The sequence below is a fragment of the Streptomyces sp. NPDC046197 genome (assembly GCF_040646295.1).
Taxonomy (GTDB): Bacteria; Actinomycetota; Actinomycetes; order Streptomycetales; family Streptomycetaceae; genus Streptomyces.
In genome coordinates this window covers 55532-109307 of sequence record NZ_JBEYZY010000009.1, presented here as the reverse complement: position 1 = coordinate 109307, position 53776 = coordinate 55532, and the positions used below count along the sequence as shown (strand labels likewise).

At 71.6% G+C, this 53776-nt stretch carries 46 protein-coding genes and 5 pseudogenes; 34 read left to right on the top strand and 17 right to left on the bottom strand.

Annotated features, from left to right (window positions below):
• The 3 genes from AB0A61_RS15260 to AB0A61_RS15250 all read left to right on the top strand — a co-directional run.
• A partial coding sequence (locus tag AB0A61_RS15260) for an MFS transporter (protein WP_361291745.1) occupies positions 1 to 1422 on the top strand: 1422 nt, incomplete at its 5' end.
• Positions 1423 to 1525: 103 nt separating this feature from the next.
• Positions 1526 to 2371, top strand: a complete 846-nt coding sequence (locus AB0A61_RS15255; protein ID WP_361291743.1) for an aldo/keto reductase — start codon at positions 1526 to 1528, stop codon at positions 2369 to 2371.
• Positions 2372 to 2384: 13 nt separating this feature from the next.
• Positions 2385 to 2993: an NAD(P)H-dependent oxidoreductase gene (locus tag AB0A61_RS15250; RefSeq protein ID WP_361291741.1), complete on the top strand. Its 609-nt coding sequence runs from the start codon at positions 2385 to 2387 to the stop codon at positions 2991 to 2993.
• A 41-nt stretch (positions 2994 to 3034) separates the two neighbouring features.
• On the opposite strand, the gene AB0A61_RS15245 is transcribed toward AB0A61_RS15250, so the two are convergent.
• The 3 genes and pseudogenes from AB0A61_RS15245 to AB0A61_RS15235 all read right to left on the bottom strand — a co-directional run bounded on the left by AB0A61_RS15245 (position 3035) and on the right by AB0A61_RS15235 (position 4876).
• Complete coding sequence (locus AB0A61_RS15245; RefSeq protein WP_361291739.1) at positions 3035 to 4090, bottom strand: LLM class oxidoreductase; 1056 nt, start codon at positions 4088 to 4090, stop codon at positions 3035 to 3037.
• 22 nt (positions 4091 to 4112) lie between these two features.
• A pseudogene (locus AB0A61_RS15240) lies at positions 4113 to 4490 on the bottom strand (glycogen debranching N-terminal domain-containing protein); the annotation flags it as partial.
• 8 nt (positions 4491 to 4498) lie between these two features.
• A complete protein-coding gene (locus AB0A61_RS15235) occupies positions 4499 to 4876 on the bottom strand; it encodes a DUF2267 domain-containing protein (RefSeq protein ID WP_361291737.1) in 378 nt (125 codons plus the stop codon).
• A gap of 640 nt (positions 4877 to 5516) precedes the next feature.
• On the opposite strand from AB0A61_RS15235, the gene AB0A61_RS15230 reads away from it, so the two are divergent.
• The 13 genes from AB0A61_RS15230 to AB0A61_RS15170 all read left to right on the top strand — a co-directional run bounded on the left by AB0A61_RS15230 (position 5517) and on the right by AB0A61_RS15170 (position 17948).
• Positions 5517 to 5966 (top strand): DUF1931 family protein, encoded by a 450-nt coding sequence (locus tag AB0A61_RS15230; protein WP_361291735.1) that lies wholly within the window; start codon positions 5517 to 5519, stop codon positions 5964 to 5966.
• Between the two features lie 332 nt (positions 5967 to 6298).
• Positions 6299 to 6475 (top strand): hypothetical protein, encoded by a 177-nt coding sequence (locus tag AB0A61_RS15225; protein ID WP_361291733.1) that lies wholly within the window; start codon positions 6299 to 6301, stop codon positions 6473 to 6475.
• A gap of 138 nt (positions 6476 to 6613) precedes the next feature.
• Entirely contained in the window at positions 6614 to 7180 is a 567-nt protein-coding gene (locus tag AB0A61_RS15220; RefSeq protein ID WP_361291731.1) for a type 1 glutamine amidotransferase domain-containing protein, read from the top strand.
• Positions 7181 to 7818: 638 nt separating this feature from the next.
• Positions 7819 to 8346 carry a general stress protein gene (locus AB0A61_RS15215; protein ID WP_361291729.1) on the top strand — a complete coding sequence of 176 codons (528 nt, stop codon included), beginning with the start codon at positions 7819 to 7821 and terminating at the stop codon, positions 8344 to 8346.
• A gap of 81 nt (positions 8347 to 8427) precedes the next feature.
• Entirely contained in the window at positions 8428 to 10332 is a 1905-nt protein-coding gene (dnaK, locus tag AB0A61_RS15210) for a molecular chaperone DnaK (RefSeq protein WP_361291727.1), read from the top strand.
• A gap of 10 nt (positions 10333 to 10342) precedes the next feature.
• Entirely contained in the window at positions 10343 to 10927 is a 585-nt protein-coding gene (locus AB0A61_RS15205; protein ID WP_361291725.1) for a nucleotide exchange factor GrpE, read from the top strand.
• A gap of 6 nt (positions 10928 to 10933) precedes the next feature.
• Positions 10934 to 11872, top strand: coding sequence for a J domain-containing protein (locus tag AB0A61_RS15200; RefSeq protein ID WP_361291723.1), 939 nt, complete (start codon positions 10934 to 10936; stop codon positions 11870 to 11872).
• Complete coding sequence (locus tag AB0A61_RS15195; RefSeq protein WP_265565989.1) at positions 11869 to 12243, top strand: chaperone modulator CbpM; 375 nt, start codon at positions 11869 to 11871, stop codon at positions 12241 to 12243. Before AB0A61_RS15200 ends, AB0A61_RS15195 begins: the two co-directional genes overlap by 4 nt.
• Positions 12234 to 14873, top strand: coding sequence for an ATP-dependent chaperone ClpB (clpB, locus tag AB0A61_RS15190; protein WP_361291721.1), 2640 nt, complete (start codon positions 12234 to 12236; stop codon positions 14871 to 14873). The genes AB0A61_RS15195 and clpB overlap by 10 nt, the downstream gene beginning before the upstream one ends.
• A complete protein-coding gene (trxA, locus tag AB0A61_RS15185) occupies positions 14870 to 15316 on the top strand; it encodes a thioredoxin (RefSeq protein WP_361291719.1) in 447 nt (148 codons plus the stop codon). Before clpB ends, trxA begins: the two co-directional genes overlap by 4 nt.
• A 5-nt stretch (positions 15317 to 15321) precedes the next feature.
• Positions 15322 to 15585 carry a UBP-type zinc finger domain-containing protein gene (locus AB0A61_RS15180; protein WP_361291717.1) on the top strand — a complete coding sequence of 88 codons (264 nt, stop codon included), beginning with the start codon at positions 15322 to 15324 and terminating at the stop codon, positions 15583 to 15585.
• Complete coding sequence (locus AB0A61_RS15175; protein ID WP_361291715.1) at positions 15585 to 17399, top strand: FAD-dependent oxidoreductase; 1815 nt, start codon at positions 15585 to 15587, stop codon at positions 17397 to 17399. The genes AB0A61_RS15180 and AB0A61_RS15175 overlap by 1 nt, the downstream gene beginning before the upstream one ends.
• A gap of 48 nt (positions 17400 to 17447) precedes the next feature.
• Positions 17448 to 17948, top strand: a complete 501-nt coding sequence (locus AB0A61_RS15170) for an Hsp20/alpha crystallin family protein (RefSeq protein WP_361291713.1) — start codon at positions 17448 to 17450, stop codon at positions 17946 to 17948.
• A gap of 144 nt (positions 17949 to 18092) precedes the next feature.
• Here AB0A61_RS15170 and AB0A61_RS15165 read toward each other — a convergent pair.
• Positions 18093 to 18243 (bottom strand): annotated as a pseudogene (locus tag AB0A61_RS15165) (ISNCY family transposase); the annotation flags it as partial.
• 463 nt (positions 18244 to 18706) lie between these two features.
• Here AB0A61_RS15165 and panD point away from each other — a divergent pair.
• On the top strand, positions 18707 to 19126 hold the full coding sequence (gene panD / locus AB0A61_RS15160) for an aspartate 1-decarboxylase (protein WP_361291711.1): 420 nt from the start codon (positions 18707 to 18709) through the stop codon (positions 19124 to 19126).
• 84 nt (positions 19127 to 19210) lie between these two features.
• Entirely contained in the window at positions 19211 to 19555 is a 345-nt protein-coding gene (locus AB0A61_RS15155; RefSeq protein WP_361291709.1) for a GNAT family N-acetyltransferase, read from the top strand.
• A gap of 585 nt (positions 19556 to 20140) precedes the next feature.
• Here the strand turns inward: AB0A61_RS15155 and gndA are convergent.
• Complete coding sequence (gene gndA / locus AB0A61_RS15150; RefSeq protein WP_361291707.1) at positions 20141 to 21580, bottom strand: NADP-dependent phosphogluconate dehydrogenase; 1440 nt, start codon at positions 21578 to 21580, stop codon at positions 20141 to 20143.
• 324 nt (positions 21581 to 21904) lie between these two features.
• Here gndA and AB0A61_RS15145 point away from each other — a divergent pair, with 324 nt between their 5' ends.
• A complete protein-coding gene (locus tag AB0A61_RS15145) occupies positions 21905 to 23065 on the top strand; it encodes a transglycosylase family protein (RefSeq protein WP_361291705.1) in 1161 nt (386 codons plus the stop codon).
• Here the strand turns inward: AB0A61_RS15145 and AB0A61_RS15140 are convergent.
• Positions 23055 to 24128, bottom strand: a complete 1074-nt coding sequence (locus tag AB0A61_RS15140) for a DMT family transporter (protein WP_361291703.1) — start codon at positions 24126 to 24128, stop codon at positions 23055 to 23057. The two genes, AB0A61_RS15145 and AB0A61_RS15140, sit on opposite strands and share 11 nt — an antisense overlap.
• A 210-nt stretch (positions 24129 to 24338) precedes the next feature.
• Between AB0A61_RS15140 and AB0A61_RS15135 the strand changes: the two genes are divergently transcribed.
• From AB0A61_RS15135 to glgC, 3 genes are read left to right on the top strand one after another with little or no spacing between them, the layout of a single operon-like run.
• Positions 24339 to 25094, top strand: a complete 756-nt coding sequence (locus AB0A61_RS15135; protein ID WP_361291701.1) for a (2Fe-2S)-binding protein — start codon at positions 24339 to 24341, stop codon at positions 25092 to 25094.
• Positions 25095 to 25132: 38 nt separating this feature from the next.
• Entirely contained in the window at positions 25133 to 26284 is a 1152-nt protein-coding gene (gene glgA / locus AB0A61_RS15130) for a glycogen synthase (protein WP_361291699.1), read from the top strand.
• A gap of 50 nt (positions 26285 to 26334) precedes the next feature.
• Positions 26335 to 27555 carry a glucose-1-phosphate adenylyltransferase gene (gene glgC / locus AB0A61_RS15125; RefSeq protein ID WP_361291697.1) on the top strand — a complete coding sequence of 407 codons (1221 nt, stop codon included), beginning with the start codon at positions 26335 to 26337 and terminating at the stop codon, positions 27553 to 27555.
• A 12-nt stretch (positions 27556 to 27567) separates the two neighbouring features.
• Here the strand turns inward: glgC and AB0A61_RS15120 are convergent, their stop codons facing one another.
• The gene (locus AB0A61_RS15120) at positions 27568 to 27945 is read right to left on the bottom strand and encodes a hypothetical protein (RefSeq protein WP_361291695.1); all 378 of its coding nucleotides are present in this window, start codon (positions 27943 to 27945) and stop codon (positions 27568 to 27570) included.
• A gap of 276 nt (positions 27946 to 28221) precedes the next feature.
• Between AB0A61_RS15120 and AB0A61_RS15115 the strand changes: the two genes are divergently transcribed.
• From AB0A61_RS15115 to AB0A61_RS15105, 3 genes are all read left to right on the top strand, one after another.
• Entirely contained in the window at positions 28222 to 30543 is a 2322-nt protein-coding gene (locus AB0A61_RS15115) for a GH92 family glycosyl hydrolase (RefSeq protein WP_361291693.1), read from the top strand.
• A 168-nt stretch (positions 30544 to 30711) separates the two neighbouring features.
• Entirely contained in the window at positions 30712 to 32073 is a 1362-nt protein-coding gene (locus AB0A61_RS15110; protein ID WP_361291691.1) for a wax ester/triacylglycerol synthase family O-acyltransferase, read from the top strand.
• Between the two features lie 204 nt (positions 32074 to 32277).
• On the top strand, positions 32278 to 33774 hold the full coding sequence (locus AB0A61_RS15105; protein WP_361291689.1) for an SDR family NAD(P)-dependent oxidoreductase: 1497 nt from the start codon (positions 32278 to 32280) through the stop codon (positions 33772 to 33774).
• 183 nt (positions 33775 to 33957) lie between these two features.
• Here AB0A61_RS15105 and AB0A61_RS15100 read toward each other — a convergent pair whose 3' ends face one another.
• Positions 33958 to 34518 carry an HD domain-containing protein gene (locus tag AB0A61_RS15100; protein ID WP_361291687.1) on the bottom strand — a complete coding sequence of 187 codons (561 nt, stop codon included), beginning with the start codon at positions 34516 to 34518 and terminating at the stop codon, positions 33958 to 33960.
• Positions 34519 to 34985: 467 nt separating this feature from the next.
• Here AB0A61_RS15100 and AB0A61_RS15095 point away from each other — a divergent pair, with 467 nt between their 5' ends.
• Positions 34986 to 35159, top strand: a complete 174-nt coding sequence (locus AB0A61_RS15095; protein ID WP_361291685.1) for a hypothetical protein — start codon at positions 34986 to 34988, stop codon at positions 35157 to 35159.
• A gap of 53 nt (positions 35160 to 35212) precedes the next feature.
• Complete coding sequence (locus tag AB0A61_RS15090) at positions 35213 to 35695, top strand: GNAT family N-acetyltransferase (RefSeq protein ID WP_361291683.1); 483 nt, start codon at positions 35213 to 35215, stop codon at positions 35693 to 35695.
• A gap of 57 nt (positions 35696 to 35752) precedes the next feature.
• On the opposite strand, the gene AB0A61_RS15085 is transcribed toward AB0A61_RS15090, so the two are convergent.
• The gene (locus AB0A61_RS15085; protein ID WP_361291681.1) at positions 35753 to 37096 is read right to left on the bottom strand and encodes an amidase; all 1344 of its coding nucleotides are present in this window, start codon (positions 37094 to 37096) and stop codon (positions 35753 to 35755) included.
• A 346-nt stretch (positions 37097 to 37442) separates the two neighbouring features.
• Positions 37443 to 38222, bottom strand: a pseudogene (locus tag AB0A61_RS15080) (substrate-binding domain-containing protein); the annotation flags it as partial.
• Positions 38223 to 38444: 222 nt separating this feature from the next.
• Between AB0A61_RS15080 and AB0A61_RS15075 the strand changes: the two are divergent.
• From AB0A61_RS15075 to AB0A61_RS15060, 4 genes and pseudogenes are all read left to right on the top strand, one after another.
• Positions 38445 to 41471 (top strand): glycoside hydrolase family 38 C-terminal domain-containing protein, encoded by a 3027-nt coding sequence (locus AB0A61_RS15075; protein ID WP_361291679.1) that lies wholly within the window; start codon positions 38445 to 38447, stop codon positions 41469 to 41471.
• A gap of 89 nt (positions 41472 to 41560) precedes the next feature.
• The gene (locus tag AB0A61_RS15070; RefSeq protein WP_361291677.1) at positions 41561 to 42031 is read left to right on the top strand and encodes a DUF4231 domain-containing protein; all 471 of its coding nucleotides are present in this window, start codon (positions 41561 to 41563) and stop codon (positions 42029 to 42031) included.
• Between the two features lie 281 nt (positions 42032 to 42312).
• Positions 42313 to 42723: pseudogene (locus AB0A61_RS15065) on the top strand (aldo/keto reductase); the annotation flags it as partial.
• Positions 42720 to 42956, top strand: a pseudogene (locus tag AB0A61_RS15060) (L-rhamnose mutarotase); the annotation flags it as partial. The pseudogenes AB0A61_RS15065 and AB0A61_RS15060, both read left to right, overlap by 4 nt.
• Positions 42957 to 43031: 75 nt before the next feature.
• On the opposite strand, the gene AB0A61_RS15055 reads toward AB0A61_RS15060, so the two are convergent.
• A complete protein-coding gene (locus AB0A61_RS15055; protein ID WP_361291675.1) occupies positions 43032 to 43460 on the bottom strand; it encodes a DUF3224 domain-containing protein in 429 nt (142 codons plus the stop codon).
• A gap of 60 nt (positions 43461 to 43520) precedes the next feature.
• On the bottom strand, positions 43521 to 44942 hold the full coding sequence (locus AB0A61_RS15050; protein WP_361291673.1) for a lipase maturation factor family protein: 1422 nt from the start codon (positions 44940 to 44942) through the stop codon (positions 43521 to 43523).
• Positions 44943 to 45276: 334 nt separating this feature from the next.
• Here AB0A61_RS15050 and AB0A61_RS15045 point away from each other — a divergent pair, with 334 nt between their 5' ends.
• Together AB0A61_RS15045 and AB0A61_RS15040 are read left to right on the top strand one after the other, a co-directional pair.
• On the top strand, positions 45277 to 47364 hold the full coding sequence (locus AB0A61_RS15045; protein WP_361291671.1) for a SpoIIE family protein phosphatase: 2088 nt from the start codon (positions 45277 to 45279) through the stop codon (positions 47362 to 47364).
• Between the two features lie 51 nt (positions 47365 to 47415).
• The gene (locus AB0A61_RS15040; RefSeq protein ID WP_361291669.1) at positions 47416 to 48279 is read left to right on the top strand and encodes a DNA-formamidopyrimidine glycosylase family protein; all 864 of its coding nucleotides are present in this window, start codon (positions 47416 to 47418) and stop codon (positions 48277 to 48279) included.
• A gap of 6 nt (positions 48280 to 48285) precedes the next feature.
• Here the strand turns inward: AB0A61_RS15040 and AB0A61_RS15035 are convergent, their stop codons facing one another.
• From AB0A61_RS15035 to AB0A61_RS15025, 3 genes are all read right to left on the bottom strand, one after another.
• Positions 48286 to 48936 carry a zf-HC2 domain-containing protein gene (locus tag AB0A61_RS15035; RefSeq protein ID WP_361291668.1) on the bottom strand — a complete coding sequence of 217 codons (651 nt, stop codon included), beginning with the start codon at positions 48934 to 48936 and terminating at the stop codon, positions 48286 to 48288.
• Positions 48937 to 49077: 141 nt separating this feature from the next.
• Entirely contained in the window at positions 49078 to 49629 is a 552-nt protein-coding gene (locus tag AB0A61_RS15030; RefSeq protein WP_361291666.1) for a hypothetical protein, read from the bottom strand.
• Between the two features lie 134 nt (positions 49630 to 49763).
• The gene (locus tag AB0A61_RS15025; protein WP_361291664.1) at positions 49764 to 50312 is read right to left on the bottom strand and encodes a sigma-70 family RNA polymerase sigma factor; all 549 of its coding nucleotides are present in this window, start codon (positions 50310 to 50312) and stop codon (positions 49764 to 49766) included.
• A gap of 212 nt (positions 50313 to 50524) precedes the next feature.
• Between AB0A61_RS15025 and AB0A61_RS15020 the strand changes: the two genes are divergently transcribed.
• Complete coding sequence (locus tag AB0A61_RS15020) at positions 50525 to 51691, top strand: CapA family protein (RefSeq protein ID WP_361291662.1); 1167 nt, start codon at positions 50525 to 50527, stop codon at positions 51689 to 51691.
• Between the two features lie 37 nt (positions 51692 to 51728).
• Here AB0A61_RS15020 and AB0A61_RS15015 read toward each other — a convergent pair whose 3' ends face one another.
• Together AB0A61_RS15015 and AB0A61_RS15010 are read right to left on the bottom strand one after the other, a co-directional pair.
• Complete coding sequence (locus AB0A61_RS15015; RefSeq protein ID WP_361291660.1) at positions 51729 to 53150, bottom strand: amino acid permease; 1422 nt, start codon at positions 53148 to 53150, stop codon at positions 51729 to 51731.
• Positions 53151 to 53268: 118 nt separating this feature from the next.
• Positions 53269 to 53730 carry a universal stress protein gene (locus AB0A61_RS15010; protein WP_361291658.1) on the bottom strand — a complete coding sequence of 154 codons (462 nt, stop codon included), beginning with the start codon at positions 53728 to 53730 and terminating at the stop codon, positions 53269 to 53271.
• Between the last annotated feature and the right edge of the window lie 46 nt (positions 53731 to 53776).

The window sequence follows — 53776 nt, the reverse complement described above, 5'->3', positions numbered from 1 at the left end:
CGGATTCCGGCACCCGCTCCGGCCGACGCGACCCACCGGATTCCGGCACCCGCTCCGGCCGACGCGACCCACCGGATTCCGGCACCCGCTCCGGCCGACGCGACCCACCGGATTCCGGCACCCGCTCCGGCCGACCCGACCCACCGGATCCCAGCACCCGCTCCCGCCGACCTGCCGCCCCGCGCCCCCGCCCGGCGCCGTGCCTCGCACGCGACCGGCTTCTGGTTCGTGGCGGTGGCCTTCACCGTGCTGATGGCCTTCGGCACCGCGCCGACTCCGCTGTGGCCGCTGTACGAGGCCCGGGACCACTTCGGCGCCACCACGGTCACGGTGGCGTACGCCTCGATGGTCGTGGGCGCAGCGGCCGCCTTCCTGGGGCTGGGCCACCTGTCGGACCGGCTCGGCCGGCGCCGCATCATCGTCCCGGCGCTGCTGGTCGGCGTCGTCGCGTCGGTCGTACTGATCGTGTGGCGGGACCTGCCGGGGCTGATCGCGGGCAGGATCCTGAACGGTGTCGGACTGGGGCTGATGGCCTCGACCGCGACGACGTACCTGCACGACCTGTACCACGAGGTCCGTCCGGAACGGACGGGTTCGGTGCTGCCCGGCATCGTGGCCACCGCCGCCAACCTCGGTGGCCTGGCCTCAGGGCCCCTGGTCGCCGGAGCCGCCGCCGAGTGGCTTCCCGCGCCCCTGATCACCGCCCAGGCGATCTTCACGCTCGCCATGGCAGTGTGCCTGGCGCTGGTGCTGTGCACCCCGGAGACCGTGGACCTGGAGTTGCCCGCGGCCCAACCGCCCAGCAGGTTCGTCCTGCGCCCCGGCGGCCGGCGGGCGTTCGGCGCGGCCGGCGCGCTGGGCGCCTTCGCCTTCGCGATCCTCGGCCTGATCTCCTCCCTCGGGGCGAGCGTGCTCCACGGCACCCTGCACACCGACTCGCACCTCGTGGTCGGCCTGGCGGCCTTCCTCATGTTCGGTTCCGCGGCGGCCGCCCAGCTGGTGCTGGGCCACCTCACAATGCCCCGGCTCCTGACCGTGGGGGCAGTGGTCTTTCCGGTCGGCCTGGTCCTGTGCGCCGTCGCCCTCTACCACCCGGCGCTCTGGCTCTACCTGGTCGCCGTGTCCCTGTCGGGAGCCGGCTCCGGGCTGCTGTTCAAGGGAGGCGTCGAACGTGCCGTTTCAGTGGCCGAGCCCGCCTCACGCGCGGGGGTCCTCGCCGTGTTCTTCGTCGTCGCGTACCTCGGAATGGGCCTGCCCTCCGTCCTGTTCAGCATCGCCCTGCGGCACTTCGCCGTGCAGACCGCGATGATCGGCTTCGCGGCGGTCCTCTCCTGCGGCGCCATTGTGTCGGTGGTCGTCGCGTTGCGGGATCGCGCACCCGGTCCCGGCACGCTCTCGAGGCAGTCCGCTCGCCCCTCCTGACCTCCCTGCGGCGCATCCGACACCGGTTGTCTGGGAGGCGCGGACCTGGGCACCCGGTGCGGGGTGCGCGTGACACGGATCCGCGGCGGACGGGAGGCCCGAGATGACTGCGGAATCGGCCAGAACGATAGCGCTCCCCTCCGGTGAGGAGATCGCGGCGCTCGGGCAGGGCACCTGGTACCTGGGCGAGGACCCGGCCCGGCGTGAACAGGAGATCGCCGCACTGCGGCTGGGCGTGGACCTGGGGATGACCGTCGTCGACACGGCGGAGATGTACGGCGACGGCGCAGCCGAGGAGCTCGTCGGGGAGGCCCTCCGGGGACGCCGGGAGGAGGTCTTCCTCGTCAGCAAGGTGCTGCCCGGCCACGCCGACCGGAAGGGCACCGTCGCCGCCTGCGAGGGCAGCCTGCGGCGGCTCCGTGCGGAACGGCTGGACCTGTACCTGCTGCACTGGCGGGGACGGTGGCCACTCGAGGAGACCCTTGCTGGATTCACCGACCTGATGGAGGCGGAGAAGATCCGTTACTGGGGCGTGAGCAATCTGGACGTCGCCGACATGGCCGAGCTGACCACCCTCCCCGGTGGCGACGCCGCGGCCGTCGACCAGGTGCTGTACAACCTCTCCCGGCGCGGCATCGAGTGGGATCTTCTCCCCTGGTGCCGCGAGGCCGGGGTGACGGTCATGGCCTACTCCCCGATCGAGCAGGGGCGGGTCCTGAAGGTCGAGGCACTGGATGCCGTGGCCCGGGCCCTCGGAGCAACGCCGGCCCAGGTGGCACTCGCCTGGGTGCTGGAACAGGGGGTGGCCGCGATCCCGCGTTCCGGATCACCCGACCACGTTCGGGAAAACCGCGGCGCGGTGGACCTCCACCTTCCTACCGAGGCGCTCGACGCCCTCGACGAGGCGTTCCCGCCACCCAGCGGGCCCACGCCCCTGGAGATGCTCTGAAGGAGTTGACAGGATGGCGCGCCCGCTCGTCGTCGGAATGGGAGGTTCGCTGCGCACCCCGTCGACCAGCCTCACCGCACTGTGTGTGGCGGTCGAGGGCGCGGCCGATGCGGGCGCCGGCACCCTGGTGATCGACCTCAAGCGGCTGGCTCTTCCGTTCTACACGTCCGAGCACGGGATCCCTGCGTCCGCCCGCCGGCTTGCGGACACCGTTCAGGCCGCCGACGCCCTGCTGTGGAGCAGCCCGACATACCACGGGTCGGTCAGCGGCGCTTTCAAGAACGCGGTGGACTGGCTCGCCCTCCTGGCCGACCAGGACCCGCCCTACCTCAGCAACAAACCCGTGGGGATGCTGACGACCGCCGGTGGAGTGCAGGGCCTGCAGGCGATCAATGCGATGGAGTTCATCGTGCGGTCGCTGCGCGGCTGGGCGGTGCCGCTGGTGTTCGCGGTCCCGCGGTCCTCCCGGGTCTTCGACGGCGACGGACGCCTCACCGACCAGGCGGTCGCGGACCAATTGCGCGGCCTCGGCGCGGAGGTGACCAGGGCGGCCCTGCAGTTCCGGGCGGAGGGCACGTGCGACTACGCGCAGGAGCGGCCGTCCGGGGCCGTCCGGGACTGAGCCCGGCCCTGTCACACAGGCGGCGCCGGGGCCGTGCTTCCTCAGGGCCCGGTCCGCTCCACGGGCCGCCGGTGCTCGCCGCGCGCCCCGGAGCGCCCGGGTGGGAAGTGCGGCAGCACGTGTTCGGCCAGTTCGTCAATCACTTCGGCGACCGGACGGCGGCTGTGCTTGAAGTTGATCATCAGCTGGTCGATGCCGATGCCCTGCCAGGCCCGCATCATCGCCAGGAACGACACCCGGCCCACCGAGAAGCCCTGGTGGATGCGCCGGGGCAGGGCCAGCGGGTCCGCGGTCAGATCCAGATAGGTGGCCTGCGCGTACGGCTTGAACCCACCGCCATCGCCCCGGGTCAGCTCCCGCCACCGCTCGATGTTCTCGGCCTGCTGCTGAAGCGGCGGGGTGTAGTACAGCCAGCCGTCCGTGTTGTCGGCGATCCACCGGACGTCCTGCCTCCCGCGTCCCGTCATCAGTACGGGGATCCGCCGGTACACCGGCTTGGGCAGCAGATCGGTGCCGCGCATCCGGCCGAGCGGCGACTCCACGTGCGGGAAACGGTGCTCGAGGACGACACGGAAGTACTCCAGCGACTGCCGGAACCTCTCGGCCCGGCCGCCCAGGTCCTGACCGAAGGCCGGGAACTCGACGGGCCGGTCACCGGTGGCCACCCCGAGCAGGAGCCGTCCGCCTGACAGTTGGTCCACCGAGGCGGCCGCCTTGGCGGTGTGCAATGGATGCCGCAGCGGCATGACGATGCTGGCGGTCCCCAGTGTGATCGAGGTGGTGCGGGCACTGAGCTGCCCCAGGTACACCCACGGGTCGAAGACCTGCCCGGCGTCCCCGAAGCTCGGGTCCAGCAGCGGCACGTCACGGACCCACACCGAGGCGAAGCCGGCCCGCTCGGCCTGCTGGATCCGCTCGATGTGCCCGGCCAGGGACGGCACGGGCCCGTCGAAGCCCTCCAGGGGCGTGATGGCGCCCACGGTCATCCTGCCGCCGGGATACGCCCTGGCCATGGCCGCGTGCTCGGAGAACGGCCGCTGCGCCCCGCCTTCGACGTCCACGGGTGCGCCGGCTGAAGGAACTGTCGATTGTGTCATGCGATCCTCCGGCGATTTCATGCCGAGTCCGGGTCCGCATCGGACGTGTGCTGAGGTTGCGCAACCGGAGGGCCTCAGACAGCCCCTCGCCGACGTGGCGCCGACGTTCCAACAGGAGTTCGCCCTGCGCGCCGTGTGGTGGGACGAGGGAGACGAGCGTGGTGCTGTAGGCGTCCTGGGAAAGCACGGTGAGGTGGTGCGGCCGGTGGCCGTCCACCCGGATCTGCCAGTCGGAGATGACCCGCACGTCGCGGAAGAACAGCCCCTGCGGCACCTCGGCCCCCATGTCGCCCGAGGTGCCCAAGACGCAGAACGTCCGCCCCTCGACCAGTGTGACGGTGGCCGCCGTGAGTACGGCCGGTTCCGTCTCCTCGATGATGGCGCCGACCTCGTCGGTCATGGCTCCTTCTAGCCCGGGGCGCCGACGAGAGACTCGAAGTCCCGGGGCAGCTGGGACAGTACGTGGCGGAACTCGCCATCACTGACCGCTTCCCTCAGGGTGCTCAACTCCGCCCGTACGCCCTCGCGGGCCTCGTCCGGACTCACCCCTGCTCGCCTGCTCACCCGATTGATGAACTCGTCGAGTCCGAAGGGCTCGGCCTCCGGAGTGGGAGAGACCAGCGGTTCCTTCAGCGGCTTGGGCAGTTCGGACGCGAGGTCCTCCGCCTCACCCCTGGTGAGCCGCTCGGCCAGGGTTTCCAGGGTGGCACGGGTGAGGGGCTCCGCCTTCTCCGGGGGGACAGGGGCGCGCCGGGTGATGGTGTCGAGGAAGGTGTTGTAGTCCATGAGCCGTCCTTTTTCTGAAGCTTTGCAAGTGCCTGGCGTGGGACCTGGGACAGCCACCGAAGGGTGCGTTGCGTGTGGGTGTGGCGGGTTGATGCGCGTCATGGTGCATGCGCCTCAGCAGAGGCCATTTCCATGCTCCGGATGTGGGCCACACCCTGCCTGCTCCCGGCGGGCGGAAAAGCGGAGGGCTCCATAGACCTCCGAGCACAAGTGCAGACGGCCTCCGCCACGGCAAAGGGGACACCGGCGCCGGTCTGCCGGATGTGCGTCAGGGCGCCGTGCCTGTGGGCGCGGTCGGCTTTCCCGCCGTCGCGTTTCCGGCCGGCCCGTTCGGCCCGTTCGACGTCGAGAGCGTTCGACGGTGGCGAGCTGTCGGGCGATGTCCATCAGCCACACTGCCAGGTCGATGGACCATGGGGGCACGGCCGGCGCGGCTCTCACCCGCACCCGAGAGATGCGCATGACCTCGTGTCTGCGCATTTCATGCTGCTCTGCCAGGGTAGGAGGGGGTGTTCTTTTTCGGCCTGGGGTGCGGAGGCGCTCACCAGGCGGGCTCTGCGAATCTCGACCGGTAACAGCCGATGGCGGCGCTGGCGGGAGCGAACGACGCCGTCCGGTTCCCGGTGAGGAGGCGAGAGGCATGACCGTGATGGGTGTGTCGAAGTTCGAGAGGTTCTTCCGCGCCGCCGCAGGCCTCGACGTGGACAAGAACGACCTGAAGCGGTACGGCGACTTCGTGGACGCCAAGCTCTACGACCTCCTGGTCGTCGGCCAGGCGTCGGCCAAGGCCAACGGCCGGGATATGGTCGAACCGTGGGACCTACCGATCACCAAGGGCCTCCAGGAGAGCATCCACCGGTTCCGGCGACTCGACGAGGAGGTCGAACTGAAGCCGATCCTGGAACAGCTCGCCGCGCACCCTCCCCTCGACAGGACACCCACCCAGGAGACCGAAGAGCGCTACCCCGAGATCATCGGCGGTCTCAGCGTCGCCCTCGCCGAGACGTTCAAAATCATGTATCCGGATGTCAAGAACCCGCAGACCAGCCACTGGGACGGCGTGACCGCGGTGTTCGACCGGCTGCTGTAGCAGTCGCGCACCGGTGCATGTCACCGATCTGAACGGACATGCCGGGCGGGGGCCGGAAGGTGGAGACTGGGAGCCTTCACCGAGGCCCGGGACGCGCCGCAGTGGTCGAGGATTCGCGATTGCCCTCTCAGCGCGGCTGGTCTCCTGGGCCGGGAAAATCACGCCCGATTTCCTCCCACGCAACGGCCTGTGACTCGGAATGCCGTTTCGGGGAGGCAGAGGAGGGATCGCGCGCCGAGAGGGTGAAGGAAGTCCTCGATGCGCGTGTCGAAAGGCACACGGATGTCCTGGGGAAGATCGCCACAACGAACATCTGCGGCTCAGTTCGGCACATGTATGAAGCCCGTCCCGACTTCGCAGAGGGGCCGGGTGTTCGGGCGGGGAAGGCCAGGCTGTCCTGGTTCCACGAACTCCTACTGAACAAGGCGGCAGACGGATACCAGTACTTCGACGCCCGCGAGGACGGCTGGACCGAGGTCGTCCTCCACCCGGACGGCAGCTCCGGCTGATCGCGCGCACATACACGCTCGGGGCACTCTCGGCCGCGCCTTGCAGTCCCCGGTCCGGAAAAGGGATCCGGACGGGCCCTGCCGGGTGTCACTGCCGCTCGCGTCGTACAACCGTCGAATCGTGAAGGGAGCCATGCCATGACACAGGAACTGCGGGGGATGCGGGTGGGGATTCTGGCCACCGACGGCGTCGAGCGCGTGGAACTCGACCAGCCGCGCGGTGCGCTACAGGGCGCTGGGGCGAAGACCGAGATCGTCTCGCTCCATCCCGGCGAGATCCAGGCCCGCCAGTTCGACCTCAACGCGGCAGGAACCTTCCCCGTGGACCGCCTGGTCGCCGACGCCTCCGTCGACGACTACCACGCCCTGCTCCTGCCCGGCGGCACCATGAACCCCGACCAACTGCGCATGGACCGCGACGCGGTGCAGTTCGTCAGGGACTTCATGGCCAGCGGGAAACCGGTCGCATCGATCTGCCACGGCCCGTGGACCCTGGCGGAAGCCGACGCCGTGCGCGGCCGCCGCCTGGCGTCCTGGCCCAGCATCCGCACCGATCTGCGCAACGCCGGCGCGGAGGTCGTCGCCGACCAGGAGGTGGTCGTCGACGGGCAGCTCGTCACCAGCCGCGGCCCGGCCGACCTGCCCGCCTTCTGCGCCGCCGTCGTGGAGCAGTTCGCCCGGGCGCACCACCCCATGCCCGGCTGAGCCCCAACGCCTGGTCGCCGCGGAGAGAGCAGGCGTTGCACGGTGGCCGTGGGCTCGCTCTCCACCCCACGGGCTGGTCATCCGTGGCGGTCGCCGCCGTACGGCCCCCGGTCCGTAGCGTCGCGCGGCCGCGTCGAACGTCGCCACGCCCGGGGACAGGGTCGCCGCGGTGCGCCGTACCAGCCTCGCCAGGCGCAGATGGCCCCGGGAGGACAGCCGTCGCGGTGTGGTCGGAGGGCAGCGGCCCGCGCAGGGCAAGCCCGAGGCTCTCGCGCTCGTCCGTGCCGTCGAAGGGGCTGTGCCGCTGCTCGTCCGCAGGCACGGTGATGTCCCGGGTGCCGCCCGCCTCCTGGGTGTCGAAGCGGGGGGAAAGCCCTTGCGTTGGACGGTCGACCATGGAATCAATCCGATTTCCTCCGGGCTTCGAAGAAGTACATCCGCGAGCCCCTCTCCCTCGTGCCGGGCCGAACCCTGAGGTACCCCGCCGCGAACCCGAATCGTCGTCCCGCCTCCTGTCCTCGCAGACCGACCGCCGGTGCCACTTTTCGACCCGCTGGGCGCAGGCGGGGTGACCGGGCGAACAGCCACTCTGGGGCCTGTCGGGACCGCTCGGCGGTCCGTCGGCGGAAGGAGTGGCCATGACCGAGCAGGCCCGCAGGGCCGTTGCCTCGTACTCGACGTACCAGGAAGCCGAACGTGCCGTCGATCACCTCGCCGACCAGGGCTTTCCCGTTCAGAAGGTGGCGATCATCGGTCGGGACATGCGCCTGGTCGAACAGGTGATCGGTCGAATGGGGTACGGCGAGGCCGCCCTCCACGGCGCAGCCACCGGAGCGCTGCCCGGCGTACTCGTCGGCTGGATCTTCGGTCTGCTGAACTGGCTGAATCCGGTCGTCTCCGGTCTGCTCCTCGCCCTGTACGGGCTGATCTTCGGAGCGGTCGTCGGTGCGCTGCTCGGCGTGCTGTTGCACGCGGCCCAGGGCGGCCGCCGGAACTTCGCCTCGGTCCGCTCGATGGAGCCCAGCCGGTACGACGTCGTGGTGGACGAGGACGTCGCCGATGAGGCCGTCCGGCTGGTCGCCGGGCTGGACAGCGGGGCCGGCGTGAACACGGAGAGCGCCTCCTCCAGGGGCGGCCGCCCGCGCAGCGACCCCGCCCCCAGCTGAACGAGTTTCGAAGCCGGGCGGACAGGGCCCGGAGGATGAACGGTCGCCGACGGACGTCGACCGCCGCGGAAGGAGTTCCTCATGGCCAAGGCAGTGGGCATCGACCTGGGCACCACCAACTCGGTGATCGCCGTGTGGGAGGGTGGCGAGCCGACCGTCGTGCCCAACAGCGAGGGCAACCGGACCACACCGTCCGTGGTGGCCTTCACCGACACAGGCGAGCGGCTGGTGGGCCAGTTGGCCCGCCGCCAGGCGATCCTCAATCCCAAGGGCACCATCTACTCGGCCAAGCGGTTCATCGGCCGGCACTTCGACGAGGTCTCCGACGAGGCCAAGGCCGTCGCCTACGACGTCGTCCCGGGAGACAACGGCGAGGCCCGCTTCAAGGTGCGTGACAAGCTCTACGCGCCTGAGGAGATCAGCGCCCTGGTGCTGCGCAAACTCGCCGACGACGCCTCCAAGCAGCTGGGGGAGCGGGTCACGGAGGCGGTCATCACGGTGCCCGCCTACTTCAACGACGCCCAGCGCACCGCGACCCGTGACGCCGGACGGATCGCGGGACTGGAAGTGCTGCGGATCATCAACGAGCCGACGGCGGCCGCCCTCGCGTACGGCATGGACAAGAAGCAGCACGAGACCGTCCTGGTCTTCGACCTCGGCGGCGGCACCTTCGACGTGAGCATCCTCGACGTCGGCGACGGCGTGGTCGAGGTCCGTTCCACAGCGGGTGACAGTCATCTGGGCGGCGACGACTTCGACAGGCGTCTGGTCGACTACCTCGCGGACGACTTCCAGAAGGAGAACGGCATCGACCTGCGCAAGGACCCGCAGGCGCTGCAACGCCTCTTCGAGGCGGCGGAGAAGGCCAAGACCGAGCTCAGCTCCGTCACCCAGACCCAGGTCAACCTGCCGTTCATCACCGCCGACGCCTCCGGGCCCAAGCACCTGACCGACTCGATCATGCGGTCCACGTTCGAGCAGATCACCGCCGACCTGGTGGAGCGCTGCCTGGGACCGGTCCAGCAGGCCATGGCCGACGCCAAGGTCGGTGAGAACGACATCGACGAGGTCATCCTCGTCGGCGGTTCCACCCGCATCCCCGCTGTCCAGGCCCTCGTGCGTCGGCTGACCGGCGGCAAGGAACCCAACATGAGCGTCAACCCCGATGAGGTCGTGGCTCTTGGCGCCGCTATCCAGGCCGGGGTGCTCAAGGGTGAGGTGAAGGACGTTCTTCTGCTCGACGTCACACCTCTGTCGCTGGGAGTGGAGACGCGGGGCGGTGTGATGACGAAGATCGTCGAGCGGAACACCACCATCCCGGTGCGCCGCAGCGAGACCTTCTCCACCGCCGAGGACAACCAGCCGGCCGTCGATGTGGTGGTCCTCCAGGGGGAGCGCGAGCGGGCCGCCGACAACCGGGCGCTCGGCCGGTTCCAGCTCACCGACATCCGGCCGGCGCCGCGGGGCGAACCCCAGATCGATGTCACTTTCGACGTCGACGCCAACGGCATCCTCAACGTCAGCGCGCGCGACAAGGACACCGGCAAGGAACAGGGCATCACCATCAGTGAGAGCTCCAACCTCGACCGGAGCGAGGTCGAGCGCATGGTCCAGGAGGCCGAGCGCAACCAGGGCCAGGACCAGGCACTGCGCGAGGCCGTCGACGCCCGCAACGAACTCGACGCGATCGCCTACCAGGTCGAAAAGCGCCTGAGCGAACTGGGCGACGCCGCGCCCGCGCACGAAAAGGCCCGTGCCGAGATGCTGGTGGCAGAGGCCCGCGACGCGGTCAAGAACGAGGCCGGAGTGGACAAGGCCAGGCCGCTGATCTCCGAACTCCAGCAGGTCTACGCCGGGCTCGCCGCCCACCAGGCCGAAGCGGCGGCGGCGAGTGGTCCGTCGGACACCACCGGGCCGGACGGCTCCGGGCAGGGCGGGGCCGGCACCGACGAAGACGTGATCGACGCCGAGTTCGACAAGGGCTGAGGTACCCGCCATGCCGATCCCTCCCCAGGACCGATCGTCCGACCTACCGCCCGAAGGCGCCGCACAACCGCCGCAGGGACACCTGCCCGAGCCCGCGCCGCCGACCGCGGAGGCCGAACCGGGACCCGATGCGGCCACCGGTCCGACCGGGGTCGAGGACGAGTACGCGGCCGCGCTGAAAGAGGTCGAGGACCGCTGGCGGCGTGCTCTCGCGGACCTGGACAACCTGCGCAAGCGACACGCCAGGGAACTGGACCGGGAGCGCGCGGTCGAACGCGCCCGCACGGCCGCGGCCTTCCTTCCCGTCATCGACAACCTCGAACTGGCCCTGAACCACGCGGGCTCCGACCCCGGGGCGATCGTCGAGGGGGTTCGCGCCGTGCGCGACCAGGCCGTGTCCATCCTTGAACGCCTTGGTTACGAGCGTCACGCCGAGACAGGCGTCCCGTTCGACCCCTCCCGGCACGAGGTCGTCGGCGTGGTCCAGGACCCCGGCGCCGAACCGAACACCGTGGCGCAGGTGCTGCGCCCCGGCTACGGCGAGGCCGAGCGGCAGCTGAGGCCGGCCGCCGTGACCGTCGCCAAGCGGGAGTGAGCGGCCATGGCACGTGATTTCTACGAGGTTCTCGGGGTCCCGCGCAACGCCGACAAGGACGAGATCCAGCGGGCGTATCGCAAGCTGGCCCGCAGGTACCACCCCGACGTCAACAAGGACCCCGAGGCGGAGGAGCGCTTCAAGGAGATCAATGAGGCCTTCAGTGTCCTGTCCGACCCGGAGCAGCGGGCCCGTTACGACCGCTTCGGCGAGGACTTCCGGAAGGTCCCCGAGGACTGGGAGGAGCGGGTCGGTGCCGGCGCGGGACCCGGCGGCGGCTTCCGCTGGTCCACCGGGGGCGGCCCCCGGGTCCGGTATGCCACCAGTGGCTTCGGCGCGGAGGGTGTCGACATCGACGACCTGTTCGGCTCGTTCTTCGGGGGGGCCGGACGGGTGCGTGTCCCCGGAGCCGACCAGGAGGCCGAACTGCCGCTCACCGTCGAGGAGGCCTACCGGGGAGGCCGCCGCACCGTCACGCTCGCCGGTCCCACCGGGCAGCCGCGGCGGTACGACGTCGACGTGCCACCGGGTGTCACCGACGGGCAGCGTATCCGGCTGGCGGGCGAGGGCGGCCGGGGCAACGGTGACGCCCCCGCGGGGGACCTGTACCTGCGGGTGCGGATCCAGCCGCACCCCCAGTTCCGCCTCGAGGGCCGGGACGTGTATGTGCAGCTTCCGGTCACACCCTGGGAGGCCGCGCTGGGCGCGACGGTTCCGGTGCCCACGCCGAGTGGGGCGACGGCCAAGGTGAACGTGCCCGCGGGCTCGTCCAGCGGCCGGCGGCTGCGGCTGCGCGGTGAGGGCATGCCGAATCCGCGCGGCACCAGCGGCGACCTCTACGCCGAGCTCCGGATCATGGTGCCGTCCAGGCTCAGCGACCGGGAGCGCGCACTCTTCGAGGAGCTCGCCGCCGTCTCCTCGTTCGACCCCAGGAGTACACGATGAGTGACCCACGCGCCGGGGCGCGCCAGGCGTCTCGGCTGACAGCTCCCGCGCCGGCACGCGTCCGGTACGCGATCGTGCCGGTGCCCAGGCTCTCTCTGCAGACCGTGGCCCGCCGCTCCGGCGTCCATCCCGACCTCATCCGCCGGTTCGTCGCTCTGGGCCTGGTCGAGGCCGAGCGCGACGCCTCGGGAGGGCTGGTGTTCGAACCCACGGCACCGGCCGTCCTCGCCCGCGTCCAGCGGCTGCGCACCGGGCTGTGCCTCAACTACGCATCCATCGGCCTGGTGCTCGATCTGCTGGACCGCATCAGCATGCTCGAAGCCGCCCTGCGCCGCGCCGGTACGAGGAGTGAAACACCCCCATGGACATGAACCGTCTCACCCAGAAGTCACAGGAAGCCCTCCAGGAGGCCCAGAGCGCGGCCGTCCGCATGGGGCAGACCGAGGTCGACGGGGAACACCTGCTGCTCGCGCTTCTCGATCAGGAGGACGGTCTGATCCCACGGTTGCTGCAACAGGTCGGCACCGAGCCGAAGGAGCTGCGGGCGGCCGTGCGCGAGGAACTCTCCCGTCGCCCGAAGGTCACCGGTCCCGGCGCGGCACCCGGCCAGGTCTTCGTCACTCAGCGCCTGTCCCGCCTGCTCGATGCCGCCGAGCGGGAGGCCAAACGCCTCAAGGACGAGTACGTGTCCGTGGAGCACATCCTGCTCGCCCTGGCCGAGGAGGGCTCGGCGACCGCCGCAGGACGGCTGCTCAAGGAGCACGGTGTGACCCGGGATTCGTTCCTGAGCGTGCTCACCCAGGTCCGCGGCAACCAGCGCGTCACCTCCGCCAACCCTGAAGTGGCCTATGAGGCTCTGGAGAAGTACGGCCGCGACCTGGTCCTCGAGGCTCGGTCCGGGCGGCTGGACCCGGTCATCGGCCGTGATGCGGAGATCCGCCGCGTCACCCAGATCCTCAGCCGCAAGACCAAGAACAACCCCGTCCTCATCGGCGATCCCGGCGTCGGCAAGACCGCCATCGTCGAGGGCCTGGCCCAGCGCATCGTCCGCGGCGACGTCCCCGAGGGCCTGCGCGACAAGACGGTGTTCGCGCTCGACATGGGCTCCCTGGTCGCCGGCGCCAAGTACCGCGGCGAGTTCGAGGAACGACTCAAGGCCGTCCTGTCCGAGGTGAAGGCCGCCCAGGGGCGCATCCTGCTCTTCGTCGACGAACTGCACACCGTCGTCGGCGCGGGCGCCGCCGAAGGGGCCATGGACGCGGGCAACATGCTCAAGCCGATGCTCGCCCGCGGTGAACTCCACATGATCGGCGCCACCACCCTCGACGAGTACCGCAAGCACATCGAGAAGGACGCCGCACTCGAACGCCGCTTCCAGCAGGTGCTGGTCGACGAGCCGAGTGTGGAGGACACCATCTCCATCCTCCGCGGACTGCGCGAACGCCTCGAGGTCTTCCACGGCGTGAAGATCCAGGACACCGCGCTGGTCTCCGCGGCCACCCTCAGCCACCGCTACATCACCGACCGGTTCCTGCCCGACAAGGCCATCGACCTCGTCGACGAGGCGTGCGCCCGGCTGCGTACCGAGATCGACTCGATGCCCGCCGAACTCGACGAGATCACCCGCCGCGTCACCCGTCTGGAGATCGAGGAGGCGGCCCTGTCCAAGGAGACCGACCCCGCCAGCAAAGCCCGCCTGGAGGAACTGCGCAAGGAACTGGCCGACCTGCGTGGCGAGGCGGATGCCAAACGCGCCCAGTGGGAGGCCGAACGGCAGGCCATCCGCCGCGTGCAGGAACTGCGCCAGGAACTGGAGCAGGTCCGCCACGAGGCGGAGGAGGCCGAACGCGCCTACGACCTCAACCGCGCCGCCGAACTCCGCTACGGCCGCCTCCAGGAGCTGGAGCGCCGGCTGAAGGCCGAGGAGGAGCAACTGGCCGCCAAACAAGGGCAGAACCGGCTGCTGCGCGAGGTCGTCACCGAGGAGGAGATCGCCGAGATCGTCGCCGCCTGGACCGGCATCCCCGTCGCCCGTCTCCAGGAGGGCGAACGCGAGAAACTGCTGCGCCTCGACGAGATCCTGCGCGAGCGCGTCATCGGCCAGGACGAGGCCGTCAAACTCGTCGCCGACGCCATCATCCGCGCCCGCTCCGGCATCCGCGACCCGCGCCGCCCCATCGGCTCGTTCATCTTCCTCGGCCCCACCGGCGTCGGGAAGACGGAGCTGGCCAAGACCCTCGCGGCGGCCCTGTTCGACTCCGAGGAGAACATGGTCCGCCTCGACATGAGCGAGTACCAGGAGCGGCACACCGTCAGCCGGCTCGTGGGCGCACCGCCCGGATACGTCGGCTACGAGGAAGGCGGCCAGCTCACCGAGGCCGTACGCCGCAAGCCGTACTCGGTCGTGCTGTTCGACGAGATCGAGAAGGCGCACACCGATGTCTTCAACACCCTGCTGCAGGTCCTCGACGACGGCCGCATCACCGACTCCCAGGGCCGCACCGTCGACTTCCGCAACACCGTCATCATCATGACGTCCAACATCGGCTCCGTGCACCTCCTCGACGGCGTCACCGCCGAGGGTGAGATCAAGCCGGACGCCCGCGCCCTGGTGATGGGCGAGCTGCGCGGGCACTTCCGCCCGGAGTTCCTCAACCGCGTCGACGACATCGTGCTGTTCAAGCCGCTCGGTGAGCGGCAGATCGAGCGGATCGTGGAGCTGCAGTTCGACGAGCTGCGCCGCCGGCTCGCCGAACGCCGCATCACCGTCGAACTCACCGACGCCGCACGTGAGTTGATCGCCCACCAGGGTTACGACCCGGTGTACGGGGCCCGGCCGCTGCGGCGTTACATCTCCCACGAGGTCGAGACGATGGTGGGGCGCGCCCTGCTGCGCGGTGACGTCCAGGACGGCGCGACGGTCCGCGTCGACGCCGAACATGGAGAGCTGGTAGTCACCTACGACCAGCCCGAGGACGTGAAGGGAGCGCGGGCGGCATGAGCACGGTGCAGGCGACGACCGTCAGATGTCCCAACTGCGGGCGCACCAACCGGGTGCCCGTGGCCGCGGAGGGCCGCCCCAAGTGCGGCCACTGCAAGCAGCCCCTACCGTGGATGGTGGACGCGGGCGACGACGACTTCACCGAGGTCGCCGAGCGGGCCGACGTCCCCGTCGTGGTCGACCTGTGGGCCACCTGGTGCGGCCCCTGCCGCATGGTCAGCCCCGCACTGGAGAAGGTCGCCACCGATCTCGCCGGCCGAATCAAACTCGTCAAGGTCGACGTCGACAAGAACCCGCGACTGTCGCAGCGTTTCGAGGTCCAGGCCGTACCGACACTGCTGATCCTCGATCAGGGCGAGACGGTCGCCCGGCAGGCGGGGGCGGCGCCCGCCCCCGTTCTGCGCCAGTGGGTGGAACAGTCGATCACCACCCGGAGAGGGTGATCCGGATGACCCTGCACGCAGACCCCCACCTCGCGCTCGTCCGGCCGGTTCAGCCGCTGACCCCAGAAGGGTGTCAGGAGTGTCTGATGCTCGGCTCCCCGTGGGTTCATCTGAGGCTCTGCCTGACCTGTGGGCACGTCGGCTGCTGCGACTCCTCGCCGAACAAGCACGCGCGCAGGCACGCGGCTGCCGACGCTCATCCGATCGTGCAGTCGTTCCAGCCCGGCGAGGATTGGCGCTGGTGCTACGTTCACGAGGCGTTCGTCTGATGTCCGGCGACCAGTCGCTGCCGGGCGAAGAACCGGTACCGGAGGAAGCGGACGAGGCCGCCTTCTGGGAGACCCCGGACATCTACGGCGCGTATCCGCGCCTCACGGAGGACCAGATAACACGTCTGGCGGAGCACGGGCAACGCCGGAGCATGGCTCCGAACGAGGTGCTGATCCGGGAGGGCGAGCGCTGCGAGACGTTCTTCGTCGTCCTCAGCGGTTCCGTCGCCGTCGTCGAGGACTACGGCACTCCCGAGGAGCACGTGCTGCGCGTGCACGGCCCCGGTCGCTTCATCGGCGAACTCGGGCTGCTGCACGGACAGGTGGCCTTCTACACCGCTGTCGCCAGGGAGCCGGGCGAGGTCCTCGTCGTCTCCTTGGACCGGTTGCGCCACCTGGTGTCCCAGGACTCCAGCATCGGGGACGTCGTGCTGCGCGCCTGTCTGGGCCGTCGCGCGCTGCTCGTCGGACAGGGCGCCGGCTTCCGCATCGTCGGCTCGCGCTACTCGCCCGACACCAGACGGCTGCGCGAGTTCGCCGTCCGCAACCGGCTGCCGCACCGCTGGATCGACCTGGAGACCGACGAGGAGGCCGAGGAACTGCTGCGCCGCTTCGGTGTCGGCCCGGAGGAGACGCCGCTCGTCATCTGGCGGGACACCACCCTGTTGCGCAACCCCAGCAACGCGGAACTGGCCCGGCTCATCGGCCTGCCGTCACTACCCGCCGGAAACCGTCACGGCGACGTCCTCATCGTAGGCTCCGGACCCGCCGGCCTCGCTGCCGCGGTGTACGCGGCCTCCGAGGGCCTGAGCACCACGGTGGTGGAGGCGATGGCCACCGGCGGCCAGGCCGGTACGTCGTCCCGCATCGAGAATCTGCTCGGCTTCCCCTCCGGCATCTCCGGCGCCGAACTCACCGAACGCGCCGTGCTCCAGGCCGACAAGTTCGGCGCCAGGATCAGCCTTCCGCTGGAGGCGACCGGTCTCCATCCCAAGGACGACGACCACTACGTGGTGGCGTTCGCCGACGGCAGCGAGATCGCCGCCCGCGCCGTCGTCCTGGCCATGGGTGCCCGCTACCGCCGGCTCCAGGTGCCCGGCATCGAACGCCTGGAGGGAACGAGCGTGCACTACTCGGCGACCGTCTACGAGGCCCAGCAGTGCCGCACCGACCCGGTGGCCGTCGTCGGCGGAGGCAACTCGGCGGGCCAGGCGGTGCTGTTCCTCGCCGGGTACGCGCCGAAGGTGCACCTGCTGGTCCGAGGAGCCAGCCTTGAGGCCAACATGTCCCGCTACCTGGTCGACCAGGTCGAGCGCCATCCGCGGGTGGAGGTCATGCTGCACACCGAGGTCACCGAGGTCATCGGCCAGGAAGTGCTGGAGGAGCTCGACGTGGTCGACAACCGCACGGGCGGGCACCGCCGGCTCGCGGTACGGAGCCTGTTCGTCTTCACCGGCGCCGAACCTCACACCGAGTGGCTCGCCGGCACCATCGCCCTCGACTCCCGCGGCTTCGTCCTCACCGGGCCGGAGGCCCAGGAAGCCTGCGCCTCCCCCGAGGTGTGGCACGGCCGCGGGCGCGCGTGCATGACCCTGGAGGCCAGCCTGCCCGGGGTCTTCGCGGTAGGGGACGTCCGTAGCGGCTCGGTGAAGCGGGTGGCCTCCGCGGCCGGTGAGGGCGCGATGGCCATCCACTTCGTGCACCGGCACCTGGGGCACTCGGCCGTACCCGGCACCACGGGCACGTCAGCTGCCGCGGGCCACTCGGACGTCTCCCCCCGCATACGTCACAAGGAGTCCGCATGGCTCGCATGACGAATGGCGGACGATGAGATCACGAGAAGGAAGAAGGAGGCGATGGCGATGGCCATGCCCGTCCGGCGCCACCGTGGTGGCGGCCTGCAGGAAAGGCCCGTCTGGGCACCCACCCCTGTCAATCCCCTGGTCGAGTTCGACGAACTGCTCAACCAGATGAGCGGCCTGCTGGAGTCGACGGTGGGCGCGGCACCCGCGGTTGCGTGGACGCCTCTCGCGGACGTGTCGGAGTCCGAGGATGCGTTCCACATAGAGATCGAACTCCCCGGAGTGAAGAGCAAGGACATTGACGTAGAGGCCAACGGTCCCGAACTCGTGGTCACCGGAGAGATCAAGGAGCGGGAGCGCAAGGGTGTCCTGCGCCGCAGCACCCGCCGCGTCGGAGCCTTCGAGTACCGTTTGCGGCTGCCCGGAGAATTGGACACCCACAAGATCAAGGCTGAGATGCAGGACGGAGTGCTCAGCATCACCGTCCCCAAGGCCGACGTCGCAAAGCCGCGACACGTCGAGATCACCGAGGCGAGTGGAAGCACCGAGAGCAGCGGCTGAGACGCGAGCGCCGCGGTTCCGGGCACCCATCCGGCACTGCGGCCGGGCCGGCGAGGCTCGACACCCCTCATGGCATGACCACCGCCGCCGAGCTCGGTGTCGTCACGACCAAGGTCCCCGCCCGGCTTGACCGGCTGCCACTGACGACACCAGCCGGTCGGGGATCGTGCGGATGCCCGGAAGCGCACAGCGGTCTGCTCCGCAGCCGACGGGTGCCCGCCGCGGTCTCGGTCGACTCACCGACCAAGTGCGTCAGCCGCCCCAAGGGCCGTTTGCCCAGCGCGCCTCGGGCGTTGCACCACCGCAGGACGAGCTCGACGTGGACGAGGCGCTGCAGCGCGGGCTCTGGACCGTCTGGCGCTGCCGGCCGCAGTTTGGCCGTGGTTTGACCGCCGGTCCGGTCGCCACTCACAACAGGAGGTCGCAGACGGCTCGGACCTCGTCCCAGTGCTGGGTCTGGGAATTCTTCACGGGCGTCGGCACCCTCCGGCACGGCCTTCGCCAACTTCTCATAACTGACGTACCGTCAAGTAAGTCGGCGTCTGATCAGCACCAGTCCCCATAGGGTCTTCCTTGGCAGACGTCTGATCGGCGGCGTCACAACAGCCTGGCTCGCACGGAGGCGCAGGCAGGGAGCCTTCTTCTCATAGCGGACCGATGTTGTTCACCATCTTCGAGTCCGACGCGTGCCGGTGTAGAGTGAAGACCGCCCTTGACCTGCACAAAGCAGGCAGGGAGCCGTCTTCCAGGAGTCCAAAGTGCTGCGTACTCTGTTCAAGTCCAAGATCCATCGGGCCACCGTCACCCAGGCCGACCTGCACTACGTGGGATCGGTGACGATCGACGCGGATCTCCTCGACGCCGCCGATCTGCTGCCCGGCGAGCTCGTCCACATCGTCGACATCACCAACGGGGCCCGGTTGGAGACGTACGTCATCGAGGGTGAGCGCGGTTCGGGAGTGATCGGGATCAACGGCGCGGCCGCCCATCTCGTCCACCCCGGCGACCTGGTGATCATCATCAGTTACGCTCAGGTCACCGACGCCGAGGCGCGGGCGCTGAAGCCCCGGGTCGTGCACGTCGACCGCGACAACCGGATCGTGGCGCTGGGTGCCGACCCGTCCGCGCCGGTGCCGGGCTCGGACCAGGAGCGCAGCCCGCAGGCCGTGTCGGCCTGATCGACGGACACTGGACACTGGTCCACACACCTGATCGACGGACACCGGACGCCGGTCCGGACACATCGGAGCAGGAGCGAGCCCATGAGCGACATCGAGATCCGCGACGACCGGGCCGCGGGCCGCCTGGAGGCGCTCGCCGGCGGCGAAGTGGTCGGCCACATCGAGTACTTCGTCCTCGACGGGCCCCGTCGCGCGCTGGTCCCCGTCCACACGATCGTGGAGCCCGCCCACCAGGGGAAGGGCATCGCGGGCTCGCTGGCGCGCGAGCTGTACGCCATCGCCGAGCGCGAGGGCGTCCCCGTGGCTCCGCTGTGCCCGTACGTCGTCAAGTGGGCCGAACGTCACCCGGACGAGGCCCCGGCAGCCGACCCCGAGCTGCTGGGGGCCGCGCAAACGTGGCTGACGGAGCACCCGGGCCGCTTCTGAGCCGGGCCCGCCCGGCCACCGTCCGTACCGGGCTCGTGCCGGGCGGCGGGTCCCGTTTCGGCCGCATGAGCCCACCCGGGTCCTCGCCGTCGTGCCGCCGGGTGACTGGCGGCGCTGCCGTCGGGTAGGCGGGGGAGTAGTCCAGAGCCGACGTCGACCGACTGGCCGGAGGACGCCATGACGAACCCGTATCCCGACCCTGTCCCACCCAGCCCGACGCCGGGCCCGGACCCGTACCCGAGCCCGGTGCCCACCCCCGAGCCGCCGCCGTCTCCGGGACCTCCTCCCGGGCCGGAGCCCACGCCTCCGGGTCCGCCGCCGAGCCCCACGCCTCCCGGTCCGCCGTCCCCTCCGGACCCCTCGCCGATCCCGCCGGGCCCCGAGCCGGTGCCGAATCCCGAACCGGGACCGCCGCTCTCCTGAGCCGATCCACCGATCCACCGATCCGCCGACGCGCCCAAGCCGGGCCCTCGTTCCCCGGCACCGCAAACGCCGATGGTGGGCGGCCCCTCCGGGTCGCCCACCGTCCCCGCGTCTCGATCCCGCGTCTCGAGCGCGTACCGCCGGCCGGGTTGCCCCGCCGGCCTACGCCGTGACCTCCGACCGGTCCCCGCCCCACAGCGTGTGGAAGGAACCGTCGCGGTCGACGCGCCGGTAGGTGTGCGCGCCGAAGAAGTCGCGCTGGCCCTGGGTGAGGGCGGCCGGGAGGCGCTCGGCGCGCAGGGCGTCGTAGTAGGCGAGGGCCGCGGCGAAGCCGGGGGTCGGCACGCCCTGGCGGGTCGCGGCGACGAGCACCTCGCGCCAGTCGTCCTGCGCGGCCGCGATCTCCCGCGCGAACGTCTCGTCGGACAGCAGGCTCGGCAGGTCCGGCCGGGCGTCGTACGCGGCGCGGATCCGGTCCAGGAAGGCCGCGCGGATGATGCAGCCGCCGCGCCAGATCGAGGCCACGGCGCCGAGGTCGATCTCCCAGCCGTACTCTTCGCTGCCCGCGGCGATCTCGTGGAAGCCCTGGGTGTACGACACGATCTTGGAGGCGTACAGCGCCTGCCCGACCCGGTCGGCGAAGGCGCCCGCCTCCGACTCGCTCAGCGCGGTGGGCCTCGGCCCGGTCAGGCCCCGCGAGGCCTTCCGCAGCGCCGCGTGGCCGGACAGTGAACGGGCGAAGACCGCCTCCGCGATGCCGGAGACCGGGACGCCGAGGTCGAGAGCGATCTGGACCGTCCAGCGGCCCGTGCCCTTCTGCTCGGCCTCGTCCACCACCACGTCGACGAACGGCTTGCCCGTGGCCGCGTCGACGTGGGAGAGCACCTCGGCGGTGATCTCGATCAGGTAGGAGTCGAGCCTGCCCGTGTTCCAGGTGCGGAAGATCTCCGCGATCTGCGCGGGGGAGTACCCGGCCACGTCGCGCAGCAGTTGGTACGCCTCGCCGATGAGCTGCATGTCGGCGTACTCGATGCCGTTGTGGACCATCTTGACGAAGTGGCCGGCGCCGTCGGGACCGCAGTGCGTGACGCACGGCGCGCCGTCCTTCGCCTTCGCGGAGATCTTCTCCAGCATCGGGCCCAGCGATTCGTACGACTTCTTCGAGCCGCCCGGCATGATGCTCGGCCCGTGCAGCGCGCCCTCCTCGCCGCCCGAGACGCCCGTGCCGACGAAGTGGATGCCGTGCTCGCGCAGCTCGCGTTCCCGGCGCCGGGTGTCCGCGAAGTGCGCGTTGCCACCGTCGATGATCATGTCGCCGGGCTCCAGCAGCGGGGCGAACTCCTGGATCACCGCATCGGTCGGATCACCGGCCTTGACCATGATGATCAGGCGGCGCGGCCGCTCCAGCGCCGCCACGAACTCCTTGGCCGTCTCGGCCGCGATGAACTCGCCCTCGTGCCCGAACTGCTCCACCAGGTCGTGCGTGCGCGACGGGGTCCGGTTGTGCAAGGCGACCGTGTAGCCGTTGCGCGCGAAGTTGCGGGCGAGGTTGCGGCCCATGACCGCGAGCCCCGTGACGCCGATCTGGGCTGTAGTGCTCATACCGCCTGCTCCTCAAAGATCCGTCATAGATCGCATGGGTCCTGCGTCGGTGGTGCCGGTCGTGCCCGTCAGTACCGGATCAGTATCGTCCGTCCTGGCCCTTCGACCATCCTGACGTGCCGGTACGGCAACCGCACATCCGGACCCGACAGGCTTCATTACGCACGGCGGCTGCCCCGTGCCTCACCGGTTGGCCGGCCGATCCGGCCAATGAGGGTCCAGTACCGGCCACTTGGGGTGACGAAGCGGCCGATAGCCGTCTTGTCATGGCCTGTTCGCGGCCTCTACTTTTGCCCCTCCTGACGCATGTCGAGGGGGCTCTCCATGGCCGTACGCGGCCGGCACCGCCGGTATCAGCCGAACAGGATCAACCGCGCCTCACTCACTGTCACGGCGGGCGGCGCCGGTATGGCGATCCCGCTGATCGGCGCCGGTGCCGCCCACGCGGCCGACGTGTCCACCTGGAGCAAGGTCGCCGCCTGCGAGTCGAGCGGTGACTGGAGCGTCAACACCGGCAACGGCTATTACGGCGGGCTGCAGTTCACCCAGTCCACCTGGGAAGCGTACGGCGGGACGAGGTACGCCCCGCGCGCCGACCTGGCGACCAGGGCCCAGCAGATCGCGGTGGCGGAGAAGGTGCTCGACGGCCAGGGCCCCGGCGCCTGGCCGGTGTGTTCGGTGCACGCCGGGCTCACTCGGGGCGGCGCGAGCGCCGACGTGCACCCGGCCGCCACTGCGGCCCGGACGGTGCGGAGCGCGAAGAGTCCGGTGCACCAGGTGCAGCCGCAGACCACGCCCCAGTCCCGGGCCGGTACCGCCGAGATGTACACGGTGGTCCGCGGTGACACCCTCTCCGCCATCGCGGACGAACGTCATGTGGCGGGCGGCTGGCGGCAGTTGTATGCGACCAACCGCACGGTCGTCGGCGACGACCCGGACCTGATCCTGCCGGGGCAACGGCTCACCCTCCGCACCTCCGTGCCGCACAAGGAGACGCCCGCTCCGACGCATCGGGCCCGGACGGCGAAGCCCACCACCAGGACGGAGACCAAGGGGAGCGGCGGCACCCACTCCGCCTCGCGCAGCCTCGTCGCCCCCGTGAGCGGCCCGGTCGGTACGCCGTACCACGCCGTCGGCGCCCACTGGTCGAAGGGCTACCACACCGGTGTGGACTTCGAAGTGCCCACCGGTACCTCCGTGCAGGCGGTGGAGGCGGGCCGCGTGGTCGACGCCGGATGGGGCGGCGCCTACGGCTACCAGGTGGTGATCCGGCACGCGGACGGCCACTACACCCAGTACGGGCATCTCTCGGCGATCTCCGTGCGGGCCGGGCAGACGGTGGCCGCGGGCCGGCGCATCGGCCGCTCGGGAGCCACGGGCAACGTCACGGGCCCGCATCTGCACTTCGAGGTGCGGACGGGGCCCGGATTCGGCACGGACATCGACCCGGTCGCCTATCTCCGGGCCGGCGGCATCAGGATCTGACACGCGCGCGATGCCCGTCGAAGACGGGCATCGGGACGTACGGGCCGCCGTAGAACGGGCCGAAGGCGAGCGGCGGTTCGCTCGGTCCGGCCGGTTGTGACTCCTGGGCCGGTGCGGCGGAAACGAGGACATGCACCGGCGCGGTCCCGGCCCGTTCCGGGATGTCCGGCGGCAGCTTCGGCTCGGGCAGCGGCTCCGGCTCGGGTACGGGCCCGTCGAGGACCACCTCGGCCGTGCGCTCGATGCGCTCCGTCGTGAGCAGGATCAGCCCACCCGCCGCCACCACGCCGCAGCCGAGGGCGAGTACGGTGCCGGTGGCGCCGTAGCGGAAGGTTTCGCCGAACATCGTGATGCCGACCGCGGCCGCCACGACCGGGTTCACCACGGTCAGGGTGGCCAGCGGTGCCGTGAGGCCGCCGCCCTGGTAGGAAGCCTGCGACAGCAGCACGCCGGCCGTGGCCAGCACACCTATCACGGCCAGGGACGGCAGGTCCGCCGCCGGGACCCCGTCGGTCCAGTCGACGGCGACCGTCTTGGTGAACACCGAGGACATGCCGAAGGCGATGCCGGAGGCGGTGGCGAGCAGCAAGCTGCGCACCGCCGGGTGCCGGTGCGCCGCCCGGCCCGCGACCATCAGGGACACCAGGACACCGCCGGTGACCAGCGCGACGGCCACGCGCTGCGCGGCGTCGAGGGAGTGGGCGCCGGACGTGCCGACCACGGAGAGCAGGCCCGCCAGCCCCACCGACGCCATGATCGCGCCCCGCCAGGCGGTCGCGGCCGCCCTGCGGCCCACGCACAGCGCCGCCATGGGCAGCGCGAACACGATGGTCAGCGCGCCCAGCGGCTGGACCAGGCTGAGCGGGCCGTAGGCCAGGGCCACCACGTGCAGCAGCCCGCCGAGGCCGTTCAGCGCCACCGCCGCCCACCAGGCCGGCCGGCGCAGCGGCGCGTACTGCTCGCCGGGCGAGGACACCGCGACGTGCTCCTGCACGATCGCTCCGCCGGCGTAGGCGACGGCGGAGAGGAGCGAGAGGAGCACGGACAACGCGAGGGCGCTCATGAGCTGCTCCTCTGCGTGAGGCGGGGGCGGTGGGCCCTGCGCGACGAATGGTCGGCTCTCATGACCAACACCCTGCCGTGTCGATCTCTTCCCGTCGTCGTCCCTGAGCAGGCAATGGGTCCTACTGCCGATGGAGTACGAGGCGCGCCCGCTCCTCCCTCAGACGGGCGACAGGGGACGGACACCCCCTGGTGGCATCCCCTAGGGGCCTTGGTACTACTGCTGTCCGTGGACCTCGACCCCGGCCTCGCCGCACTGCGCCCCCTGGGCGGCTTCTTCGTCCTGCACACCGGCCGACCGCCCCACGGGCCGCTGCCGTCTCTCGCACAGGCCTATGCCCGGGGCCAGGTCCAGGGCCCCGAGGACCCGCTGGCCGCGCGGGTGCACAGGGTGGCCGACGCCATCGGCGCGCCGGAATTGCGCGTCGCGGCCTCGGTGGCACAGCAGGCCCTCGCGGCCCGGCTGTGGTCGGTCGCGCTCGGCTGCGCCGTGCTCCACGGCCGGATCCCCGATCTCGACCCGCTCCTGCTGCACTGGGATCCGGACAGCGGCGCCCCGGACGACCTGTGGCTCACCGAGGTGCGCCCGCTGCCCGGCGACGAGGCCACCGTCGCGGACGTCGTCCTGCACGGCCACCTCCGTCCCCTGGCCGCGGCCCTGGCCGACCGGCACCGGATCGCGAGCGGCCTGCTGTGGGGGAACGCGGCGTCCGCGCTGGCGGGTGCCGCGCGGCAGCTGGACCTATGGGCGCGAGCCGGCGGCCGCCCACAGGCCGGCGACCACGCGCGCCACCTGGCCGCACGGCTCCTCGCGCATCCCCTGCTCCTCGGGACCGGCGCGCTCGCCGGCACCGTCTTCCGGCGCCGCAGTTGCTGCCTCTACTACCGTGTCCCCGGCGGCGGGGTCTGCGGTGACTGTTGTTTCACACGAGCGCCGCGGTCTTCCCCACGCGCCGCATCTGGGTGACCATGAAAGCGACCGGCCGCTGAGACAGGGGGTTGCGGGTGCGAGTGGGACTGCTGACCCGGGAGTACCCGCCGGACGTGTACGGCGGTGCGGGTGTCCACGTCGAGTTCCTCGCGCGGGAGTTGACGCCGCTCGTCGACCTCGAGGTGCACTGCTGGGGCGAGGGCCGCACCGACGGTGTCGTGCGCCACCGCTCCTGGTCCGCGCTCGACGGCGCCAACGACGCACTGCGCACCTTCTCCGTGGACCTGTCGATGGCCGCCGCGCTCCAGGGCCGCGAGCTCGTCCACTCCCACACCTGGTACGCGAACCTCGCCGGCCATCTCGGCAAGCTCCTGTACGGCGTCCCGCACGTGATGACGGCCCACTCCCTGGAGCCGCTGCGCCCCTGGAAGGCCGAGCAGCTCGGCGGCGGATACGCCCTGTCCAGCTGGGCCGAACGCACCGCGATCGAGGCCGCCGACGCGGTGATCGCCGTCTCCGGCGCGATGCGCGAGGACATCCTCGGCTGCTATCCCGCTCTGGACCCGGCCAGGGTCCATGTGATCCACAACGGCATCGACACCGCCCTCTACCAGCCGGACCACGGCACCGACGCGCTCACCCGGATCGGACTCGACCAGGACCGCCCGTATGTGCTGTTCGTGGGCCGCATCACCCGCCAGAAGGGCGTGCCCCACCTGCTGCGCGCGGTGCGGGACATCGACCCCGCGGTGCAGGTGGTGCTGTGTGCGGGTGCCCCCGACACACCCGAGATCGACCAGGAGTTCCGGGACCTGTACCAGGAGCTGAGCCGGGTCCGCGAGGGCGTGCACTGGATCCCGCAGATGCTGCCCCGCCGGGACGTGATCCAGCTCCTCACGCACGCCGCGGTCTTCGCCTGCCCCTCGGTGTACGAGCCGCTCGGCATCGTCAACCTGGAGGCGATGGCCTGCGGCACCCCGGTGGTGGCCTCCCGCGTCGGCGGCATTCCCGAGGTGGTCGAGGACGGCCGTACCGGGGTACTCGTGCCCGTGGACGACGGCTTCGAGGCGGGGCTCGCCCGTGCCCTCGACCTGGTGCTCGGCGACCCGGAGACGGCGCGGCGGATGGGCGAGGCCGGGCGCGAACGCGCGGTGCGGGAGTTCGGCTGGGACGTGGTCGCCCGCCGCACGGTGCGGCTGTACCAGGAGATCCTCAAGCAGGCTTAGTCCCCCCTGCTCAGGGGCAGTAGTGGTTCAACCGGGTGAGGGGAGCGGCCATGCGTCGTGGTGGACCTTCGGTCCTCGGAATCGTCCTGGCGGGCGGAGAAGGCAAGCGTCTTATGCCCCTGACCACCGACCGCGCCAAGCCCGCGGTCACCTTCGGCGGCACCTACCGGCTCGTCGACTTCGTCCTGTCCAACCTGGTCAACGCCGACATCCTGCGCATCTGCGTGCTGACCCAGTACAAGTCGCACTCGCTGGACCGGCACATCACCATGACCTGGCGGATGTCCAATCTGCTCGGCAACTACATCACCCCGGTTCCCGCGCAGCAGCGGCTCGGCCCCCGGTGGTACCTGGGCAGCGCCGACGCGATCCTGCAGTCGCTGAACCTCGTCTACGACGAACAGCCCGACTACGTCGCGGTCTTCGGCGCCGACCACGTCTACCGCATGGACCCGCGGCAGATGCTCGAGCAGCACATCGAGGGCGGCGCGGGCGTGACCGTCGCCGGGATCCGGGTGCCGCGCACGGAGTCCTCCTCCTTCGGCGTGATCACCCCGGGCTCCGACGGCCGGACCGTCGAGCGGTTCCTGGAGAAGCCCGCCGACCCGCCCGGCCTGGCCGACGACCCGCAGTGCGTCTTCGCCTCGATGGGCAACTACCTCTTCACCACCAAGGCGCTGATCGAGGCACTGCACCGGGACGCCGAGGACGAGAACTCGGTGCACGACATGGGCGGATCGATCCTGCCCCAGCTCACCGACCGCGGCGAGGCGCAGCTGTACGACTTCAGCGCCAACCACGTGCCCGGCGAGACCACCCGCGACCAGGGCTACTGGCGCGACGTCGGCACGCTCGACGCGTACTACGACGCCCACATGGACCTGATCGCCGAACGTCCCGCCTTCAACCTCTACAACCGCAGCTGGCCCATCTACACGCACTCCTACCACCTCTCACCGGCCCGCTTCAACGCCGGCGGGATCGCCAGTGAGTCGATCATCAGCGCCGGCTGCCTGATCCGCGGGCAGGTCACGCGCTCGGTGCTCTCGCCGGGGGTGGTGGTCGATCCGGGAGCGGTGGTGCAGGGCTCTGTGCTGCACGACAACGTCCACATCGGCCGGGGCGCGATCGTGCGCGGTGCGGTCCTGGACAAGAACGTCGAGGTACCGCCCGGCGCGACGATCGGCGTCAACCCGGGGCGCGACGCGGAGCTGTACACCGTGTCCAAGGGCGGGGTGATCGCGCTGGGGAAGGGGCAGCGGGTGTCGTAGCCGCCGGCCTGCTCAGCCGCACAGGGGCGGGAACTTGTTCAGCACGACCGCGCTGGTCCGGCGCATGTCGTCGACCGGGCTGAACTGGAGGTACTCGCTGCCCGGCTCGGTGTGGACCGTCACGTGCCCGGCCGGTGCGTAGAAGGCCTCCCCGGCCCGGTACACCTCGTCGTGGTCCGGGAAGCGGAAGGTGAGCTCGCCCTTGAAGACATAGCCCCAGTGCGGGCACTGGCACCGGCCGTCGGGCAGTTCCTTCAGCAGGGGAGTGTGGTCGACGTCCTCGCGGTACATCAGGAAGTCGACGGTATAGGGGTCGAGGTCCTCCGACTGGTCGACGACCAGGCCGTAGTCCCCGCCCTGGGTGGCCGTTTCCCGGGAAACCTTCGGCATCTCCCTCACTCCCTTCCGCAGGAGGGTGCTGCCGCCGCCGGTTCGCACGGCGGGAGCGTTGCCACCATGGTGCGCGCCCGACGGTCATCGGTCCACTCCGCTCCGGGTGTCGCTTTTGTCGGATTTCCGGGCGAAAAGAGGAATCCGTGTCGTCACGCCGGCCCGGCGGTCGCTGATCCGCGACGCGTCGCGCGCGACACCCGCGGGATGCCCGGCTGACCGACCCTCAGACGTGATCATGCAGGCAACGATGTCTCCTTCCGGAGGTCTTCCTGCATGAGATGGACCCGGCGCCTGCGCCTGTGTCTGGCGGGAGCGGTGGCAGCGTCCGTGCTGTCCGCCGCGCCCGGAGCCGCACGGGCCGCCGAACCGCGCGACGCCCGGCTCACCGATCTGGTGAACCCGTTCATCGGGACCGCGAACGAAGGCAACACCTTTCCCGGCGCGGCCGTGCCCTTCGGCATGGTGCAGCTCTCGCCGGACACCGGTCACAACACCGGCTACGACTACGCCCAGAGCCGCATCCGCGGCTTCTCCCTGATCCACCTCTCGGGCGTCGGCTGCCGCCTCGGCGGCGACCTGCCGGTACTGCCGACCACCGGTGACGTGACGCAGACGGACTACGCAAGGTACGCGGCCGGCTTCCGGCACGAGGACGAGGAGGCGAGCCCCGGCTACTACCGGGTCGTCCTGGACCCCGGCATCGGGGCCGAGCTGACGGCCAGTGCCCGCACCGGTGTGCAGCGGTACACGTTTCCCGCCACCGGCAAGGCCAACGTCCTGCTCAACGCGGCGCAGGCCCTGCACAAGACGGTCACCAGCTCGGTGGAGATCCTGGACAACCGCACCGTGCGCACCGCAGTCACCGGGCACGGTTTCTGCGCGGACACCCGGCCCTACACCGTCTACACCATCACCCGCTTCGACCGGCCGTTCACCGCGTACGGCACCTGGGACGGCGGCACCGTGAGGGCGGGCGCGCGGTCCGGGCGGGGCGGGGCCTACGTCCGCTTCGACACGACCAGGGACCGCACCGTCGAGGCGACCACCGCCCTGAGCTACGTCGACGCCCGGGGGGCGGCCGGCAACCTGGCGGCGGAGGGCGGCCGTTCCTTCGACGCCGTGCGCGGCGCGGCCCGCCGCTCCTGGGAGGCAAGGCTCGACGACGTACGTGCCCACGGCGGGGACGCCACCCGGCGCCGCACCTTCTACTCGGCGCTGTACCGGTCGTTCCTCGCGCCCAACGTCGGCAGTGACGCCGACGGCCGCTACACCGGCTGGGACCGGCGGATCCACCGGGCCGAGGGCTTCACGTACTACCAGAACTGGTCCCTGTGGGACACCTACCGCACCCAGGCCCAGTTCCTCGCCCTGCTCGCGCCCCGCGAGTCCCGGGACATGGCGATCTCGGTGATCGGGATCGCCGAGGAGAGCGGCTGGCTGCCCAAGTGGGGCTACGGCACGGTCGAGACGAACGTCATGACCGGTGACCCCGTCACCCCGTTCCTGACCAACGCCTACCAGCAGGGTCTGCTCGGCGGGTACGAGGAGCGGGCCTACCGGGCGTTGAAGCGGAACGCCGACGGGCTGCCGCCGGCCGACTCCCCGGCGGTGGGCCGCAACGCCAACCCGGACTACCTCGCCCGGGGTTTCGCCCCGTACATCATGGGCGACCGCCCGACCAAGCCCGGCCACTCGGACTACGCCTTCGGGGCTTCGGCGACCCTGGAGTACGCCCTGTCGGACGCGATGCTGGCGCAGATGGCCCGTGCCCTCGGCCACCCTCAGGACGCCCGCCGGTACGCCGTCCGCTCCCGGAACTACCGGAACGTCTTCGACCCCTCCACCGGGTTCTTCCGCGCGCGCGACACGCTCGGCGCGTTCACCGGACCGTGGAGTCCGGCGGAGAGCGTGGGCTTCCACGAGGGCACGTCGTGGCAGTACCAGTGGCTCGTGCCGCAGGACCTGCCGGGCCTGGTGAAGCTGATCGGGGGCCGGCGGGCCGCCAACGATCGGCTGGACGAGTTCTTCGCCTACGGCGAGCTGCTGAAGAACCCGGAACACACCGCCCGCGAGGTCTGGGTCAACGGGCCGTACGCGTACTACAACACCGACAAGTACAACCCGCAGAACGAGCCGGACCTCATTGCGCCGTACACCTATTTGTCGACGGGTCAGCCGTGGAAGACCACCGACGTGGTGCACGCGGCGCTGACCCTCTTCACGGACGCCCCGACCGGCCTGACCGGCAACGACGACCTGGGCACCATGTCCGCCTGGGACGTGCTCTCCTCCCTCGGGCTCTTCCCGGTGCAGCCCGGCTACCACACCTGGGGGCTGTCCACGCCCGTGTTCGAACGCGTCGACCTCCGCCTGGACCGCCGCTTCTACCCGCGCGGCGGACTGGTCATCCTGGCACCCGGCACCTCGGCAACCGACCGCTACGTCCAGACGGTCCGCGCCAACGGGGTGACGCACAACCGGACGTATTTGACCACCGACGCGCTGCGCTCGCTCGGCACCCTGCACTTCACCGTGGGCCCGCGGCCGTCGGCGTGGGGCACGTCGGCACAGGCCGCGCCGCCCGCGCTCAAGTGACGGGCGGCGCAGGCCGAAAAGACATCACCGGTCCCACCCGTCCCGCCCTCTTGCGCAGGAGGCGGGACTTAATCTGCTGTTAACTGAGCGTAGCTTGATCGTACTTGACCGTAATCGTTCGAGAGCGATTGACTGCAGACCCACCCACCGTCGATGCGAGGCAAGCCATTGACTTCTGACCTGCTCGCTCCTCTCGACCTGGCGTTCTGGAACATCGAGTCCGCCGACCACCCCATGCACCTGGCCGCGCTCGGGGTCTTCTCGGCCCACTCGCCCACCGCCGGCGCGCACGCGGCCGACCTGCTCGCCGCCCGTGCGGCCGCCGTGCCCGGACTGCGCATGCGCATCCGCGACGTGTGGCGGCCGCTCGACCTGCGGCAGTCGCTGACGCGCGGGCTGCGTCAGCCGCTGTCCCTCGGCGGTGCCGCCCGCGAGCCCGACCCCTGCTTCGACCCGCTCAACCACGTCCGGCTGCACGCCCCGACGGCCGGCTTCCACGCGGCGGCCGGCCGGCTCATGCAGCGCCCGCTGGAGCGCAACCGGCCGCCCTGGGAGGCCCATGTGCTGCCCGGCGAGGACGGGGTCTCCTTCGCCGTGCTGTTCAAGTTCCACCACGCGCTGGCCGACGGGCTGCGCGCCCTGACGCTCGCCGCGGCCGTCCTGGACCCGATGGACCTGCCCGAGCCCCGCCCGCGGCCCGCCGCGCCCCCGCGCGGTCTGGTGCCCGACGTGCGCCGGCTGCCCGGGATGCTGCGCGGCGCGCTGTCCGACGTGGGCCGGGCCCTCGACATCGGCGCGTCCGTCGCCCGCTCCACCCTCGCCACCCGTCCGGTGCCCGCGTTGACCGCCGAGCCCACCGGCACCCGCCGCACCGCCGGTGTGGTCGTCGACATCGACGACGTGCACCTGGTGCGCAAGGCGGTGGGCGGGACCGTGAACGACGTCCTCATCGCGGTCGTCGCCGGCGCCCTGCGCCGCTGGCTCGACGAGCGCGGTGACGGCAGCAAAGGGGTCGCGCCGCGTGCGCTGATCCCCGTCTCCCGGCGCCGGCCGCGCACCGCCCACCCCCAGGGCAACCGGCTCTCCGGCTACCTGATGGAGCTGCCCGTCGGCGACCCGGACCCGCTGCGCCGCCTCGCCGCCGTCCGTACCGCCATGGACCGCAACAAGGACGCCGGACCCTACCGGGGCGCCGGCGCCGTCGCCCTGCTCGCCGACCACGTTCCGGCCCTCGGCCACCGGCTCGGCGGACCGCTGGTCGGTCAGGCGGCCCGGCTGTGGTTCGACATCCTGGTCACCAGCGTGCCGCTGCCCGGCCTCGGCCTGAAGCTCGGCGGCCACCCGCTGACCGCGGTCTTCCCGTTCGCGCCGCTGGCCCCCGGCCAGTCACTGGCGGTGGCGATCTCGACGTACCGCGGCCGCGTCCACTTCGGGCTGGTCGCCGACGCCAAGGCGGTGCCCGACCTGGGCCGGCTCGCGCGCGCCGTGGCCGAGGAGGTGGAGACGCTGATCACGGTCTGCGGACCCTGATCCGCCTTGATCCGCCCTGATCCGCGCTGTCCAGGGCGGTCCCCGGCTGTCCCCGGCTGTCCCCGGCTCGTTCACCTCCCGCTCACCGCCGTGGCTCGCTTCCCAACGCATTTGGTGATGGGTCCCGGCGCTGAAGTAAAATTCCGCGTTCGAAAGCGGGCGCGAGTCGGAGCGCTGCGCGGGTGATCAGGGAACGGCAGCGCGATGACGGTGACAGACGACGGCCGGGTGACCACGGACGAGGTGGTGCGGCCGGACGACGAGACGGCGTACGGGCCGGGGATCGACCCCGAGCGCCTCGCCGTCTGCCTCGGCGTGCTGGAGGAGCTCGACCGGCTGGACGTGGACCACCCCGACGCGGTCAGGGTGCGCCGGGCCACCTCGCACATCTACCGCACGGTCAAGCAGCGCCGCCGCCAGGAGCGCCGGGCCGCCAAGACCGCGCACGACAGGGCGGTCACCGAGGCCACCGCCACGGGCTCCGCACAGCGGGTCGACGACGAGACCGAGGGCGTCCTGCCCTCCTCGGCGACCGAGGCCGGCCAGATCGCGGGCATACTCCAGCGCCCGCGCTCCTGCTACACCTGCAAGACCCGCTACGTCGAGGTCGACTACTTCTACCACCAGCTCTGCCCGGACTGCGCCGCCGAGAACCGGGCCCGCCGGGACGCCCGCACCGACCTGACCGGCAAGCGGGCCCTGCTCACCGGTGGCCGCGCCAAGATCGGCATGTACATCGCGCTCAGGCTGCTGCGCGACGGCGCGCACACGACGATCACGACCCGGTTCCCGAACGACGCGATCCGGCGCTTCAAGGCACAGCCCGACAGCGACGAGTGGATCCACCGGCTGAAGATCGTCGGCATCGACCTGCGCGACCCGGCCCAGGTGGTGGCCCTGGCCGACGCGGTGGCCGCCGAGGGCCGGCTGGACATCCTGATCAACAACGCCGCCCAGACGGTGCGGCGCTCCCCCCAGGCCTACAGCGAGCTGGTCGCCGCCGAGTCGGCGCCGCTGCCGGCCGGTGAGCTGCCCGCGGCCGAGGTGATCGGCACCTTCGGTTCCGGTGCCGTGGCCGCGCTGCCGGTCGCGGGCGGTGGCACACTGACGGCCCAGGACGTGACCGACCTGGCGCTGGTCTCCGGCTCGGCCTCCCTGGAGCGGATCGCGGCCGGCACGGCGATCGACGCGGGCGGGCTGGTGCCCGACCTGCACCACACCAACAGCTGGATCCAGACGGTGGAGGAGGTCACGCCCGTCGAGCTGCTCGAGGTCCAGCTCTGCAACTCCACGGCGCCCTTCATCCTGATCAGCCGGCTGCGCGCGGCGATGGCCGGCTCGCCCGCCCGGCGGACGTACATCGTGAACGTCTCCGCCATGGAGGGCGTCTTCACCCGCGGTTACAAGGGCGCCGGTCACCCGCACACCAACATGGCCAAGGCCGCCCTGAACATGCTCACGCGCACCAGCGCCGAGGAGATGTTCGAGAACGACCGCATCCTGATGACGGCCGTCGACACCGGCTGGATCACCGACGAGCGCCCGCACCCCGACAAGGTCCGTCTCGCCGAGGCCGGCTTCCACGCCCCGCTCGACCTGGTGGACGGCGCGGCCCGCGTCTACGACCCGATCGTGCGCGGCGAGGCGGGCGAGGACCTGTACGGCGTCTTCCTGAAGGACTACGCACCCGGCAAGTGGTGAGCCACCTCCAGCCGGTCGTCGACCGCACACCCGGCGGGGTCCTGGCCCGCACTCCCGGCGGCGGAGTGCACGGCCCGCGCGGTGTCCGGTTCCCCGGCGGTGCGCCGCGCCGCACCGGGGTCCCGCGGCGGGCCGTCGGTGGAAGAGACCCGCCGCAGCCGGTGTCAGCCGGTTCCGGCGGGATCAGTCGGCCACGCCGAGCCGCGAGTTCCGGGCCGCGACCAGTTCCAGTACCGTGCGCCAGTCCTCCAGCACCCCGGCGTCCAGGCCGGGTACCTTGCCCGCGTCATCGGCCTGGCGCAGGGTCACCGCGTCCTCGGCGAGCGGGTCGCGGGCGAAGGCGGCCGCCTCGGCCCGGGTCATCACACCGCCCTGCGCGGTCAGGGTGCGGACGCTCTGCGCGGACAGGGCCCGGTCGGGGCAGACCGAGGCCAAGTAGCGCTTCGCGGGTACGTGCAGACGCACCAGGCGGGAGACCCGCTCGCCGAGCAGGGGCCGCACGGCGTCCGCCGCGAGGTCGGCATGGCCGGCGTCGTCGCCGGGGCGCAGCCGGTGCCCGATGTCGTGCACCAGCCCCGCGACCTGGAGTTCCTTGTCGGCCGGGCGACTTCGGCGCAGCAGCGCGGCCGTCTGCAGCGCGTGGTCGTGCAGGTCGACCGGGTCGCCGGTCCGGTCCGGGGTGTCCCACGCGCCCCGGCAGGCGTACAGCAGGTCCATCAGCTCCTCGACGCTGCGCAGCTCCATGCGTCAGTCCTCCCGCGAGACAGCCGTTGCGGTAGGTCAGCAGATCATGGCGAGTTTGCGGCTCAGCCAACGGCACCTGAACTGCACGACCTTTGCGGCGCGGTGCGCCGGGCCCGGCTGCCGGTACGCCGGAAGAGTGAAATCCCAACAGTGCGCAACATGACAAAACAGCCTCTAATGAGCCCAATGAACACGGGCGACTTCAGATAGTTACCTGTTGTTTGCAGCCCCATCGAGCGGGGGGCCGCTCATTTGGTTAATCTGGAGTGGACGGACAGCACCAAGGGGTTCCATCCACACCCATGGTCCGTCCCGGGGCAAGCCGGTGCACAACGGCCTGCACGGAACCTGTTTGCCGGCGCCACCGCGACCGACCTGCCTTCGACCCACACCCGAGCGGGCGTCAGGTGCCGGATCGAACACTGGCCGAAATGCCCCGAGGGTGACCGACACATAAGGAGTGCGCGGTGACACCGGAGAAGACGAATCGCGATCAGCGCCCCAAGGAACGCGCCGAGGGCGCGGGTCGCCGGCCGGGGGACCTCGGCAGCCTCGACGTGTGGGCCCGGTCCGCCCCGATCCGCCTGGCGGGTTACGAGGACGACCTCGCCGAGCCGCACATCCTGCCCAGCGTGGACTGACCGGCAGGAGCGGTCGCGATCGCCGACCGCATGGGCGTGCGAGACTCACGCCCATGCTGATCAGGAAAGCCGCGGCCGGAGACTGGCCGCGGATCTGGCCGTTCTGGCACCGGATCGTCGCCGCCGCCGAGACCTACGCCTGGGACCCGGACACCTCCGAGGAGGACGCCCGGGCGCTGTGGATGAGCCCGGCCAAGACCGTGTACGTGGCCGAGGACGACACCGGAGCCGTCGTCGGCTCCGCCTACGTCACTGCCAACTACGGCGGCCCCGCGGCCCGTGTCGCCAACGCGGGCTTCATGGTCGACCCCGACCGGGCCGGCCAGGGCATCGGCCGCGCCCTCGCCGAACACGTCCTGGCCGTCGCTCGGGCCGACGGCTACCGGGCCATGGTCTTCAACGCCGTGGTCGAGACCAACCCGGCCGTCGGGCTGTGGATCTCCCTCGGCTTCCGCATCCTCGCCACCGTGCCGGAGGCGTACGAGCATCCCCGGCACGGGCCGGTGGGACTGCACATCATGTACCGGGCCCTGTAGGGCCGTCCCGGGCAGCGGCGCGAGGCCGGTGGCTCGTGCCGGTACGGGAACCCGGGGCTACGCCAGCCCCGCCGTCCGCCGCCACGGGTGCAGGCGCTCGATCTGCTCCGCGAGGTCCAGCAGATCCGCCTCCGAGCCCGGGCGGCCGACCAGCTGGACCGCGCAGGGCGCACCGGAGGGCAGCGTGCCGAACGGGACAGCCATGGCGGGCCACCCGGTCAGGTTCCACGGCGGTGTCATCGGCGAGTAGTTGGTGTTGGCCAGCACGTTGCGCAGCCAGCCCCGCTCGTGCCACGGCCCGGCCTGGGGTGAACGGCGGGCGAGCGCCGGGGTGAGCAGCACGTCGTGCTCGGCGAAGAAGGGGTCCAGCCGCCTGCGCAGCCGCTCCCGCTGCGCGCCGGTGCGCACCCCGGTCAGGAAGCGCCGCCCGACGGCGGCGTGCACGCGGGTGCGCCGGGCCAGCCGCCGCGGGTCGAGCCCCGCGGCGTCCACGGCCGTGCCCGCCGTCCAGTGCTGCAGGGCGACCAGGCCCAGCGACAGCGGGTAGGGCGGCTCGGCGGGCCGCACCCGGTGGCCCGCACCCGCCAGCAGACCGGCCGCCTCCCGGACCGCGCTCGCGTACGGCCTGCTGACCCCGACCCCGGCCAGGGGGCTGCGCACGGACACGGCGATCGTGCGCGGGCCGGGCTCCACGCGGCGCGCCACCTCGGTGCCGGCCAGGACGGACAGCATCAGGCGGACGTCCTCGACCGTCGTGGCGAGCGGACCGTTCTCGGACATGCCGAACCAGTCGCCTTCGCTGATACCGGCCGGCACCACCCCGTGACCCGGCTTGATGGTCACCAGGCCGCAGTTGGCGGCCGGGATGCGCAGCGAACCCATGCCGTCGTTGCCGAGGGCGACGGGTACCAGACCGGCGGCGACCGCGGCCGCGCTGCCGCCCGACGAGCCGCCCGCCGTGCGGCTGGTGTCCCAGGGGTTGCGGGCGGTGCCGTGCACGCCCTCGGTGGTGCCGAAGACACAGAGCTCCGGCACGTTGGTCAGCCCGACGACCACCGCGCCCGCCGCCCGCAGCCGGGCCACGGTCACGTGGTCCTCCGGCGCGGGTGTGTCCGGGGTCGCGGCCGAGCCGACGCGGGTCGACTCGCCCCGTACCGCGAGGTTGTCCTTGACGGCCACCGGCACGCCGGCCAGGGGCAGTTCGTCCAGGCCGGGCCGGGCCGCGACCTCGTCGGCCTCGGCGAGCGCAGCCTCGGCACGGACGCTGCGGAAGGCGCCGACGCGGCCGTCGAGCCGCTCGATCCGGGCGAGGTGCTCGGCCACCACCTCGCGGGGCGTGGCCCGCTTCTCGCGTACGGCGACGGCGATCTCGGCGGCGGTCCGGCCGACCCAGCTGGTCACGGGCGCTCCTCGGAAGGGGACGGGCGTGGGCGTACTCGCGGGTGCGTAGGGAGAACTGTGCCCGGACGCGGGCCCCGCGTCGAGAGGCTCGCGCACGCTGACGGTCGGGCCGTCCCGCCGGGGAGGCCGAACGCGGCGTCGGTCGCCTCACGGACCAGGACCTCTGGGGCCAGAGGAAGGGCATCACCGGCCGGGCGGCGGACGCGTGCGACGAGCCGGCGGTGCACCACCCGTCGTCCTTCCCGCGCTGCGGCGTCCGTCGTCCTTCCCGCGCCGCGGCGTCCGTCGTCCTTCCCGCGCTGCGGCGTCCGTCGTCCTTCCCGCGCCGCCCCGCCCGTCGTCCTTCCCGCGCCGCCCCCGTACTGTCCCGTTCGACCAGCGTTGGCACCGGCACCCGTACGGTGCGGGCCGGCCCCCCGTCGAGCAGTGCGGTCAGTTCTCTCGCCGCCGTGCGGCCGAACTCCGCGCTGTCCCGGGACAGCGCGGACAGCCCCGGCGTGACCATGCGGCACAGTGCCGAGTCCTCCCAGGCCACCACCGACACGTCCGCCGGCACCGAGAACCCGAGCTCGGCCGCGGCGGCGACCCCGGCGACGGCCATCACGTCGTTGTCGTAGAGGGCCGTCGGCGGAGCGGCGTCCCGCAGCACCCGCCGGGTGACCGCGGCGCCCTCGGCGTCCGAGTAGTCGGTGGTCACCGACCGCACCCCGGTCAGGCCGCGCCGCTCCGCCTCCGCGCGCAGCGTCCGGAGACGGCGCTCGGTGTGCGCCAGCCCCGGCATCCCGGCGATGTGCACGATCCGCCGGTGGCCCAGTACGCAGAGGCCGTCGACCACCGACGCCATCGCGCCCGCGTCGTCCGCCCACACCGTGGACAGCCCCGGGTGGCGTTCGTCGGGCGCGCCGCCGATGACCACGGCGGGCAGGCCGAGTTCGTCGAGCAGGCCGGGGCGGGGGTCGTCGGTGCGTGGATCGGCCACCAGCACGCCGTCCACCCGGTGCTCGGCCCACCATCTGCGGTACACCGCGCACTCGTCGCCGACGTCCTCCACGACCTGGAACAGCAGACCGAGGTGACGCTCCGCCAGCACCTCCTGGATACCGGAGACCAGCTGGAGGAAGAAGGATGGCGCGCTCGACGGGCCCGTGGTCGTCGACCTGTACGCGACCCGGCTGCCGGTCACCCGGGCCAGCGGGCGTACTTCGCCGGTGGCCTCACGCCCGAGCCGGGCGAGCGGGCGGCGCGGTTCGAACTGCGTGCGGTGGGGGAGCTGTACATCAGGTCGGCCCCCGTGACCGTCACTCACGCCTGCTAACCATCCGCTGACGCACGACCTACGGAGCCCCTCATGCATGACGACCGCAGCCTGGTCGAGGCCCGTCTCCGGCGCGTCCTCGACGAGCGCATCCGACCTGCCGTGTATCCCGAGTCGGTCCCCCTGGAGGTGGCGGTGTGGCACGCGCCCGGCGAGCCCGTGCCGGTCGCGGAGGGGCTCGCGGCCGAGCCCGGACCGATCGAGACGGGCGCCCGGTGGGGTGCTCCCTGGGGCACCAGCTGGTTCCGGGTCACCGGGACCGTGCCCCAGGCGTGGGCCGGACGGACCGTCGAGGCACTGCTGGACCTCGGCTTCGACGAGAACATGCCCGGCTTCCAGTGCGAGGGCCTGGTCTACCGGCCCGACGGCACCCCGGTGAAGGGCCTCAACCCGCGCAACCAGTGGGTGCGCATCGGCGCGCCCGTCGCGGGCGGCGAGGAGGTGCGCCTGCACATCGAGGCCGCCTCCAACCCCGTCATCCTCGGCTACCACCTCTTCGTGCCCACGCGACTCGGTGACCGGGACACCGCCGGCGGCGAACCGCAGTACACGCTGACCCGCATGGATCTCGCCGTCTTCGACGAGACCGTGTGGCAACTCGTGCTCGACCTCGAAGTCCTCGGCGAACTGATGGCCGAACTGCCGGTGGACTCGGCCCGCCGCTGGGAGATCCTGCGGGCGGTGGAGAAGGCACTCGACTCGGTCGACCTGCAGGACGTGAACGGTACCGCCGCACGCGCCCGCGCGCAGCTCACCGAGGTCCTCGCCGCCCCCGCCGGCCCCTCCGCGCACCGCATCAGCGCCGTCGGTCACGCGCACATCGACTCCGCGTGGCTGTGGCCGCTGCGCGAGACCGTGCGCAAGGTGGCCCGCACCGTGTCCAACATGACCGCACTGCTGGAGGACGAACCCGACTTCGTCTTCGCCATGTCGCAGGCGCAGCAGTGGGCGTGGGTGAAGGAACACCGGCCCGAGGTGTGGGCGGGGGTGAAGAAGGCCGTGGCGGAGGGGCGGTTCGTGCCGGCCGGCGGCATGTGGGTGGAGTCCGACACCAACATGCCCGGCTCGGAGGCGATGGCCCGGCAGTTCGTGCACGGCAAGCGGTTCTTCCTCGACGAGTTCGGCATCGAGAACGACGAGGCCTGGCTGCCGGACACCTTCGGTTTCGCGGCCGGCCTGCCGCAGATCATCCGGGCGGCCGGCGCCACCCGGCTGCTGACCCAGAAGATCTCCTGGTCGCAGACGAACGGTTTCCCGCACCACACCTTCCAGTGGGAGGGCATCGACGGCACGCGGATCTTCACCCACTTCCCGCCCGTCGACACCTACAACTGCGCCATGAAGGGCAGCGAGATCGCCCACGCGGCCCGCAACTTCAAGGACAAGGGCGTCGCCCGGCACTCCCTCGCGCCGACCGGCTGGGGCGACGGGGGCGGCGGCACGACCCGCGAGATGGTCGCCAAGGCGGCCCGGCTGCGCGATCTCGAAGGCTCGGCGAAGGTGGTGTGGGAGCCGCCGCGGGCCTTCTTCGACAAGGCCGAGGCGGAATACCCCGAGCCGCCCGTCTGGGTGGGCGAGCTCTACCTCGAACTGCACCGCGCCACGCTCACCAGCCAGGCGAAGACCAAGCAGGGCAACCGGCGCAGCGAACACCTCCTGCGGGAGGCCGAACTGTGGGCGGCGACGGCCGCCGTCCGCCGCGGATTCCCCTACCCGTACGAGGAGTTGGACCGCACCTGGAAGACGGTCCTGCTCCACCAGTTCCACGACATCCTGCCCGGCTCGTCCATCGCGTGGGTGCACCGCGAGGCCCGGGCGACGTACGAGCGCGTCGCCTGCGAGCTGAACGGCGTCATCGACGCGGCACAGCGCGCCCTGGCGGGCGAGGGCGGCACGTCCGTGGTCTTCAACGCGGCTCCGCACACGCGGGCCGGCGTCCCGGCGGGCGGTGCCGGCACCCCGGCGGCCGAGGGCGTCACTCGGCTCGGGGCACGACCGGACGGCGGGTACGTCCTGGACAACGGCCTGCTGCGGGTCGAGATCGACGCACGGGGCCTCGTCGTGTCCGCGTACGACATCCGGGCCGACCGCGAGACGATCGCCCCGGGCGCGGCCGCGAACCTCCTCCAGATCCACCCGGACTTCCCGAACATGTGGGACGCCTGGGACGTCGACAGGTTCTACCGCAACGCGGTCACCGACCTCAGCGACGCCGATTCCGTCTCGGCCGGTGAGGACGGGGTCTCGGTGCGGATCGTGCGGTCCTTCGGCGCCTCCCGGGTCAGCCAGGTGCTGTCGCTGCCGCCGGGGGAGCGGCGGCTGGTGCTGGACACGGAGGTCGACTGGCACGAGACGGAGAAGTTCCTCAAACTGGCCTTCCCGCTGGACGTCCACGCCGAACGGTACGCGTCGGAAACGCAGTTCGGGCACTTCTACCGGCCCACGCACACCAACACCTCGTGGGAGGCGGCCAAGTTCGAGGCCTGCAACCACCGCTTCGTGCATCTGGCGGAGCCGGGCTGGGGCGTCGCCGTGGTCAACGACTCGACGTACGGGCACGACGTGACCCGTACCGTCCGCACCGACGGCGACCGGGGTACGACCACCACGGTCCGGGTCTCCCTGCTGCGTGCCCCGCGGTTCCCGGACCCGGAGACCGACCAGGGCGTCCACCGCTTCCGGCACGCCCTGGTGCCCGGCGCGGACATCGCGGACGCGGTGCGCGAGGGCTGGCGCGTGAACCAGCCGGAGCGTCTGGTGACCGGCGCGGGGGAGGCGGAGGTCGCTCCGCTGGTGACGGTGGACGAGGACGCCGTGGTCGTCACGGCGGTGAAACTGGCCGACGACGGCAGCGGTGACGTGGTGGTCCGCTGCCACGAAGCCCTCGGCGGACGGGCCCGGGCGACGCTCACGGCGGGATTCGAGGTTGCCCGGGTCACGGTCACGGACCTCCTGGAGCGGCCCCTGCCGGATGCGACGGAACCGGACCGCGACGGGAGCCGGATCACCGTACGGCTGCGGCCGTTCGAGCTGGTGACCTTGAGGTTCGGGCGAGCGTGAGAGGGCGGGCGGAGGGGCGGCGGCGCCTGCCCCCTCCGCCCCTGCGCCCCGGCTTTCCCCGGCGTGGGCGCGGCCACGATGATGTGGCGATGAGACGAAGCAGGCTCCCCGACCACCACTCCTGGGCCTTTGAACCCGATCCCCTGCTGGCCCTCGCGCGAAGGGAGTTGGCGTTCTACGCGCGGTCCTGCGACCGGGCGAGGAGGCTGCACCACCTCACGGAGCTGGGCGCCCTGGGCACCACGTCGGTGACGGTCGTCGCCGCCGGTCTGCACGCACCGGCCTGGCTGACCGCGCTCGTCGCGGGTGGTGCCGTCTTCTTCACCGGCATGCGCCAGTTGTTCAACCCCGGTTCGCGCTGGGTGCTGGCGGCGCAGTCGAGGGAGACACTGCGCCGGGCCCTGGACCGGTACTTCCTGCTGCCCGAGCCGGAGCGCGACGCCACGGCCCGGCAGCTGCTGCAGACGGTGATCGAGGAGGTCGGCGCCAACGAACTGCGGGAGTGGTCCCAGACGCAGGGGCGCAGCCCGGAACCGCCCGTACCCGCGGCCGGGGCCTGAACCCGGCTCTCCGGACACCTACTGTCCCAGCTGGGTCCGCAGCCACTCCTCCACCTCGCCCACGTGTGCGGCCGCCGCCCGGGCCGCCCGGCACCGAACGCGCCGCGCTCCGGGCCCGCCGGCCCACCGGCCGCCTGGTCGGCGCGGCCGAGGTGGCGGGCGCGATCGCCTACCTGGCGAGCCCGCTGTCCGGCGCCACCACCGGCCCGCCCTCGCCGTCGACGGCGGCATGCAGGGCCTGCGGCTGCGCCCGGCGGTCTCGTGAGCGCCCTCGGCCGCAGCGGCACGCGCTGGCCGACCTGCTGCCCGCCGCCGCCCGGCGCGGCACGGCCGTCGTCGTCGGCGGCGCCTTCAACTCCGGCCTCCTGGCCGGCCCCGGGCCCGGAGCCGCCTACGACTACACCCGTGCCCCGGCCCGGTTGCTGGACCGCGCCCTCGACCTGAAGGCCGTCGCCGACCGCCACGGCACCACCCTGCGCGCGGCCGCCCTGGCCTTCTGCTCCGCCCACCCCGCCGTCGCGAGCGTCCTGGTCGGTGCGCGGTCGGCCACCGAAGTGCGCGACTGCGCCGAGCAGTTCGCGGCGGACGTACCCACCGCCTTCTGGCGGGAACTGCGGGAGACGGGCCTCCTGCCCGCCGACGCCCCCGTCCCCGCCGACGCGCCCGTCCGCCCCGCCGAGGAGCCCTCATGAGAGTCGCCCTGCACACCAAGGTCCGCGCCGACCGGATCGCGGCGTACGAGGCCGCCCACCGGGAGGTCCCCGAGGAGCTCACCGTCGCCGTCCGGGCCGCCGGGGCCACCTCCTGGACCATCTGGCGCTGCGGCACCGACCTGTTCCACCTGCTGGAGTGCGCCGACCACGCCCGGCTCCTGGCCGAACTGGAGAAGCTGCCCGTCAACGTGGCCTGGCAGGCCCGGATGGCCCACGGCCCGCGAGCTGACCTCCGCCCTCACCCCCGCGGAACGCGCCGAGGTCTTCCAGGACACAGCGACCCGCGTCTACCGCCTGGAACCGCCGGATCCGCCGAGCTCGTAGTCGAACCAGATCCGGTGCGTGCCGTCGGCGTCGACCGCCAGACCGCCGGTGCCGCGGATCCCCGTGAGCTCGCCCGTGCCGCTCGAGGGGACGACGGTGAAGAACTCGGCGGAGCGGTCGCCGCCGGTCGTCGTGGCCGAGTGGGCGAAGTTGAAGGATCCGCTGCGGCCGTGCAGCGATCCCTCGAAGGACTCCATGGCGACGTAGGTGCCGACGCCGGTCGCCTGGTCGTAGGCGGCGGTGAACAGGGTCGCCGCGCGGCCGGTGATCTCACCCTCGAAGTGCTTCTCCATGGTGGCGACACCCACCGGCACGGCGGTGGACACCGCCGGGTCCGGCTTCACACCGGTCGGGGTGAACGATTTGACGGTGAAGGTACCCGTGGCTCTCATGCACCGACCGTACCGAGCGGGTACGACAACGGCGGGCGGTTCACGGCCTCTGCGGGCGGTTCACGACCTCTGGGCCACGGCCGCCAGGCGCGTCGGCGGCAGGAACTCCCGCACGAACGTGCGGTCCCAGCAGGCGCCCGTCGCCCGCAACTCCTGCCAGGTCGTGAAGCGGTAGCGGAACAGGCGGGCGCGGACGTAACGCGGTGGCTCGTCCGGCGGGAAGGGGGAGCGACGCAGCAGCCTGAGGGTGTCGGCGTCGTTCTCCAACAGCCGCTCCACAAGGGCACCGAACCAGGCACCCGCGTACGCCGGGGACAGCGCGACGAACCACATCAGCCAGTCCAGCCGGAGATGGTAGGGCGCGTACTGGCGCGGCCAGCGGCGCGGATCACCCGGCTTGCCCCGGAACTCGTACTCCCGCCACTCGGAGTCCTCGTGCGGTACGTCGTCGAGCGTGCCCTCGATCACCACCTCGTAGCGGACCCGGCTGATGCTGCCGAACGCGCCGTAGGTGTTGACCAGGTGCAGCGGGTCGAAGGAGCGGTTCATGACCTGGCGGCGGGAGACCATGTTCACCACGGGCCGGTGGCTCAGGAACACCACGAGCGCGGCCACCGCGAGCACCACCACCTCGTACCACAGCGGTGCGTCCGGCACGGACGGCGCCTTCCCCGGCAGGCGCAGAGCGGGCAGCGCCAGCACGATGGTGATCCAGTTCAGCCAGGAGAAGTTGCCCGACAGCACCAGCCACAGCTGGGTGATGATCATCAGCGAGGCGGCGACCGTGGCGACCGGCTGCGGGGTGAACAGCAGGAACGGCACCACCAGTTGGGTGACGTGGTTCGCGGCCACCTCCGCCTTGTGCACCGGCGCGGGCAGATGGTGGAAGAACCAGCTGAGCGGGCCCGGCATGGGCTGCGTCTCGTGGTGGTAGTACAGGCAGGTCAGGGTCCGCCAGCAGGGGTCGCCGCGCAGCTTGATCAGCCCCGCGCCGAACTCGACGCGGAAGAGGATCCAGCGCAGCAGGAACAGCCCGACGATCGGCGGGGCCACCTTGTCGTTGCCGAGGAACACCGCGAGGAAGCCGGTCTCCAGCAGCAGCGACTCCCACCCGAAGCCGTACCAGGTCTGGCCGACGTTGACGATCGACAGGTACAGCGCCCAGGGCACGAGCCACAGCAGCATCCCGCCCCACAGCGGCAGCGCCGAGTCCAGCCCGGCCAGCAGCGCCGCCGACACGGCACACCCGGCCCACGCGCAGCCGGCGAAGAAGCGGTCCGAGTAGTGCAGGTGGAACAGGCTCGGCGCCCGTTTGAACGGCACCCGTGCCACGAACCGGGGGATCGGCAGCATCCCGCGCTCGCCGAGCAGCGCCCGGAACTGCAGGGCCGCGGTCAGGAACGCGACGAGGTACACCGCGGCCAGGGCCCGCTGGAAGACCAGCCGGCTCAGCCAGTAGTCGGGCGCCATGAACCATCCCACGGTCTGGCTCCTCTCCTCGATCGCGGGCCCCGGGCCGCCGCTCACCGCCTGTGCCGGCCGTCCCCGGGTTCGCGACCTGTGCGAGTGCGGCAGACGTCCGGCTACCCCTCCGCGGGGTCACCCGAACACCGCAGCCGTCCCACACACGACCGTCGGGCGTGACCGGCCCCGATCCCGCCGTACCCGCTGATGACGAGCACCTCGAAGAAACCCGAGGAAACTCGAAGGAAGCCGAAGGAAGCCGAAGGAAGCGGAAGAGAGCCGAAGGAGCCGAAGGAGCCGAAGGAAGCCGAGGGAAGTCGAAGAATCAGACAAACCCTGGCAAGGTGGCCCCATGGCTGAACGGGCAGCGAACGCCCTGTCACTCCCTGACGACTGGCCCGCTCACCCGGATCCAATCCTGGCTCTGAACCGCATGGGCAGTTTCGACTGGGACCTGGACACGGGTCTGCTCAGCATGGACGCCCAGGCGCACGAGATCTTCGACATCCGCCCCGAGGAATTCGACGGCCGCCCCGAAAGCCTTGCCGACCGGGTGCCGCGGGCCGAGGGCCACCGCCTGGACGCCCTGGTGGCGCGGGCCCTGAAGGACGGCAGCGAGAACTACGGCACCTACGTGCGCCTCCGCCGCCGCGACGGCACGTTGCGCTGGACCCACACCCAGGGCTACATACGGCGGGACGAGACGGGGCGACCGCGCCGGATCATCGGGATCGTCCGGGACGCCACCGAGGAGCTGGAGGACGGCGCCGCCCGTCAGGAAGGGGCGGCGCAGAGTGCCGCCCGGCGCGACCAGACCAACGTGGTCCAGACGGCCACCGCCGCCCTCGCCCACGCCCGCACCGTCCAGGACGTCATCGACGTGGTCAAGGACACCCCCGGTCTCGCCCTCCTCGGTGCCAAGAGCCTCGTCCTCGGTCTGCTCGAGGCCGGACGCATCCGGCTGGTCGCCGAGGGACCCGCGGGCAGCTTCGTACCCGGCACCCTCATCACCCGGATCGAGGAGCCCTACCCCATGAGCGAGGCGGTGCGCACCCTCAGCCCGCGCTTCATCGAGTCCCCGGAGGAGTTCGCCGAGCGCTATCCCATCCTGTGGCCGCACATCACCGACCTGCACATCACCTCGGCGGCCTATCTGCCGCTGATCGCCCAGGGCCGGCCGATCGGCTCCATGGGTCTGCTCTACGGCGACCGGCACGGCTTCTCGCCGGAGGAGCGCAACGTCCTGGTCGCCCTCGGCAGCAGCATTGCGCAGAGCCTGCAGCGGGCCATGCTCTACGAGCAGGAGAAGGACCTCGCGCAGGGCCTGCAACAGGCGATGCTGCCGCGCACCATCCCCAGCGTGCCCGGCGCCGACGTCGCCGTCCGCTATCGCTCGGGGTACGCCGGGGGCTCCCTGGGCCGGGACATCGGCGGCGACTGGTACGACCTGATCCCGCTGCCCGGCGGCCGTGTCGGCGCCGTCATCGGCGATGTGCAGGGCCACGACACGCACGCCGCGGCCGTGATGGGCCAGCTGCGCATCGTGCTGCGCGCCTACGCCGCCGAGGGCCACACCCCGGCCACCGTGATGGCCCGTGCCTCGGTCTTCCTGCACGAACTCGACACCGACCGCTTCGCGACCTGTCTGTACGCGGAGGCCGACCTGTCCACCGGCGTGGTCCAGGTGGTGCGGGCCGGACACATCGACCCGCTGGTACGGCACAACGACGGGACCTGCCGGCGCATCACCGTGGACGGTGGCCTCCCGCTCGGCCTGTCGGCCGAGTTCGGCGACCTGGAGTACCCGGTCTGCGCCATGGAGCTCGACCCCGGGCAGAGCCTGGTGCTGTGCACCGACGGCCTGGTCGAGCGGCCGGGCGCCGACCTCGACGACGGCATGCTGGCCCTGGCCGAGTCCATCGCCGCGGGCCCCGAGGACGTACGGGGCATGGCGGACCGGCTCATCGACATGGCCGAGGCGCGCGGCGGGGACGACGACGTGGCCCTGCTGGTCCTGCGCCGCCGGGCCCTGGCCGACCGGCAGCCCCTCGGCCGGCTGCAGCAGCACGTGGCTCCGGGCGACCCCGAGGCCCTGACCCGGGCCCGGCACATGATCCGCACCGCGGTCCGCGCCTGGGGTGCCCGGGAGCGGTCCGACGAGATCGAACTCGTGGCCGACGAACTCATCACCAACGCCCTGATGCACACCGAGGGCGCGGCCATCGTCACCCTGCGGGTCCTCACCGGCACCAACCGGCGGCTGCGGGTCGAGGTCGAGGACTCCTCCAGCGCCCTGCCACGCCGCCGCGAGCCGGGCGAGCAGGGCGTCTCGGGGCGGGGGCTGATGCTGGTCGACCGGCTCACCGACGTCTGGGGAGTGGAGGCGCGCGGCGGCGGCAAGTGCCTGTGGTGCGAGTTCGTGGTGGTGGAGCGGGGCTGACGACCACCGTGCGCAGCGGCCGCTGCCGGTCCCCGGTGGCACTCTGGACCTATGCCGGAACTGCCCGAGGTCGAAGCGCTCAAGGACTTCCTGACCGACGCCCTGGTCGGCCACGAGGTCGTACGCGTGCTGCCCGTCGCCGTCAGCGTCCTGAAGACGTACGACCCTCCCGTCACCGCCGTCGAGGGCCACCGGGTCACCTCCGTGCGCCGGCACGGCAAGTTCCTGGACCTTGGAACCGACGGCGGCCTCCACCTCGTGACCCATCTGGCCCGCGCGGGCTGGCTGCAGTGGAAGGACCGGCTGCCGGACGGTCCGCCCCGTCCCGGCAAGGGGCCGCTCGCGCTGCGGGTCGCGCTGGAGACCGGCGCCGGCTTCGACCTCACCGAAGCGGGCACCCAGAAGCGGCTCGCGGTGTACGTCGTACGGGATCCGCAGGAGGTGCCGGGTGTGGCGCGGCTGGGCCCCGACCCGCTGGCCGACGACTTCGACGAGGCAGGGCTGGCGAAGCTGCTGGCGGGGGAGCGACGGCAGATCAAGGGCGCGCTGCGCGACCAGAGCCTGATCGCCGGCGTGGGCAACGCCTACAGTGACGAGATCCTGCACGCGGCGAAGATGTCCCCGTTCAAACTGGCCGCGTCACTGTCCCCGGAGGAGACCCGGCGGTTGTACGCGGCGCTGCGCGCCACCCTGACCGAGGCGGTCGAGCGCTCCCGGGGCCTGGCGGCCGGGCGGCTGAAGGCGGAGAAGAAGAGCGGCCTGCGGGTGCACGGCCGGACCGGCGAGTCCTGCCCGGTGTGCGGCGACACCATCCGGGAGGTCTCCTTCAGCGACTCCTCGCTGCAGTACTGCCCGACCTGTCAGACGGGTGGGAAGCCGCTCGCCGACCGCAGGATGTCCCGCCTGCTGAAGTAGCGTCGTTCAGGGGGAGTCCAGCGTCACCAGGGGTTGCCCGTCCGCGGTGCGCACCTCGAAGCGGTCGATCTGGTCGGTGTGCATCGCCGCGCCGCCTCTGATGGTGTTCGTCCGGGCGTCGTGCGAGGGCACGGTCCAGCTGGTCACCGTCTGCTCCGAGCCGTCGCGGCCGATGACGACGAGCCGGCAGGAGCGGGCGCCGGTCCCGTCCTTGATCTTCAGCTGCACCTCGCTGCCCCAGTCCGCGTCGGCGGCCCTGACCTCGGCCCACACGCCCGTTTTCGCGTCGGTCGCGGCCACCTGTACGGGGCCGCTCCCGTGCCCGGCCACCAGCGTGATCGCGGGCCCGCCCACGGCGAGCACCACGGAGGCGGCCAGGCCGAACAGCAGGCGCCGGCGTCCGGCCAGGCGCCGACGGGCCACGTCCGCGACCAGCCGCTCCAGCAGCCGGGGGCCGGGCTGGGCCATGGGGTGCACGAAGCGCGGCGTGGCCCGCCGGTACAGCATCAGCTGCCGTGCCGTCGGCCCGAACTCGGTGACGTGCGCCGCGCAGCGAGGGCACGCCACGAGGTGGTCCTCGAAGCGGAAGGCGTCCGCCTCGTCCAGCACGCCGAGCGCGTAAGCGCCGACGTCGCGATGCCTTTCCAGGGACCTCATGCCGAATCCTCGTGCCTATGGGTGTGGGTGGGGTTACTCCTTGCTCCCACCCGTACGCACCGGACAGCCGAATCACTCAAGCCACGCGCAGAATCGTAATCAACGGATTCGGAGCGGCCGGGCCCGCGGATTGGTCGGAATCTAAAAAAGATGGATGGCCAGATGTCCGAGCGGCAGCCCGAGCTGCCAGGCGGGTGTCCACACCTTCGGCCCCTCGTCCACGCCGGCCGGCCCACCGCCGCCCGGCCCGTCGTCCTCGCCGGCCAGTCCCACGCCGCCGGGCACCGCGTCCAGGTCGGGCGCGAGCAGCTCGGTCTCCTCCAGCCAGCGCCAGGCGGCCTCGGCCAGGTCCAGGTCCGGTGAGGGCACGCCCGAGGCATGCGCGTCCGCCGCGAGCTCGGCCATCCGCTCGCGCACCCAGTCCTGCCACGGCTGGTCGTACGCGGTCAGCGACAGCCAGGTCTCCAACTGGGAGACGACCCGGATGCCGGACAGCTCGCCGCCGGTGTCGGAGAGGAAGATGGTCAGCGCCAGCGCGTCCCGCCCCGCACGGAACTCGAAGGACGTCGGCGGCATCAGATCCCCGGTGCGGAGCAACTCGTCGGCGATGTACTCGGCGTACAACCACGCCATGGGGACGGTCAGTTCACCGCCGCCGTTGCCGTCCGTGCTCTCTTGACCTCTGTGCAGCATCCCTTCCTGCCTTCCTCCGGTGCGTGCGCGTCGCCCGACCCGGGCTCCCAGTCGGAACACGGATGAGGACAGCCGATTACTCAACGGTGGTCCACAGCAAGGCGCTTTACGGAGGTTTGACTCGGGTGTCGGTTTCACCGCAGGTCGGTCGCGTATCCCGGAAGCACCCGGCGCAGGGCGCGCAGCGCGTAGTACGCGCGGGACTTCACGGTACCGGGCGGAATGCCGAGGGTTTCGGCGGCCTCCGCCACACTGGCCCCCTGGAAATACACCAGCACCAGTACTTCACGGTGCTGCGGAGTGAGTGTCTTCACAGCCGCCCGCACATCGAGCGTCGCGGCGGCCCGCTCGGCGTGGTCGGCGATCACCCGCGCGTTCTCCAGGATCGCGTCCCCGACCTCGGGCGGCCGTGCCTGCCGGGCCCGGCGCGCGTCGATGGCGAGCCGCCGGGCCACGGTCAGCAGCCAGGGCCGTACGGAGTCGAAGGCGTCCGCGCGCAGCGCCTCGGGATGCCGCCAGGCTCGCACGAGGGTCTCCTGGAGCAGGTCCTCGGCCCGCTGCCGGTCGCCGTCGCAGAGCCGGAGCAGCAGCGCGAACAGCGGCCTGCCGTGCTCGCGCTGCAGCGCGGCGAGCTCGTGTTCGGCGGTCGTCGACCCGTGCGGGAGGGTGGTTCCGGCCGTCATGGCCGTATCGCATCGCAGGGGGCGGTGCGGGGACAGGGCGCGCACACGGCTGTGCGGCGGACGGTCGATCGCGTCGGCGAACGGTGCGACGAACGGTCCGTCAGCCCCGCTCCGGCACACCGGACGGGCTAACGGGGATGCCGAGGCTGTTTGCGACGGCGGCCAGATTCGTACCCATTTGTCTGTCCATACGACCGCAGCGGGGTGAACTGATGATCGCACGCAGACAGCGGGTGGCCGTGGTGGTGACGGCCCTCCTGACCGCGGCCGCCGCCTGCCAGGCGCACTTCCGGGAGCACCGCGCTCCTTCCGAAGGCGCTCGAGGGCACCCGGGCCCGTCCGCGACGGCCGCCGGCGGTTTCACGCTCGTCGCCTCCGGCGACGTCCTGCCGGACTCCTCGGTGATCGACCGGGCCCACTACGACGCCCATGGCGCCGGCCACGACTTCCGGCCGATGCTTCAGGGCGTCCGGTCCATCGTCTCCCGCGCCGACCTCGCGCTGTGTCACATGGAGACCGTCTACGGCGCGAACGGCGCCTACAGCGGCGCCCCCCTGTTCAAGGCCCCGCCCGAGGTGGCGCGGGGCCTTGCCGCGACCGGCTACGACGACTGCTCCACCGCCTCCGAGCACACCCTGGACGACGGCGCCGACGGCATCCGGCGCACCCTGGACGCCCTCGACCACGCCGGGCTGCGGCACGCGGGATCGGCGCGCACCGAGGGCGAGGCGCGCAGCGTCACGCTGTTGCGCGCGGGCCGGGCACTGGTCGCCCACCTGGCCTACACCTACGGCTGCGACCGTCCGCTTCCAGCCGGACAGCCCTGGGCCGTCAACCTCATCGACGAGACCCGTATCCTCACCGACGCCCGGACGGCCCGGAAGGCGGGCGCCGACGTGGTCGTCGTGTCCCTGCACTGGGGCACCCAGTGGCAGGACGCCCCCGACCCGCGGCAACTCGCCCTCGGCCGGCTGCTGACCGCCTCCCGCACGGACGGCCGCCCCGACGTCGACCTGATCCTCGGCACCCACGCCCACGTCCCGCAGGCGTACGAGAAGGTCAACGGCACCTGGGTGGTCTACGGCATGGGCGACCAGATCGCCGGCCCGATGACCGGCGACCGCGGTACCCAGGATCCGCGCGGCAACCAGAGCACCCTCGCCCGCTTCGCCTTCGCCCCGCCCGCACACCCCGGCGGACGCTGGGAGGTGGTCCGGGCCGAGTTCGTCCCGGAGGTGTTCGACGTCGACGCCGGCCGCGTGGTCGATGTCAACGCGGCCATCGCCCAGGGGGCCGACCTGCAGGGTGTGCGCGACCGGATCCGCGACGTGGTGCTCGGCCGGGGCGCCGCGCAGGACGGTCTGGTGATGGGACAGTGACCCCGATCGGCTCACCTTCCCGCGGCCGAGGCCCCGATCAGCCCGGCGGACGCCGTGCCAGCGCCGACCGCTTGTACGAGTACAGGAAGTAGACCACGCACCCGATCACGAACCACACGGCGAACCGGACCCAGGTCTGCCACTGGAGGAACGTGATCAGCCAGATCGAGAAGACGACACCCAGCGCGGGCACGAACGGCATCCACGGCGTGCGGAAGGAACGCGGCAGGTCGGGCTGCCGGTAGCGCAGCACGATCACCGCCGTGCACACCACCACGAACGCCAGCAGGATGCCGATGTTGGTGAGCTCGGCGGCCTGGGCGATCGGAATGAACCCGGCGATCGCGGCCGACGCCACCCCGACGATCCACGTCACACGCGTCGGCACATGGCGCGTGGGGTGCGTCTTCGCGAACCACTTGGGCAGCAGCCCGTCCCGGGACATGGCGAACCACACCCGGGTCACGCCCAGCATGAAGGTGAACATCACGGTGAGGATGCCGATGATCGCGCCCACCGCGATCACGTTCGCCAGCCCGTTCAGCCCCACGGACTTGAACGCGGTGGAGAAGCCGCTCTCCTTGTCGATGTCCTTGTAGTTCTGCATGCCGGTCAGCACCAGACACGCCGCCACGTACAGCACCATCGCGATCGCGAGCGAGTAGATGATCGCCTTCGGCATATGGCGCTGGGCGTCCCTGGACTCCTCGGCCGCCGTCGACATGGCGTCGTAGCCGAACACCGCGAAGAACACGGTCGCCGCACCGGTGAACGCCCCTCCGACCCCGTACGGGAAGAACGGGTGGTAGTTGGCGGAGTTGATGTGGAAGAAGCCGACGGCGATCACCAGCAGCACCACCAGCACCTTCACCACCACCACGAACGTCTCGAAGCGGGCCGCGCTGCGGATGCCGAGGGTCAGCAGCCAGGCGATGAGCAGGCACAGGACCGCGGCGAACAGGTCGACCCGGTGACCGGCACCGGTCCCCGGCGCACCCAGCATCCACGCCGGCAGATGGGCGCCCACCTGCTCCACCAGGAAGCTGAAGTAGCCGGAGATGCCGATCGCGACCACCGCCACGATCGCCGTGTACTCAAGGAGCAGGTCCCAGCCGATGAACCAGCCGGCGAACTCGCCGAGCACCGCGTACCCGTAGGTGTAGGCCGAGCCCGCCTTCGGGATCAGGCCCGCGAACTCGGCGTACGACAGCGCGGCCGCGGCACTGGCGATGCCCGCGATGAGGAAGGAGACGACCACGGCGGGCCCCGCCACACCGTTGGCCACCGTGCCGGCCAGGGTGAAGATGCCCGCGCCGATGATGCCGCCCACGCCGATCGCCGTCAGCTGCCCCAGCCCGAGCGACCGTTCCAGCCGCGGGCCCTCGCCGACTTCCGTGTCTTCGATGTGTTCGATGGGTTTGCGGCGGAGAATGCCTTCACCCATCCGGAGCCCAGCCATGCGCCTCACCTCTTCACAGACGGCAAACGGCTGATGGCGGATCATGATGGTCCAGCGCCACCCGGTGCGGAAGACGCCACGCACGGCCGGGACGGCAGCGACCGGCCGTCGCAGCGGCCTACGGCACCACGGTCACCGGCCATCGCCCCGCCTTCACGAGGCGGATGGCCACGGAGCCGATGATCCGGTGGCCGGCCTGTTCCGAGGCGCCCACGACCACGGCGTCCGCCTTGAGCTCGTCGGCGGCCCGGACCAGACCGCTGTACGGGTCCCCCGGGAAGGTGTGGAACTCCCAGCGAATCTCGAATATCCCCTTCAGCCGCTGTGCGGAGTCACGGATCTGCTGGACGAGGTCCTCGGCGATCTCGTCGGTCGTCTCGGCCACCGGCGCCCCGAGCGCGGCACCCGCCGTCATCACCGGCTGCACGTACACGACGGCGAGCAGCGCATGCTGCCGTCTGGCCAGACCGGCGGCGTAGGCGGCGGCCCGCATCGAGGAGTCGGAGCCGTCCACCCCGACGACGATGACCTTCGGCCCGTCCGTGCCCCGCTCGAACTGGGGCGAGTGCTGTTCCGTCACGCCACCGAGGCTATCGGAAGCGGCAGGTCGCGCCGCCGCACGGGCG

Bases quoted from the DNA above. Each gene is read 5' to 3' on its own strand.
- AB0A61_RS15045 (WP_361291671.1), top strand. From the start codon at position 45,277: ATGGCTGAACGGGCAGCGAACGCCCTGTCACTCCCTGACGACTGGCCC.
- AB0A61_RS15195 (WP_265565989.1), top strand. From the start codon at position 11,869: ATGAGTGACCCACGCGCCGGGGCGCGCCAGGCGTCTCGGCTGACAGCT.
- AB0A61_RS15015 (WP_361291660.1), bottom strand. From the start codon at position 53,150: ATGGCTGGGCTCCGGATGGGTGAAGGCATTCTCCGCCGCAAACCCATC.
- AB0A61_RS15175 (WP_361291715.1), top strand. From the start codon at position 15,585: ATGTCCGGCGACCAGTCGCTGCCGGGCGAAGAACCGGTACCGGAGGAA.
- AB0A61_RS15100 (WP_361291687.1), bottom strand. From the start codon at position 34,518: ATGGAGCTGCGCAGCGTCGAGGAGCTGATGGACCTGCTGTACGCCTGC.
- AB0A61_RS15025 (WP_361291664.1), bottom strand. From the start codon at position 50,312: ATGACGGCCGGAACCACCCTCCCGCACGGGTCGACGACCGCCGAACAC.
- glgC (WP_361291697.1), top strand. From the start codon at position 26,335: ATGCGTCGTGGTGGACCTTCGGTCCTCGGAATCGTCCTGGCGGGCGGA.
- AB0A61_RS15200 (WP_361291723.1), top strand. From the start codon at position 10,934: ATGGCACGTGATTTCTACGAGGTTCTCGGGGTCCCGCGCAACGCCGAC.
- AB0A61_RS15250 (WP_361291741.1), top strand. From the start codon at position 2,385: ATGGCGCGCCCGCTCGTCGTCGGAATGGGAGGTTCGCTGCGCACCCCG.
- AB0A61_RS15170 (WP_361291713.1), top strand. From the start codon at position 17,448: ATGGCCATGCCCGTCCGGCGCCACCGTGGTGGCGGCCTGCAGGAAAGG.
- AB0A61_RS15090 (WP_361291683.1), top strand. From the start codon at position 35,213: ATGCTGATCAGGAAAGCCGCGGCCGGAGACTGGCCGCGGATCTGGCCG.
- AB0A61_RS15070 (WP_361291677.1), top strand. From the start codon at position 41,561: ATGAGACGAAGCAGGCTCCCCGACCACCACTCCTGGGCCTTTGAACCC.
- AB0A61_RS15040 (WP_361291669.1), top strand. From the start codon at position 47,416: ATGCCGGAACTGCCCGAGGTCGAAGCGCTCAAGGACTTCCTGACCGAC.
- AB0A61_RS15055 (WP_361291675.1), bottom strand. From the start codon at position 43,460: ATGAGAGCCACGGGTACCTTCACCGTCAAATCGTTCACCCCGACCGGT.
- AB0A61_RS15140 (WP_361291703.1), bottom strand. From the start codon at position 24,128: ATGAGCGCCCTCGCGTTGTCCGTGCTCCTCTCGCTCCTCTCCGCCGTC.
- AB0A61_RS15020 (WP_361291662.1), top strand. From the start codon at position 50,525: ATGATCGCACGCAGACAGCGGGTGGCCGTGGTGGTGACGGCCCTCCTG.
- AB0A61_RS15115 (WP_361291693.1), top strand. From the start codon at position 28,222: ATGAGATGGACCCGGCGCCTGCGCCTGTGTCTGGCGGGAGCGGTGGCA.
- AB0A61_RS15205 (WP_361291725.1), top strand. From the start codon at position 10,343: ATGCCGATCCCTCCCCAGGACCGATCGTCCGACCTACCGCCCGAAGGC.
- AB0A61_RS15035 (WP_361291668.1), bottom strand. From the start codon at position 48,936: ATGAGGTCCCTGGAAAGGCATCGCGACGTCGGCGCTTACGCGCTCGGC.
- AB0A61_RS15225 (WP_361291733.1), top strand. From the start codon at position 6,299: ATGTATGAAGCCCGTCCCGACTTCGCAGAGGGGCCGGGTGTTCGGGCG.
- AB0A61_RS15215 (WP_361291729.1), top strand. From the start codon at position 7,819: ATGACCGAGCAGGCCCGCAGGGCCGTTGCCTCGTACTCGACGTACCAG.
- gndA (WP_361291707.1), bottom strand. From the start codon at position 21,580: ATGAGCACTACAGCCCAGATCGGCGTCACGGGGCTCGCGGTCATGGGC.
- AB0A61_RS15105 (WP_361291689.1), top strand. From the start codon at position 32,278: ATGACGGTGACAGACGACGGCCGGGTGACCACGGACGAGGTGGTGCGG.
- AB0A61_RS15030 (WP_361291666.1), bottom strand. From the start codon at position 49,629: ATGCTGCACAGAGGTCAAGAGAGCACGGACGGCAACGGCGGCGGTGAA.
- AB0A61_RS15245 (WP_361291739.1), bottom strand. From the start codon at position 4,090: ATGACACAATCGACAGTTCCTTCAGCCGGCGCACCCGTGGACGTCGAA.
- AB0A61_RS15220 (WP_361291731.1), top strand. From the start codon at position 6,614: ATGACACAGGAACTGCGGGGGATGCGGGTGGGGATTCTGGCCACCGAC.
- AB0A61_RS15235 (WP_361291737.1), bottom strand. From the start codon at position 4,876: ATGGACTACAACACCTTCCTCGACACCATCACCCGGCGCGCCCCTGTC.
- clpB (WP_361291721.1), top strand. From the start codon at position 12,234: ATGGACATGAACCGTCTCACCCAGAAGTCACAGGAAGCCCTCCAGGAG.
- AB0A61_RS15075 (WP_361291679.1), top strand. From the start codon at position 38,445: ATGCATGACGACCGCAGCCTGGTCGAGGCCCGTCTCCGGCGCGTCCTC.
- AB0A61_RS15255 (WP_361291743.1), top strand. From the start codon at position 1,526: ATGACTGCGGAATCGGCCAGAACGATAGCGCTCCCCTCCGGTGAGGAG.
- AB0A61_RS15230 (WP_361291735.1), top strand. From the start codon at position 5,517: ATGACCGTGATGGGTGTGTCGAAGTTCGAGAGGTTCTTCCGCGCCGCC.
- AB0A61_RS15180 (WP_361291717.1), top strand. From the start codon at position 15,322: ATGACCCTGCACGCAGACCCCCACCTCGCGCTCGTCCGGCCGGTTCAG.
- dnaK (WP_361291727.1), top strand. From the start codon at position 8,428: ATGGCCAAGGCAGTGGGCATCGACCTGGGCACCACCAACTCGGTGATC.
- trxA (WP_361291719.1), top strand. From the start codon at position 14,870: ATGAGCACGGTGCAGGCGACGACCGTCAGATGTCCCAACTGCGGGCGC.
- AB0A61_RS15145 (WP_361291705.1), top strand. From the start codon at position 21,905: ATGGCCGTACGCGGCCGGCACCGCCGGTATCAGCCGAACAGGATCAAC.
- AB0A61_RS15120 (WP_361291695.1), bottom strand. From the start codon at position 27,945: ATGCCGAAGGTTTCCCGGGAAACGGCCACCCAGGGCGGGGACTACGGC.
- AB0A61_RS15155 (WP_361291709.1), top strand. From the start codon at position 19,211: ATGAGCGACATCGAGATCCGCGACGACCGGGCCGCGGGCCGCCTGGAG.